Below are 57,419 nucleotides of genomic sequence, written 5' to 3'. Positions count from 1 at the left end.
GGCACCTCGTCTGCGAAAGCGCAGCAGACGCACGCCGTCATGTCGTCGCGACAGTGAAGGATGTGGCCGCGCTGTTGCGCAATACGCCCGCTGTGTGCAGGCGCTGTTATATCCATCCCGAAGTGATTGCCGCTTTCGAAGCAGGTGAATTGCGAGAGCTGTCGCCGCCGCACGCGAGACGTCATATGAAAGTCGACGAGGCTGCATTTGCGGCGCTGCTTGCGCAATGCGAAAAACGCGAACGGCTTGCAAACCGCCGCGTGAGCAAAAACGGCGGCAACGCGAGAGTAGCCGCTACGACCGATGTCGAGCGGGCAAGACTCGCAATGCTACTGAAAAAATCGAGCGCGCTGCAAAATCAGGTCGACAAGCAGGCCAACAAGCGGACGAACAAGCAGGCGAATGTGCGAAAGACGGCCTGAGCGTCGACTCGTACGCGTTTGGCCTCAGGTCGGCTGCACAAGCGCAGGCACAAGCACGCATGCGCTCTGTGTGCAACGCATGCGTGCCTCGCGTCACTCCTCGTAGGCGGCCATTACGAGCCACATATCGCGCTCGCCGTCATGAATCTCCGCTGCCAGCGCGTACGGATCGCTCGGTCCGCACGTATTGAGCAGCGTGCGTTGCGCGACTTCCGCATTGTCGAATACGCGATCGTCGAGCGGACGGACTTCGCGCTTGCCTTCGAACATGTGCTCGTTCATCCGGTACACGAGCGGCTGCGTTTTCCATGTATTGAAGCAGTCCTTCACGTGCTGAAAGTCGCCACCGCAGATGTTGCTCTGGTAGTGAATTTTCGAACGCATCACATCACCTCCATGGGGCGCGCGTCCGTTGCCGCGGTTGTGGATGCTCTACCGCGCAAGCCGGATCGCGAGCGGGACGGGCGTTGATGTGCCCATTGTCCGCAACGCGGATCGCCACGTACCCCCGTTGTGCCGCGCCCTTCAGGTCCTCGATGAAGAACGCGGCGTGATCCGATTCCCTCATTACCCCGGGCTGCCCGAGGTACCCCGTCACTGCGCGAAACGTCACTGGCTCGCGCCCGATGCCCCTGCTGCGCCGCTTGCGCCCATCGCGCCCGCAGCCGGAGCCGCGCCGCTTGCGCCCATCGCGCCCGCGGCCGGGGCCGCGCTGCTACTGCCCGCCGCCGCGCCCGTGTCGCTGCTGGCGTTTTCTGCCTTCTTGCAGGCCGCGCCTAATGACATCGACACGACCGCTATCGCGAGCAACGCGTATTTCCATCCTGGCTGTGTCATGATTCCTCCCGCCTTCGCTAAAGGTCCGGCATATCGCGCCACATCGCACCCGCATCGCGAAGCAGTGGCACGCGCCGGACGGAATCAAGGGTCATTGCCCCTTCGTATCGCTGCTTGCATCGGCGCCCGGCACGTTCGTCGTGTCGGTAGCCGACTTCTTGTGCGACTTCGACATCTTATGATGCATCTTTTTCGACGCATGTGTGCCCGACGATGCCATGCCCGCCCCCGTCTCATCGGACGAACTCATCCCGGCGCCATTGCCGCCACCGCCCGCCGAACCGCCGCCGTTACTGCCGCCCGTCTGGGCAAAAGCGCCTCCCGACAGTGCGAGCATTGCCGCTACGATCCATGCTTTACGGTTCCTCATCTGTTAGCTCCTTGAAAAACGTGATCAGTGATTGCGGTTGACTGCCGCCAAAAACCTGGTGCCGTCACTCGTCAGTTCAGCAAACGGTGTGCCCCTGCGGGGCCTCGCGTGCCCGGCAGGATACGGCCTGGCACCGTTTCCCCAGGCACTTGCACGCGATGCAGAAGCGAGCCGCGCGCATACGCTCTTTGATATTTACAAAGCGGACGTAAATCTTTCGTGGAATAAATGGCGCAATATGGGCGCTGTGCCGCCAAGGGCCGCGATGCATGCAATGCGTGTCGCGCTTTCGTGGCTTGCTTGTTGGCTTGCGTGTCCAGTCGATTACAGATTTCCCATCCACCGCATCTGATCGCATTTGATAGAAGGAGAAGCCCGTGCGTATATCCACGTCATTTCTGTTCGACCTCGACGGCACGCTCGTCGATAGCGTGTATCAGCATGTGCTCGCCTGGAAGGAAGCACTCGACGAAGAAGGCATCGAATTGTCGGTGTGGCGCATTCATCGAAAGATCGGCATGAGCGGCGGTCTGTTCACGCATCAGTTGCTGCGCGAAACAGGCGGCGACATGAGCACGGAGCGCGTCGAGCGCCTGCGCCGCGCACATGCGCGCGCATACAAACAACTACATGCGAAAGTGCGGCCCCTGCCGGGCGCGCAGGCCTTGCTGAACGCGCTGACGGAAAGCGGCACACCATGGGCGATCGCGACCAGCGGCCGGATGGAAACGGCAGCCGTGAATCTCGAAGCCCTCGGCGTCGATCCGTCGAAGACCGTGGTCGTCACACGCGACGATGTGAAATACGCGAAGCCCGACCCCGATCTCTTCGTCGCCGCTGCGCACCGGCTCAATGTGCCGATCGAGCATGCCGTCGTCGTCGGCGACAGCATCTGGGACATGCTCGCGGCGCGCCGTTGCCGCGCACTCGGCGTGGGCCTGCTGTCGGGCGGCTACGGCCAGGAAGAGCTCGAACGCGCAGGCGCGTTGCGCGTCTATGAAGATCCCGCCGATCTGCTCGAGCATCTTGACGAAATCGCCGCGCGGCCCTGATTCGCGCCGCTCTCTCGCTCTCTTTGTGTTCGGCAGTGCGCGGCGTGCCACATACGTGGCACGCCGCGTGCAGCGCTTCTGTCATTCCGCGACTGCAACGATGTTGCATGGGACCGGAGTGAGGTGCTCTGCATAGAGCTGGAGTAAGTGCTAAAGCGCTAACTCCAGCCGACAGCTTAAGCGCCGACTCTGGTCGACAAAGGAGAGAGATCATGAACCGCGTAGAGAACTCCGCCGACACCACGCCCCGCCCCGACGACGCGCCACAGGGCCAGCCCCAGCCGCCCGACACCACGAAGGAACTGCCCGAACTGCCCGATCCCGCCGAAGTCGGCGAGGACGGGTGAAGCGTTCGTCGAGCCATTCACGCATGCCGCGCCGACGCGACGGCGCGAGGAATAGCTGTTGCTCGAATCCGGCTATAAGCACACCCACGACGGAGAACGATCATGACGATGGCCAAGCAGACGCAAGGCGCGAATATCGTCGGCGCAGACCGCAGCGGATCGACGGGCCCGGGCCCCGACGTGATGGCGGCCGCCACGCTCGATGGCGACAAGGTACTGAGCGCCGACGGCAACGATATCGGCAAGATCAAGCACATCATGCTCGACGTGCGCTCGGGACGGATCGCGTATGCGGTGCTGTCGAGCGGCGGCTTTCTCGGCATCAGCGACAAGCTGCTCGCGATTCCCTGGAGCGCGCTCACGCTCGACGCGGACTGCAAGTGCTTTCTGCTCGACATGCCGACCGAAAGCGTGAAGAACGCGCCGGGCTTCGACAAGGACCACTGGCCGTCGATGGCGGACACAACGTGGGCGACGTCGGTGCACCAGTACTATGGACGCGAGCCCTATTGGTGTAGAAGCGGGAGCAACAGCGCGGGCAATGACGCATTCGGCGCCGGCGACATCGCGCCCGGATCGTCCGATCCGCCCGAAGCGGGCGGCGTGAAGCTGTGATACATCGGTGACCATCATGGCTACCAGCAAACGCAGTGGAACGTCGAGCGGCAAGAAGACGGCCGCGCATGTGTCGACGCGCACGAAAGGCGGCCGTCCGCCGCGCCAGCGGCACACGCAGGCGAAGGCCGCGCATCGTCGCGCGCGAACGTCGTCGGCGAGTTCATCGAAAAGCACGTCGAAGTACTGGTCGCATCACGTGATGGAAACGAGCGACGCGATGGACCTCGAAAAGGATATCTTCAAGACGGGCAGCGCCGAAGAAATCGCCCAGTCGCTCAAACGTTCGTCGACGCGCAGCAAGCGGCGCAAGGGCACGCCGTTCCAGTCCGCGATGTCGATGCTCAATTTCTATATCAACCGCGCAGGCCGCAATCTGCCGAAGTCGCGCAAGAGCACGCTCGAACAGGCCAAGCGCAAACTGCGCGAAGCGTTCGGCCGCGCGCCCTGACATCGATGCAGGCACACGATGCATCGGCACCCTTGCCTGCATGCGCGCTGACGGCCCATGTATGAAACAGTCTGGTGGTATCTGATCGTCGGCGGCGTGCTCGTCTTCATGGGCATCGCCGCGACGACCTTCAAGCGTCTGCCGCTCTCCGCCGCGATGCTCTATCTCGCGATCGGCTATGCGCTCGGTCCCGCCCATCTTCTGCAACTCGACCTCGTGCGCGACGCGCACTTTCTGCGGCCCGTCACGGAGGTCGCGCTGCTCGTCTCGCTGTTCGCGATCGGGCTGCGTCTGCGGCTGCCCCTCGTCGCGCCTTTATGGGCGCTGCCGCTGCGCCTGGGCTTCGTCGCGATGCTGCTGACGATTCCGTTGCTCACGCTCGTCGGCGCATTCGTGCTCGGACTCGACTGGGGCCCGGCACTCCTGCTCGCCGCGATACTCGCGCCCACCGACCCCGTGCTCGCGCACGACGTGCAGGTGCAGGAATCGGACGATGTGGACCTGCTGCGTTTCTCGCTGTCGGGTGAGGGCGGCCTGAACGACGGCATCGCGTTGCCGTTCGCGCTGCTGGGTCTCGCGTTGTGCGCATCGAGCACGGCGGACGGCGGCGACCCGCTCGACTGGCGCTTCGCGCTCACCGCGGTGGCGGGCGTCGTCGGCGGGATCGTCATCGGCGGCCTGCTCGGATGGATCACGACGTGGTCGGTCGCATGGCTGCGCACGCGGCACGCACAGGCCCTCGGGCTCGAAGGCTTCTTTGCGCTCGGCCTGATCGGTCTCGCATACGGCGCCGCGCAGCTTGCGCATACGTATGGATTCGTCGCCGTGTTCGCGGCGGGTGTCGCGATGCGCCGCGTTGAGCATCGCGCGAGCGGCCCGCGCTCGCCACGCGAGACCATCGGCACCGTCGATTCGGAAGATGTCGTCGCAACGGCCGCCGATCCGCAAAAAGCGCATGCGTATATGGCCGAGTCGGTGCTCGGCTTCACGATCGAACTCGAACGCATCGCCGAAGTGGCCGTGATGATGATCGTCGGCAATGTACTTGCGAGTACTCGCGCGTCGCTCTTCACATGGCAAAGCGCCGCGTTGATCGCGGCGCTGTTCTTCGTCGTGCGGCCGCTCGCAGTCGAAGCATCGTTGCTCGGCTCCGAAGCGTCTCACGCGCAACGCAGACTGATGAGCTGGTTTGGCATTCGCGGCATCGGTTCTTTCTATTACCTTGCATTTGCACTCGAAGCCACGCAAGGCCGCCATTCGAACGACATTCTCGCGCTGGTGCCGCTGACGCTTGCCGTCATCACTTCGTCAGTCGTCGTGCATGGCATTACGGCAACGCCATTGATGAACCGGTATCACCGCGCACGCAATCGTTAAAATGCCGGGAAAACGTTAAAAACAGAATGGCATTGAATTGCCATAACACCGCGCTTAATGCACATCGATCAAATAATAGCGTCGTATTTAACACAATACGCGACTCCAGCACAGCAATGTCGCTAGGCGGTCCGTAAATCTTGTCTATGATAGGCGCTGTCGCAATTGAAAGAACGAGATGAAACAACGCATCTGTTCAATTCAGCAGTACATCTTTGCGGATGACATTAAGCGGCTTGCATCATCATTTCAGAGATTTTCTTTGCATCTTAAAGGAAACAATTCCTTTGGCGGCACGCAGAGGAAGTTCGCGACGCATCGGCGGGTCATGCTGCGCGCTTTTTGTTCTCGCACTGATGCTAGCGCTGCCGCTGCATCCCGCTTATGCGGACGATGTCGCACAGACCGCCACGCAGCCTTCATTCGCGCTCTATTACGGCAAATCGCCGCCCGTCGACATGCTATCGGCATTCGATGCAGCCGTGATCGAACCCGACAGTGGTTTCGATCCGCTTGTGCACCGCTTGCCGCACACCACGTGGTTTGCGTATGCGAGCGTCGGCGAAGTGCTGCCGTCGCGCAGCTATTACGCGGATGTGCCGAAGAACTGGCTCGCGGGACGCAATGAGTCGTGGGCCTCGCGCGTCGTCGACCAGAGCCAGCCCGAATGGCCCGCTTTCTTCGTCGATCACGTGATCAAGCCGCTTTGGGACAAAGGCTATCGCGGCTTCTTTCTCGACACGATGGATTCGTGGCAACTCGTCGCCAAAACGGACGACGCTCGCGCGCAACAGATCGCCGGGCTCGCAAATGTAATCCGGGCAATCAAGGCGCGCTATCCCGATGCGAAGCTGATCTTCAATCGCGGCTTCGAAATCCTGCCGCAAGTGCACGACCTCGCGTACGCGGTCGCTTTCGAATCGCTTTATCGCGGATGGGACCAGTCGCAGCAGCGCTATACCGAAGTGCCCGCGCAGGATCGCGACTGGCTGCTACAGCAGGCAAAGACGTCGGGCAAACGGTGCCGCTGACGGGCCTGCTCGCGCTGATCTACCGCGACTACGACAGCGACCATTTCGTCGCGTTGAACGTAGTGTTCACGGCGATCACGCTGTCGCTGAATCCCGCTTACTACGGCTATGGCTTCGCAACGTCGCTGCTAGTCGTGGTGCTCGCCAGTCTTTATCTGCTCGACCGCAAGCTCGATTCGCTCGAGTACGAGACGTTCATGCTGCAATGAGCGCCGTTGCGATGATGACGCGGCGTGAAGCGTCACGCCGCGTCATCTGCCCGAAGCCTGAGTTGCAGCCTTAAAAGGCTCAGCCGTTGCCTTCGCGGCCCCTGCGCGTTTCGGCGATCTGCTGACGGCGCGGGTCACCCTGACGCTCCAGCATCCAGCCCGGATACTCGGACGGCAGGCGGCTCACTTCATCGAGCTTCGCGAGATCGTCCGCGCCCAGTTCGACCTGGGTCGCCTTGATGTTGTCGTCGAGCTGTTCGACCCGCTTCGCGCCGACAATCACGCTCATCACCGCGCGCTGATGCAGCAGCCACGCGAGCGCGATCTGCGCGACGGACACGCCCTTCGCTTCGGCAATCGCGCGCATGACGTCGACGCAATCGAACGCGCGCTCGCGATCGACGGGCGGAAAGTCGAACGTCGTGCGGCGGCTGCCCGCCTCGCCCTGCTGCTCGCGGCCATACTTGCCGCTCAGCAATCCGCCCGCGAGCGGGCTCCACACCATCAGGCCGAGGCCTTCGCTCTTCAGCATCGGCACCAGCTCGCGTTCGAGATCGCGGCCCGCGATCGTGTAATAGGCCTGCAACGTGTCGAACCGCGCGAGCCCGAGCCGCTCGGAGATGCCGAGCGCTTTCACGATCTGCCACGCGGCCCAGTTCGATACGCCGATATAGCGCACATGCCCCTGCTGCACGAGCGTATCGAGCGCGCGCAGCGTTTCTTCGATCGGCGTCGCGGGATCGAAGCCGTGGATCTGATAGAGGTCCACGTGATCGAGTTGCAGCCGTTGCAGGCTCGCCTTGATGCCGTCCATGACGTGATAGCGCGACGCGCCGCGCGCATTTGCAAAGTCGCCCGTCTGGCCGAACACCTTCGTCGCGACGACGACGCTGTCGCGCGGCACCTTCAGGCTCCTGAGCGCCTGCCCGGTGATCTGCTCGGAAAGGCCGGACGAGTAGACGTCGGCCGTGTCGATGAAATTGATACCTGCGTCGATCGCGCGGCCGATCAGCCGTTCGGCGTCGTTCTGCTGCAAGTCGCCGATGTGCTGCCAGATGCCGCCGGTGCCGCCGAACGTCATCGTGCCGAGACATAGTTCCGACACGAAAACGCCCGTGCGGCCGAGCTGGTTATATCGCATGGTTCGAGACTCCATCGTGGGTGATGAATCGGGGTCAGCCGATGAGGATACTCGTTGACTCCGGATGCTGCTGGCGGGTTGCCATTGGGTCAGTGGCAATGAGGTTCTGTTCTGTTCGTGCGGTTCAGCATCGGTGGCGACGCATCGCTTTCATTCGGCACACAATGGCGCCGTTTTTCGTTGCATATTCCGGATGCCGCCGGCCGCCCGCCTCTGCTCGCATTTGCATGGATCGAGCGCTTGTCATTGGCGCGATTGCGTCGCTGTGGGTGGATGCAATGGCGACTGACCGGTAGTTGCGTCTGACCGCCCACGAACGCATCGGCTCGCAGTGCAGCCCCGCGTCGCTTCTGCGATTGCGCTGTCAGCACGAAGCCGCGAAACCTGCGAGACTGAAGCGGTCTAACGGTTGCGAGGGCGCGGCCACCATTGGCTATACGCCGCGCCGCCCCCATCTTCGATCCCATGACTTCCGCCTCCCCTGCCGCCCGCGTGCTGGCCGACTTCCATCCCGCCGTCGCGGGCTGGTTCGAAAATACCTTTGCCGCGCCCACGGACGCGCAAGCCGCCGCGTGGCCGCTGATCCGCAGCGGCCGGCATACGCTCGTCGCCGCGCCGACGGGCTCCGGCAAGACGCTGACCGCCTTTCTCGCGGTGCTAGACGAACTCGTGCGCGACGGGCTCGCGCACGACGGCGCGCTACCCGACGAAACGCTGGTGGTCTACGTGTCGCCGCTGAAGGCGCTGTCGAACGACATCCGCATCAACCTGCAGACGCCGCTCGAAGGGATCGCGCGCGAACTTGCGGAGCGCGGGCTGCCCGCGCTCGACATCCGCACGGCCGTACGCACGGGCGATACGACGCAGCAGGAGCGCGCCGCGCTGAAGAAGCGCGCGCCGCATATTCTCGTCACGACGCCCGAATCGCTGTACGTGCTGCTCGGATCGGAATCGGGCCGCAAGATGCTGTCGACGGTGCGCACGGTGATCGTCGACGAAATTCACGCGATGGCGGGCAACAAGCGCGGCAGCCATCTCGCGCTGACGCTCGAACGGCTCGACGCGTTGTGCGGCCGGCGCTTGCCGCGCATCGGCCTGTCGGCGACGCAAAAGCCGATCGAGGCCGTCGCGCGCTTTCTCGTCGGCGGCGCGAGCCTGGACAGCTTGACCGAAAACTCCGCCGACGGCAGCGCGTCCGCCGACTGCGCGATCGTCGATGTCGGCCACGTGCGCGAGCGCGATCTCGCGCTGGAAATTCCGCCCGTGCCGCTCGAAGCGGTGATGTCGAACGAAGCGTGGGAACTGGTCTACAACCGGCTCGCGGAACTCGTCGCGCAGCACCGGACGACGCTCGTGTTCGTCAACACGCGCCGGATGGCCGAGCGCGTCGCGCGGCATCTGACCGAGCGGCTCGGCAAGGATGCCGTCGCCGCGCACCACGGCTCGCTCGCGAAAGAGCACCGCTTCGACGCCGAGCAACGGCTGAAACGAGGCGAACTGCGCGTACTGATCGCGACGGCGTCGCTGGAACTCGGCATCGATATCGGCGATGTCGATCTCGTCTGCCAGATGGGCTCGCCGCGCGCGATCGCACCGTTTTTGCAGCGCGTCGGACGCTCGGGGCACCACGTGGGCGGCATGCCGAAGGGACGGCTCTTCCCTGCTTCGCGCGACGATCTGATCGAATGCGCGGCGCTGCTCGATTGCGTGCGGCGCGGCGAGCTCGACCAGCTGCATATCCCGCGCGCGCCGCTCGACGTGCTCGCGCAGCAAATCGTCGCGGAGGTCTCGAACGCCGAATGGAGCGAGGACGGGCTCTTCGATCTGTTCCGGCACGCCGCGCCGTATGCCGATCTGAAGCGCGAGCAATACGACGCCGTGCTGCGCATGCTCGCCGACGGCTACACGAGCCGCCACGGCCCGCGCGCCGCGTATGTGCATCGCGACGCTGTCAACGGCACGCTGCGCGGTCGACGCGGCGCGAAGCTGTATGCCGTCACGTCGGGCGGCACGATTCCGGAGAACGCCGATTACGCGGTAATCCTCGAACCGCAGGGGCTCAATATCGGCACGGTCAACGAAGACTTCGCCGTCGAGAGTCTCGCGGGCGACGTGTTTCAGCTCGGCAACGCGTCGTACCGGATCATGCGCGTCGAAAGCGGCCGCGTGCGCGTCGAGGATGCGCAAGGCCAGCCGCCGAATATTCCGTTCTGGCTCGGCGAAGCGCCCGGACGCAGCGACGAATTGTCGGAGGGCGTCGCGCGTTTGCGTTCGGAAATCGAGCGTCTATTGGCGAATGCGGCCGATGCGAAGACCACGCTGCGCGCGCCTGAAACAGCATCAGCCGACGCGTACGCCGATACGCGCGGCGAACCCACGGCCGTCGCCGAGCGCCCCGCCGCCGTGCTCGATCTCGAACCCGCAATCGCGTGGCTCGCCGAGCGAACGGGCCTGATCGAGCCGGCCGCGCGGCAAATCGTCGAGTATCTGGCGCGTGCACGTCAGACGCTCGGCGCGCTGCCGACGCAGGACACGCTCGTGATGGAGCGTTTCTTCGACGAATCGGGTGGCACGCAGCTCGTGATCCACACGCCGTTCGGCAGCCGCGTGAATCGCGCGTGGGGACTCGCGCTGCGCAAGCGCTTTTGCCGCACGTTCAACTTCGAGCTGCAGGCGGCCGCGACCGAGGATGCGATCGTGCTGTCGCTGACGGGCGCGCACAGCTTCGCGCTCGACGAAGTGTGGCGCTATCTGCGTTCGGCCACTGCCGAGCACGTGCTGATCCAGGCACTGCTCGACGCGCCGCTTTTCGGCGTGCGCTGGCGCTGGAACGCGACGACGGCGCTCGCGCTGCCGCGCTACACGGGCGGGCGCAAGACGTCGCCGCAACTGCAGCGCATGCGCAGCGACGATCTGCTCGCGACCGTGTTTCCGGATCAGGCCGCGTGCCTTGAAAACATCGTCGGCGAGCGTGAGCTGCCGAGTCATCCGCTCGTCGATCAGACCGTCGACGACTGCCTGCACGACGCGATGGATACGCAAGCGTGGCTCGCGCTGCTGCGGCGTATCGAACAAGGCGAGATCGCGCTCGTGAGCCGCGACCTGCCGGCCCCGTCGCCGCTTGCAGCCGAGATACTGACGGCCAAGCCGTACGCGTTTCTCGACGATGCGCCGATCGAAGAACGCCGCACCCAGGCCGTGCTGAATCGCCGGTACACGAGCGGCCCCGAATCCGCCGACGATCTGGGCGCGCTCGATGCCGACGCGATTGCGAGCGTCGGCGAAGAAGCGTGGCCGCAAGTGCGCGACACCGACGAGATGCACGAGGCGTTGACGGGTCTTGCATGTATCACGGAAGCCGAGGCGCAGCGCAACGAAGGCTGGATCGCGTGGCTCTCCGAGCTGGCGAAGACGGGCCACGCGACGCGCATGCAGATCGCGCAGCACGATGCGCTATGGCTGCCCGCCGAACGCCTGACGTGCCTGCGCGCGATCTATCCTCACGCTGAAATCGAACCGGCCGTTCGCGTGCCCAAAGGTTTCGACGATGCCTGGACGGAAGACGACGCGCTGGTCGACGTGATTCGCGCGCGGCTGACGGGCTTCGGGCCGCTGCCGTTGTCGGCGATTGCGCGCGCGCTGGCGTTGCCCGCATCAGCAGTCGCGCAGGCGTTGACGCGGCTCGAAGCGGAAGGCTACGTGATGCGCGGCCGTTTCACGCCGCGCGCGGCCGACGAGGAATGGTGCGAACGGCATCTGCTCGCGCGCATTCATCGCTATACGGTTCGTCGCCTGCGACGGGAGATCGAGCCTGTCGAGCGGCATGACTTCATGCGCTTTCTGTTCGAATGGCAACGCGTCACACCCGATACGCGCGGCGAAGGGCGCGATGCGCTCGCAGCCGTGCTCGATCAGCTGGAGGGATTCCAGACGGCGGCGGGCGCGTGGGAGGAAGACATCCTGCCCGCGCGCCTCAAGGACTATTCGATCACATCGCTCGACGAGTTCTGCCGCTCGGGCAAGATCGTCTGGACGCGGCTCACGGAACGCGCGCGCGGCGCGAGCGCGCCCGTACGCAGCACGCCCATCGTCTTGTTGCCGCGTCGCGCGCTAGCCGTGTGGAGCGCGCTGATCGATCCGGCGAAGCAGCCGGAACTGTCGTCGAAAGCGCAGCTCGTGTTCGACGCGCTGACGCAGCACGGCGCGATGTTCTTCGACGAAATGCTGACGGATGTGCATCTGCTGCGCGTCGAACTGGAGAATGCGCTCGGCGAACTGGTTGCGGCGGGACTCGTCAACTCGGACAGCTTTGCGGGTCTGCGCGCGCTGCTCAAGCCGGTAGCGAAGCGCAACGCGTCGTACTATCCGAGCCGCCGTCCGCGCGGCGCAGGCGCGCTGATCGGCGGCATGGACGACGCGGGACGCTGGGCGCTGTTGCGGCGGCCCGCTGTAGTGGCCAAAGACGCGGCAGATGATGCGCCCACTGCGTTGCCGGCGCGCCGTCCGCCGCCGCTCGCGCCCGACGTGCTCGAACACATCGCGATGGCGCTGTTGCGGCGATATGGCGTCGTCTTCTGGCGGCTGCTCGAACGCGAGGCCGAATGGCTGCCGCCGTGGCGCGACCTGCTGCGCGTGTATCAACGGCTCGAAGCGCGCGGCCAGGTGCGTGGCGGGCGCTTCGTGAACGGACTCGCCGGCGAACAGTTCGCATTGCCGGAAGCGATTCCGCTGCTGCGCGAAGTGCGGCGGCATGCGAACGACGGCGCCTACGTGTGCGTGGCGGGCACCGATCCGCTGAACCTGGTGGGCACGCTGTTGCCGGGCAGCAAGGTGCCGGCCGTGGCGGGCAACCGCGTGCTGTATCGCGATGGCGTGCCCGTCGCGTCACTCGTTTCCGGCGATTTCAATCTCCCGCCCGACGCCGATGGCGAGACAAAACAGCTGATGCGCATGCGGCTCGCACGGCGATATTGAGCGCGGCGATGTCGCACGCCGCGCTCAAACGGCGATGGCTGCGAGCTCGCACGTCAAGCGGCCCGCGCGCCGAAACGCAGCCGTGCGCGCACCGCGCTTTCGGCGTCGACGACAGCGCGCGACAACGACTTCGCGGATCTCAACTGCCCCGTGACCAGCACGCCGATCGCCGCAACAATTCCCATCTGCGCGACGACGATGACGCCGCACATCGGATTGGCCGCAAACGCGGAACGGCAGAACAGGTCGGTGACGGGATCGACGGGGCTTGCCCCGCGTGCGCGCCGCTCGATGCGTGGATCGGGAAAAGTTCTGAAAGCCCTGCGCGGCAAGCATAGACCGGCGAATATCCATGCGCTCAGAAACGGCATCAGCAACACGCCCCAGAACGCGACCATGCCGTTGAACGCGTTGTCGAGGCAGAAGCGGACGTAGTCGGCATCGGCGTCACGCAATGTGCCCGACGCGAGCAGCGCTTCGCCCTCGCGCGCAAGTTCGAGCCGCATGGGATGCACGGCATCGGCGAGGCGCCTCGCCAGCAGCAGGTAGACGGCGGCGCAGACGGCCACTGTGGCGCAAAAGCGCAGCAAATAGAAGTATTCCATTATTTCGACGTACTCCTTCGGAAATGCCGGCTCATGACCTTGCGCACTTCGTCGTATTCCGACTTCTGCAGCCCGACGGGGTCGATGATGATCCGGAAAATAAAGAATGAAACGAACAGACCCGCTATCAGCAACGGAAGCATCACTTCGAGAAAAACAAGCGGCTCCGAACGGGCGAAATCGATCAGTTCGATCAGCGCGTCACCGATCGTCGCTCCACTTGCCATACGCCTCCCGAGTCTCGTTGCCGCGTTTTCGCGTGAACAAAAATGCTACCACTGAAGGCAAATTCGTATGGATTTCTAAACGTCAGAATTTGTAGAAAATAAATGGGCGCGGCGACGTTACCCGCCGCTCGCCGCGCCCGCTCGCTTCCGCTTATTCGCCCGGACTGTACATGTCGAGCAGCTTGAGCGTCACGCCATTGGTCCAGCCAAAGCCATCCTGCAACGGATACTCGCCACCGCCACCACCACCCGTCCCCGATCCTTCGACGACATACTTCTCGACCAGCTTCTGCTCTTTCGCATACACGTTCTTCACGTCGGCGAGAAAGCGCGTGCCGATCTGCGTGGCGAGATCGCGGCGCCCATAGCGCGTGAGGCCTTCGATCGCGATCCAGTGCAGCGGCGCCCAGCCGTTCGGCGCATCCCATTGCTGGGTCGTGTTATAGGTCGATGTAGTCAGGCCGCCGGGCTTGAGCAGGATGGCCGCAACGACGTTCGCGGTCTTCTGCGCGCGATCCGGCCACGCCGCGCCCGCGAAGAGCGGATACAGCATCGCCGGCGTCTGGTTGTCGCGCGACTTCGCGAGCTTCCAGTCGTAGTCGCCGTAGTACCCCTTGCTGTTCCACAGATACCGGTTGATGCCCTCCGCGCGTTTCGCCGCCTTGCCGATGAACTGCACGACGCAGCCGAAGTCGCGCGCCTCGGAGCAGCCGCGCGCGATGGTCGTCTCCAGATGGAACATCAGGCTGTTCAGATCGACGGGGATGATGGCCGTCGTGCGTACCGTCGTCAGGTTCGTGTTGTCGCCGAACCAGCGCGAGCTGAAATCCCAGCCGCTTTCGGCCGTCGCGCGCAGATCTCGGTACACGTCGCTGGGCGTGCGGCCCGCCGCCTGCTGCGCCGTCTGCACGTCTTCGAGATACGACTCGTCGCGCGGCGTGTCGAGTTCGTCCCAATAGCGGTTCAGCACCGTATGGTCGGGCAGCACGACGACGTTGCGCGTCGCGTCGCCGGGCTTCGTCGTCGACGCGCCCTGCATCCAGTACGCGTACTCCTTGCGCATCTGCGGCAGGTACTTCTGATAGACGCGCCCGCCTTCGACCTTCGCCGCGAGTTCGACCATGTACGAGAAGAACGGCGGCTGCGAGCGGCTCAGATAGTACGTGCGGTTGCCGTTCGGAATATGGCCATACGTGTCGATCATGTACGCGAAGTTGTCGAGCATGTTGTCGACGAGATCTTCATGACCCGACTCCTGCAAGCCCAGCATCGTGAAATACGTGTCCCAGTAATAGCCCTCGCGAAAACGCCCGCCCGGCACGACATAGGGTTTTGGCATCGGAATCAGCGAGCTGTACGGCGGCGCGCTCGTCGTCGTGCGCGTGAGCTCGGGCCATAGCCAGTTGATGTGATCACGAAGCGACTGATTCGCGGGCGGCGTGATGACGGGTTCGGACGGCGGCGTGAAGTACTTGTTGACGAAGTCCGCCAGCGAAAAGCCGGCATCGTTCTTATGCGCGTCATACAACTGCACGATCGTTGCGGGATCGGCGTTCGGGGTTGCGTCGACGAAGGTCTTCTGGTCGGGATAGATCTGCGCGGTTTGCACGGCGACGAACAGGTCGCCATATAACTGGTCGGGCGGTGGCGGAAGTGGCCCGCCGATCTGCGTATCGGCGCTCGCCACGTGCGCGAAACCTGCGAACAGCATGAAGCCCGACAACGCGATCGCGCGACGCATCGTGGTCGATGGAATGGCGGTTGAATGGTCGTTCGGTAAAGACCTGCATGGCACACACGACAGCATACTCATGTCTCCCTCCTCGGAAAGGTGGACAACCGGTCTGGTCTGCCGTCGCGCTTTTTTGTCGCTTCGCGAGCATCGCACACGAACACATGCGCGCGCAATCAAGCGTCAACGTTTGCGGAACCGATTCGTTAGAAGCGCATAACTTCCATGCATTCTGATTAAAGAATGGCTTGTGAAAGGTCGTTAATAGATTCGCAGCCGCAGCCCTGGCCGCTTCGATACAATGAGGCGCAGCCCATACGACGCTTTGCCGTCCGCGTGCTGTACACGTATTCGGAGTTCGACTGAAGGCAACGGTTTGCCCGGGGATCCCTCATGAACGACGGCCAACACGATCAGGTGCTTTTCGCCCGTTTCGGAACGAGCAGTCCATGCTGGCGCCTGTCCAGCGACAGCAACGCGCTCGAGCTGTCGCCGGAAACGGACGACCGTGCGGCCACCGTCGCAATCGCGCTATCCGGCGCGCAGGCCGCGCAGATTCGCCGTCTGACGGGCGTCACGTCGCACCTGACGATGGACGTGCGTCTGCACGGCGAGCCGCTGCGGCTGCATCTCGTCGGCAAGAAGCTCAACGGCAGCACGTGGGCAGGCACCGCATCGGCGTTCGAAGATACCGAGTCGGTCGCGCGCGATCTGGTGCACGGCCTGTCGTTCGCCGAACAGGTCGTGTCGGAAGTCAATTCCGTCGTCGTGATCGTCGACCGGAACGGCCGCATCCAGCGCTTCAACCGTCTCGCCGAAGAACTCACGGGCATGAAGGAAGAAGACGTGATCGGGCGCAGCGTATGGGCGCTTTTCATGTCGTCGGAAGCGGGCGCGGCGTCGAGCCAGAACATTTCGGGCTTTTTCAATCGCGGCGTTGCGTATGAAGTCGAGCGCCGCGTGCGCACCGTGCACGGCGAACGGCTCTTTCTCTTTCGCAACAAGTTCGTGATGAGCGGCAGCGGCGTCGACGAGCAGTTCCTGATCTGCTCCGGCACCGACATCACCGAGGAGCGCCGCGCGCAGGACCGCCTCACCGAGCTCGCGAACACCGATTCGCTGACGGGCCTGCCCAACCGCAACGCGATCCACGACAAGACACGCACGGCCATCGCGAGCGCGGCGCCCGGCGTATCCGTCGGCATTCTGTTTCTCGATCTCGACAACTTCAAGAAGGTCAACGATCACTACGGCCACGTGTTCGGCGACCGGCTGATCCAGGACGTGTCGTCGGCCGTGCGCGAATGCCTCGGTGCCGACGACATGCTTGCGCGCCTCGGCGGCGACGAGTTCATCGTGCTGTCGCCTGTCGCGACGGTCGGGTCGATGGAAGCAATCGCGCAACGCATCCTCGAACGGCTGCGCACGCCGTTCAGCCTCGGGCTCGTCGAGGTCTATACGGGCTGCTCGATCGGCATCGCGATGTTCCCCGAGCACGGCGACAGCCTCGAAGCGCTGATCCGTGCCGCCGATACCGCGATGTACGTCGCGAAGGACGACGGCAAGCGCACCTATCGCGTGTTCTCGCCGGAGATGAACCGCAAGGTCGCCGAATACATGTGGCTCGACACGAATCTGCGGCGCGGGCTCGAAGAAGGCCAGTTGACGCTGCACTATCAGCCGAAGCTCTCGCTCGCGACGGGCAAGGTGTACGGCGTCGAGGCGCTGGTGCGCTGGAATTCGCCGGAGCGCGGGCAGATCATGCCCGCCGCGTTCATCCGATATGCAGAAGAGTCTGGGCTCATCGGGCCGCTCGGCCGCTGGGTCATGCAGACAGCCGCCGAACAGGCCGCGCAATGGAAGGCGCGCGGGCTGTCGCTGCGCGTGGCGATCAACGTGTCGGCGCGGCAACTGGTGGATACGGCCGTCGTGTCGCATTTCAGCGAGGCCTTGCAAAACGCGAAACTCGATCCGTGCCTGCTCGATGTCGAGCTGACGGAAAGCTGCCTGATCGAAGACGAAGCGGCCGCGATCGACCTGATCACGCAATTCCGCGATCTAGGCGCGCAGGTCCATCTCGACGATTTCGGCACCGGCTATTCGTCGCTGTCGCAACTGGGGCGTATTCCGCTCGATGTGATCAAGCTCGATCGCAGTTTCGTGAGTTCGATCAACGCGGACCGGAAGTCTCAGGCGCTCGTGCGCTCGATGGTGGCCGTCGCGCAGGCGCTGCAACTGAAAGTGGTCGCCGAGGGAATCGAGACCGAATCGGAAGAGCTGTTTATGAAGGGACTGGGCGTCGAATACGTGCAGGGCTATCTGTACGGCAAGCCGATGCCCGCGGCCGATTTCGAGCGCTGGTTGAATGACAGGCAGAAGATCCGGTTGATCGCCTGAACCCCCGAAAAGTCTGCTCGACCCGACGGATCACCTGCCTGTCGGCCGCTCGCGCGGCTGGCTACCGCTAAATGCATGCTGTGTGCTGCCTGTTTGCTGCGTTGATGATTGCTGTACTGATGGTTGTGCTGATGGTTGCGCTGATTGCGTCCGTGCTGATTGCTTCCGTGCCGATCGCGCGACTCATCGCGTTCATGCGGCGTTCACGGCCGCCTGACGCAGATTCCCCGTGCGGCGGTTCTGCAGCATCACGAGCCGCTCCATGAACGCGAGGTCTTTCTCCTCGATCGTGAACGCGGCCTGCACCCAGTCCTCCGTGATCTCCATCAGCTCGGCGCGCGAAAGCTGCAATACACGCTGACGCGCCCGCACCATCGCGCGGATGCCGTTGAGCTTCGGGCGCAGCGTATCGATGAAGGTACGCGTCGCCACGTACGCTTCGCCCGGCTCGAAGAGTTGATCGACGAGACCGCGGCTCGCATGCCACTCGGCCGTGTGCGATTCGCCGCCGCCGATCAGTTCCTCCGCGAGGCGCATGCCCGCCTTGCGCGCGACGAGCGAATAGCCGCCCATGCCGGGGAACAGGTTGAACGCGATCTCGGGAAAGCCCATGCGCGCGTCGTTCTGCGCGAGCACGAAGTGATGCGCGAGCGCGGCTTCGAAGCCGCCGCCCAGCGCCGAGCCCTCGATCATCGCGATCGAGATCGCCCCCGTGTCGAAGCCGCGCGCCGCCGCATGCACACAATCGACGCAGGCGCGCGCGTATGCCATCAGTTCCTGCCGGCGACCCGAGCGGATCACATCGGCGAAGAAATTGAGGTCGCCGCCGACGTTGAACATCGACGGAATGGCCGAGCCCGTGACCCAGAAATCGATCGGCAGGCGCGAATCGCGCGCGGCCTGCGCCAGTTCGAGAATGTCGTGGACGAGTTCGAGGTTGAAGCATGGACGCGGCTGCGCCCGCAATATCATCCACATGACATTGCGCTCTTCTTCGTAATAAGCGGAGATTTGCGACAGATTGCCCGCTTCGAGGAATGGACGGCAGGCGTGATGGTTTTGCAGATTCATTTTGAACGGTCCTTTAAGGTTAAACGCCAGGTGAAGCAATGCGAGCCTAAAACAGACCGGAATACGTTGGGGGAGGCCTAACGAACAGAAGGGAGCAGTTCGTCATAAGGATTGCGATGCCCGCCGGGCGGGCTTCTTGACTGGCGCCGCCTGCGCAAACGATTGCGAATCGAAGCAAAGCTCTAGGGGCGCACGCTTTCACGTCCTTTAAAAGGGCGCAAAGTCGTCATTAGAATATTTGCTTTAAATTTCGGGCGTTTTTGCCCGCGGATGAGGCTATCGGTAATCGTCCGTATTGCGCACATTTGTTAAATCGAGGCAATACGGGCGAAAAAGCGGCATTGCGAATTTCGAATGCGCGATGAATGGCGTTTTCACGGGGCGCGACGAGCGCCCGCGCATTGCCTGTGAATCAGTCGCGTGACGCGCGCATGCTGATGCTGATGCAACATCATGCACGCCGCTTTTTGTGTCAACCGAATGCCGTCGTCACGCGAAGGTTGCTCAGTATCGCGCGCGTTGGTCGTTCGCGTGTTGGTCGTTCGCGTGTTGGTCGTTCGTGCGCTATCGCAGACGCACCGACCAGCCGTCGGCCTGCTCCGGGGACAACCCTGCCGCAAGCGCCGCATCGCGGATCTGCCGCCACGTCTCGGGATCGACGGGAATGCCGTTGGCCTCGCGCTCGGCACGCGTCGCGCGCTCCGGTTCGCCCGGCGCGTAGATGCGTTCCGCGCCGGCGGCAACCGGCGACGCCTTCACCCACTGGACGAACGCATCGGCCTCGGCTTCGGCGTTCGGCGCATCGAATGCGTTGGGATCGACGATCACCGACAGCATGCAGTTGATGATCGCGTTGGTCTGTTGGAGCGTGTCGTCGTGCGTCGTGTAGCCACCCGACAGCGCGCCGCCTAAGATCTCGCACATCGCCGCGAGACCGAAGCCCTTGTGGCCGCCCGCCTGCCCGCCGACGGGCATCAGCGCGCCGAACGGCGCCTGCATCATCACGGCGGGATCGACGGTCGGCTTGCCTTCGTGATCGATCAGCGAACCGGGCGGCACCTCCTTGCCCTGGTTGTACGCGACGCGCGTCTTGCCATAAGCGACGGCGCTGGTGGCGAAGTCGAGCACGAGCGGCGCCTTGCCCGCGCGCGGAAATGCCGCGCAAAACGGATTCGTGCCGATGCGGCGGTCCGCGCCGCCGAACGGCGCGACGAGCGGATCGCCCGCCACGTTGACGAAGTGAAACGACACGAAGCCCGCCTTCGCGCACTGCTCGGCCCAATGCCCGATGCGGCCGATGTGATGCGCGTTGCGCAGCGCGACGGCACACACGCCGAGCTTGTTCGCGCGCTCGATGCCGAGTTCCATCGCTTCATGCGCGACGACCTGGCCGAAGGCCTTGCCACCGTCGATCGTCAGCACGGCGCCGACGTCCTTGACGACACTCGCGTGACCATTGAGCTTCAACTCGTGATCGCGCAACGAATCGACATAGCGTGGAATCATGCCGACGCCATGCGAATCGTGTCCCGTCAGATTGGCCACGACGAGATGATCGGCGACGAGCTGGGCTTCGCGCGGCGCGCTGCCCGCCTGCTCCCAGATCGCGCGCACATAGGCGTGCAGTTGATCGGCCGGAATGCGCGGAGCGGACCTCTGGGCAATGCGCGTGTCGTTCATTCGATGATGGGCTCGTTCAAAGGAGGTAGCTGGACAGCGGAAGGAACCAGCCGGCCCCTCCCGCGCGAGAACGTCCGTGATGCGAACGTTCGGAGAACAACTTGACGGACAACTTGAAGAACAACTACAAGGACGGCTTCAAGGATAACGTCAAGGCGCGGCAGCAATCACTTCCGCCACGGCCGCCGTCAGCTTCTTCCCATACGGCACATGCAGAAACTCGTTCGGACCGTGCGCGTTCGACTTCGGCCCTAGCACGCCGCACACCATGAACTGCGAGGTCGGAAAGCCCGCTTTCAGCACGTTCATCAGCGGGATCGTGCCGCCCTGCCCGATGAACGCGACGTCCGCGCCGTAATGCTGGCGCGATGCGTCGTTCAACGCGGTGGCCAGCCACGGCGCGAGCTCCGGCGCGTTCCAGCCCGTCGCGGCGCCCGCGTCCGGCTTGAACGTGACCTTCGCGTTGTACGGCGGATCGAACTCCAGCAGCGACTTCAACTGCTGCACGGCCTTGGCCGCTTCGACAAGGGGCGGCAGGCGCAGCGACAACTTGAACGCCGTGCGCGGACGCAGCACGTTGCCCGCATCGGCGAGCGAAGGCAGCCCCGCCGCGCCCGTCACCGACAGCGACGGACGCCACGTCGAATTGAGCAGCGCCTCTTTCGGATCGGCCGTCGTCGGCAGCACCGGGCCGCCGTCCTGGCCGCACGACCATGGCAGCTTCTTCCACACGTCATCGCCGAGAATCTTCGCGGTCGCTTCGACTTCGCTCAGACGGTCGAGCGGAATCGGGCAATAGAAGCCCTTCGGCAGCAGCGTGCCGTCCGCGGCGTCTTCGAGCCGCTCGAACAGTTGACGCATGATGCGGAAGCTCGACGGTGCGATGCCGCCGTAGCTGCCCGAGTGAATGCCTTCGTCGAGCACCTGCACTTCGAGATCGCCGGAGACGAGACCGCGCAGCGACGTGGTCAGCCACAGCTGATCGTAGTTGCCCGCGCCCGAATCCAGGCACACGACGAGCCCGACCTTGCCGAGCCGCTCACGCAATGCGTCGACATACGGCAGCAGATCGTAGCTGCCCGACTCTTCGCACGTTTCGATCAGGCCGACGCAGCGCGGCCGCTCAATGCCTTGCGCGTCGAGCGCCGCCAGCGCCGTGAGGCTCGCGTAGATCGCGTAACCGTCGTCGGCGCCGCCTCGGCCGTAGAGCTTGTCGTCTTCGAGCTTCGGCGTCCACGGACCAAGGTCCTTGCGCCAGCCGTCGAATTCAGGCTGCTTGTCGAGATGGCCGTATAGCACGATCGTCTCCGTGCTGCCCGAACGCGTCGCCGGCGATTCGAAAAAGATCACGGGCGTGCGGCCCGGCAAGCGAACGATTTCGAGCTTCAGTCCGCGCACGGGCTGCTGCTCGGCCCACTTCGCGGCCTCGGTGATCACGCGCTCGATATAGCCGTGCTTCTGCCAGTCGGGATCGAACGCCGGGCTCTTCGCCGGCACGGCGATGTAGTCGGTCAGCGCCGGCACGATCTCATCGTTCCATTTGCGATCGACGAATTCGCGCAGCGTGTCGTGATTCAGCTTGTGAGCCTGTTGGGTTTCGTCGGAGATCATGATGGCAATCCGGGGCAGTCGAAACGCACATGATAAGCCCCTGGCGCCCGCATCGCCGAATTCATCCGATCCGTGACGACGCTGCGGCACAGCGCCCGATTGCTGTCTGGCGCAGGCTTGCAGGGCGCTTTCCACGCGGCGTGCGCACGTCGCGCATTCGCGCGACAATGCACGCATAACTACGACGCGCCTGGGAGGCCCTCGATGAGCTACAACATCGTGGTTCAAGGCGTCGCGGCCGTGGTCGCGCTGGGTCTGTACTTCCTGCCGTCCATCGTCGCCGATCGCCGCAAGCGCCATGACGTGCTGACCATTGCGCTCTTCAATGCGTGCATGGGCTGGACCGTATTTGGCTGGCTGATCGCGCTCTACTGGGCATTTCAGCCGAATCCGCCCGTCAATCTCGAAGGCGAAGTGGTGCGCTCGCGGCGCGTCATCAGCATGCGGACCTTCACGAAGATGCTCGGCGAGCGTGTGCAGATGCGCGAGTCGCGCGACCGTTCAACAAAGTGACGCTCACCTGAACCGTGAACCGCTTGCACGAAAACGAATCATGCCGGAGTCATGCCGATGCAGATCACACCGTTCCAGATTGCGATTCCCGATGCAGAGCTTGCGGCGCTCAACGCGCGCCTCACGCAAACGCGCTGGCCCGATGCATTCGACACTCCGCCGTGGGCGCTCGGTACCGATCCGCGCTATCTGCGCGAACTCGTCGACTACTGGGCAAACACATATGACTGGCGCGCGATGGAAGCGCGGCTCAACCGCGAGCCGCAGTTCATTGCGCGCGTCGGCGGGCTCGACGTGCATTTTCTGCATCGGCGCGGCATCGGTCCGAAGCCCTATCCGCTCGTCATCACGCATGGATGGCCCGGTTCGTTCGTCGAGTTCATCGAGCTGCTGCCGCATTTGTGCGATCCGGCATCCGTGGGCGCGGACCCAGCCGACGCATTCGACGTCGTCGTGCCGTCGATGCCCGGCTACGGTTTTTCCGAGCGTCCGTCGAAGCCCGGCATGTCGGTGTTCGCGATCGCAGACCTGTGGGCCGAACTGATGCGCAGCCTCGGCTACGCGCGCTTCGGCGCGCAAGGCGGCGATCTGGGCGCGGCCGTATCGATGGCGTTGGCCGCGAACCATGCGCAGCACGTCGACGGCATTCACCTCAATTTTCTGCCGAGTTCGTACGCACCGGGCCTGAGCGCAAGCGATCCGCCCGTCACACCGGAAGAGCAGGACTTTCTCGCAGCCAAAGCCACATGGGCCGATGCCGAAGGCGCGTACGCGCACATGCACGGCACGAAACCGCAGACGCTCGCATTCGCATTGAACGACTCGCCTGTGGGCCTGGCCGCATGGATCGTCGAGAAATTCCGCGCGTGGAGCGATTGCAATGGCGATATCGAGCGCGCGTTTTCGAAGGATCAGCTGCTGACCGACCTGTCGCTGTACTGGCACACGCAGACCATCGGCTCGTCGGTGCGGCTCTATGCGGAAACGCGCGCGCGGCCCTTGCGCTTCGAGCCCGGCCAGCGCGCAACGACGCCGCTCGGCTTTGCGCGCTTTCCGAAAGAAATCAGCCAGCCGCCGCGCTCGTGGATCGAGCGCGTGTTCAACGTCACGCAGTTCTCCGACATGCCGCGCGGCGGGCATTTCGCCGCGATGGAAGAGCCCGCGCTGCTTGCCGAAGAAATCCGGCGTTTCTTCCGGCCGCTACGCGGTTGAGCGTGGTTGACTGCGGGTTGACGAACGGCGTTCGCTACGGATCGACGCGTCTGCGAGAAAACGGCGAGCGCATCACATACACGCGGCTGCAAACTGCCGCGCTCGCGCGCCCAAGTGTATCGACAAGCAGCGCCGATTCTGTCTCTGGCATGCGCTCGCCTCGCGCGCAACAATGAACCGTTCGCGCAACTGGCGCTCGAGGTGGACCACCACCGGGGAACGCGAACCGCGAGCACGCTCGCGTTCCGCCGCGCGCCTGGGCCTCTTGTCGCGATCCGTCGATCGCTCTTTCCGCTCTTTCCATACACGGGAGCCCATGCAATGCCTCAAACCACGCATCTGCTCGCATTCGCCCTCGTCGCGCTCGGCATGGCGCTCACGCCGGGGCCCAACATGATCTATCTGGTCTCGCGCTCGATCAGCCAGGGCCGCACGGCCGGTCTGATTTCGCTCGGCGGCGTCGCGCTCGGCTTCGTGTTCTATATGTTCTGCGCGGCATTCGGCATCACGGCGCTGCTGCTCGCGGTACCGTTCGCGTATGACGCGCTGCGTTTCGGCGGCGCGTTGTATCTGCTGTATCTCGCGTGGCAAACCGTGAAGCCGGGCGGCCGCTCGCCGTTCCAGGTGCGCGAGTTGCCCGCCGACAGCCCGCGCAAGCTCTTCACGATGGGCTTCGTCACGAATCTGCTGAACCCGAAGATCGCGGTGCTGTATCTGTCGCTGCTGCCGCAGTTCATCGATCCGCAGCAAGGCAGCGTGCTCGGACAGTCACTGATATTCGGCGCTATTCAGATCGTGTTGAGCATTTCAGTGAATTCGACCGTCGCGATTACCGCTGGATCGATTGCCGGGTTTCTCACGCGCAAGCCGACATGGCTCGTCATTCAGCGCTGGCTGATGGGCACGGTGCTCGCGGGCCTCGCCGTGAGAATGGCGACGCAAGCGCGGCGTTGATGAAGGAGCGTTAACGAAATGTGCCGGGCGCGAAGGCCCGGCACAGGTAGAGAGTGAATGCAAGACGCGCCGCTCGGGCGCGCCTTCGTTTTCAACGCATCACGACGCTGATGAACTTGTGCTGATGCACCGATCCCGCGGGAATCGAGCGCGGCTGGCGCCGCACGTTATCCTGCGCGAAAGTTTCCTGACGCAGTTCGCCCTGCTCGTCGAACCATTGGCAGACGAGCCGTTCCCCCGCTTCCCCTGCGACCGGTCCAATATACGTCACCGTCATGCGCGAGCCGCCCGTCTTGAGCGTCACCACGTCGCCGACATTGAATTGCGCTGCTTGTGTCGTATCAAATGCGTCGTAAGTGTAAGTAGCAGTCAGCATGGATGTCCCCGATATAAGCATTAGGCTGGCTGAAAATTCACTGCGATAAACGCACCGCCGTCCAACGAATTAATAAGAGTGGACGAAGATTAACAATTGAATATTTCGGGATCAAGTATTTTTTCCTGGAAGCGTTTTCAGCCAATTCGCAATAGCGCGGCTTATATCCCGAACGTTCGTTCATTGTTGTTTAGTGTCCAAATCGACTGTGGCAGAAGGCCGAATGCTGTTGCGCAGCAGGTTTTGGCAGGCAGTTTAGACCGATCGTGCCGGGTAAGTGTAAATACGCCCGACCACCACCTGTCATAACCATGACATTCTCCGCGCTTTCTCCACGTTAACGCGGATTAAAAGGATTGATGCCGGAGAAAATCGGCGCCACCAGTAAATAATCGCATCACTGCTGAACGGGAAAATCGGTTGCAATGCGCCATGCGACGATGCTAAATGGTATGACTGTACGCGCCGAAAACGATATCAGTTGATATTTCAACGCGCTTTTGTTCGGCGCCAATACAAATATGCGGAATTATCCGGCGACTCGGGATTTTCCCTAAGCGGGCTTTCAAGCGCTGTCTAAAACGGCTTGCAGCAGTCTTTAGGCGACCTTTATCGCGCGCCGATGAGCGACTTGCTGATGCCGGACAAGCGTCACGCTGAGGACGATGCAGACCACCATCAGCACCGCGTTGATCGCGAGGCTGCGCTGGAACGCATACGCATAACCCGCCGCCGAAGCCTGCGCGGACAGCGCACCGAAGAATGCGCCGCTGATCGCAGCCGTGCCGAACGCAGAGCCGATCTGAAGCGTCGACGTGACGACGCCCGATGCGAGTCCCGCCTTCGCCGGCGCGACTTCGCCGAGCACGATGCGCATGATCGACGGCAGCACGAGCCCCTGGCCGACACCCGCGAACACCAGTCCGCCATAGAACAGCGTGCCGAGCGCCGCGTGCGTCGCGGCCCAGCCGGTCAACGAGAAGCCGACGGCCATCATCCCAAAGCCGAGCGTCAGCACATGCGCGCCGATGCGCTTCACGACGACGGGCGACGTCAGCGGCCCGGCGACGAAGCCGACCGCGAACGGCATGATCGCGATGCCGGATTGCAGCGGCGTCCTGTGCAAGCCCGTCTGCAGATAGATGCCATACGTGAGAAAGAACGCGCTGTTGCAATAGAACAGGAACGCAATCACGAGCCCCGTCGAGAACGCGGGGTTGCGGAACAGTTGCAGATCGACGAGCGGGCTGCCACCCTTGCGCTCGACCTGCCGCTCGGTGGCGACGAACGCGGCAAGCGCGGGCACGGCAAGCGCGAACATCGCGAAGGTCCACCACGGCCAGCCGGCTTCGCGTCCATGCGTCATCGGATAGATCAACAGGATCAGCACCAGCGACAGCAACGCCACGCCCTTCAGATCGACGCTGTCGCGCGTCTCGGGCTGATTCTCCGGCACGAACTTCCACGCGCCGACGAACGCCAGCAGGCCGACGGGAATGTTAATCAGAAAGATCGCGCGCCAGTCGAGACCGAACGGCTGATAAGTAATCAGCGCGCCGCCGCCCAGTTGCCCGACGATCGATGCAAGCCCGAACACGAAACCGTAGAAGCCCATCACGCGCGTCTGCTGATGAAGCGGCACGACGGCGCGCACGGTGGCCAGCACCTGCGGCGCCATCACGGACGCGGCCATGCCCTGCACGATGCGCGCGATCACGAGCACGTGCCCGTTGGGCGCAAAGCCGCACAGCGCCGACGCGACGACGAAGCCCGCCATGCCCGTCATGAACATGCGCCGCCTGCCGAACAGATCGCCGAGGCGGCCGCCCGTGATCAACAGCACCGCATACGCCGATGCATACGCGGAGACGATCAGCTGCAACTGCGCGTCGGTCGCGTTCAGGCCCGTGTGGATCGCGGGCAGCGCGAGATTGACGATGAAATAGTCGAGCGGCGCGAGAAACGCGCCGACGAAGAGCACCGTCAGTGCGAGTCCCTGCCGTTCGAAGCGCTCATGTACCTGCGCATCGGCATGCGATACGGCATTTCCGGCGTGCTGGCTCGCACCGGATCTCTTCATGCATGTCTGATTCATGACTGATCGTTCAAAAATTCGGTAAAAAAATTTCAGGTCAGCGCGCGCATCGCAATGTCGACGATTGCTTTCAGTTCGTCTTCCTTGCGCTTGCATTTGCCCAGCACGCGCAGGCCTTGCGTCATGCACAGCAGGAAATCGGCGACCGTCTTTTCGTCGAGATCGCCATTGAACACGCCCGCAGCCTGTCCGCGAATGACGGCTGCCGCAAGCAGCGTGACGACGCGCCGCTGGATCGCGCGGATTTTCGCGTGCAGCGCCTCGTCTTCGGGCTGCAATTCGAGCGTGCTGTTCGTAATGAAGCAGCCCGTGAGCGTCGACGAGATGCGCGCGTGGTGCAGCAGCGCGTTCCGCACGGCCACGTCGGGCGGCACGTTCGCGTTCAGCCGCTCGACGAGACCGGCAATGGCCTTGTCCGCGTAATGGTCGAGCGCCGCCATCATGATGCCGTGCTTGTCGCCGAATACGCCGTACAGGCTGCCGCGCAGCACGCCCGTCGCGTTGCAGAGATCGTCGACGGACGTTGCGTGAAAGCCTTGGCGCCAGAACACCTTGCTCGCCTCGGCAAGCACCGTGTCGGTGTCGAATTCGCGTGGACGGCCGCGCGCGCTGACGGCGTCGGGCCTGGCGTTCCTGGCGGCGCCAGACGTGCGGCGGGATACAGTGTTATCGCTCATGCAGGCCAGTTTATGACTGGACATTCAAGAATTCAAGGCAAAACCACGCGGCGGGCGTGGCTTCAATCCTGTCATCCGGCTCGATCGGGCTTTCGCACGGAAGCGAACAGATCGGTAATCTCCTTCATCGTCGCCGCTTCGCTGGTATACGTGAAGGTGCCGCGCTCGAGCATTTCCTTCGCCGCACGCAGCATCGCGCCCAGCGCCGCGCGCGCGAGCGCACCGCCCACGCTGATCCGCTTCACGCCCATCTGCGCGAGCTCTTCGACGGTAAACGGCATGCCCGCCATGCCCATCAACACGTTGACGGGCCGGTCGACGGAACTGACCACGGCGGTGATGTCCTCGCGCGTCTTAAGGCCTGGCGCGTAGAGCACATCGGCCCCCGCTTCCTGGAAGGCTTGCAGGCGGCGAATCGTGTCCGCGAGATCGGGGCGGCCCACGAGGTGGTTTTCCGCGCGCGCCGTCAGCATGAACGGAAACGGCAGAGCGCGCGCCACTTCGACGGCAGCGCGCACGCGCTCGACGGCGAGGTCGTGTGCGTAAATGGGATCGCTGGCGCGGCCCGTCGCATCTTCGATCGAACCGCCCACGACACCCGCCGCTGCCGCCTGGCGGATCGTCTCGGCGGCGTCTTCCGGCGCGTCGCCGAAGCCGTTTTCGAGGTCCGCGCTGACGGGCAGATTCGTCGCCGGCGCGAGATCGGCGAGATGCTGGATCATCTGCTCGCGGCCCACTGCGTTATCCGGCACACCGCGCGAAAACGCGTAACCCGCGCTCGTCGTCGCGAGCGACTTGAAGCCGAGCGCTTCCAGCAGACGCGCGGAACCAATGTCCCACGGATTGGGAATGACGAACGGATCGCTCGCCTCGTGCAGCGCGCGAAATGCGCGCGCCTTGTCTGCCTGTGATGTCATGGCCGCTCCGTCGAGGGCTGAACAGAAACCGCGGGTAAGCCGCTTCGCGCACGCAGGACTGGCACGCACGCGCGAAGCGGGCAAGCAGGTGGCGCGCAGCGGCTTTCACGCGAAAAAGCGCTGCGTTGCGTGCCGCGAAGGCTCAGGTTTCGAGCTTCGCGTCCATCGTGATTGTCGCGTTCAATACCTTCGAGATCGGGCAACCCGCCTTGGCATCCGCGGCCGCCTTGTCGAACGCGGCCTTGTCGCCACCCGGAATCTTCACGACGACGTCGAGATGCGAAGCCGTCACCGCGAAGCCGCCGCCGTCCTTGTCGAGCGTGACCGTCGCCGTGGTGGCGATACGCTCGGGTTTGATATTCGCCTTGCCGAGTTCCGCCGACAACGCCATCGAAAAGCATCCCGCATGTGCCGCCGCGATCAGCTCTTCGGGATTCGTGCCGATGCCGTTTTCGAAGCGCGTCGAGAACGAATACTGCGTGTCCTTGAGGACACCGCTATCGGTTGAGATCGAACCCTTGCCGTCCTGCAGACCGCCCTGCCAGACTGCCGATGCCTTGCGCTTCATCAGACTCTCCCATCTCATGCCCGCTTCGTGCAGCGCGTCTCCAGCCACGATGCCTGCCGCGACGGTCTCGCCCGAATCCCGCGGCCCCAGGCACCGGTCACGCGCGCCGCGCCGACAGCGTGGGCTTTAGGCGTGGACCGAAGCTTCATCATAGGCGGATATCCGTGGCGCTGCCGTGAAGCGCACCGCAGCGCCTCGAAAGCGGTACGGCGCGCGGATTATCTCAGTGGCAGCAAGAATATTTATCCAAACAGGCGCTTTTTTCATCACCTCCGCGGAAATACACTGGGTTCAACGGTTCGGAACACAGCATTTCAACCGAACTCATCAACAATGTTCCCGGAGGTCACTATGAAATCGCTTCTTTCCGCAGTCGTCGTCGCATCGGCGCTGATCGTCCCCGCCGTCTCGTTCGCGCAGCAAGCCAATGGCCCTGTGACGCGTGCACAGGTTCAAGCCGAGCTGGTCGCCGCGCAGCAAAACGGCACGCTCGACCAGAACGACGTGTCGTATCCGAAGGCCAAGCCGCAATATGGCGCGTCGGCGCAGTCGTCGGAAGTCGGCGGCGTGACGGCTGGCTCGTCGCAATCGGGTTCGCGTCCGAGCGTCGAGCAACGCATCTTCTCGACGTTCCGCGGCAACTAAGCGCAAACCCAGTGCAAAGCAGGCGCAACGACGTGACGCGGCGGCACGCGATGGTTCATGCGCCGCCAGATGGACGAAGGCCCCGGCTGACCTGAAACGTCAGCCGGGGCCTTTTTCGTTCGATACGGTTCGTTGCGAGTTGCTATTGAGGCGTCGCGCTCATTCGGGGAACGGCAGTGAGTCCTGCCCTTGTGCGCGCATGTCGAACACGTTGAGCGTCATTGCGACCAGCGCGTAATAGCCGAGCAACCCGACGAGGTTGATCGTCGTTTCATGACCGAAGCGCTCGACGGCCTTCGCATACGTCGCGTCCGACACGCGCTTCGCGTCGTATAGCTCAGTCGTGAACGCATAGATGAGCGCGTCGTCGGCATCGGCGAATGACGGGACGCGGCCTTGCCGGATCGCCTCGGCGTCTTCGGCGCGCACGCCTGCGTCGATGGCGATCGGATAGTGGATGAACCACTCGGCCTGCGCCTGCCAGCGCGACGCCGTCACGAGGATCGCCAGTTCCGACAGACGCAGCGGCAGGCCCGTCTTGTAGCGGCAGAATGCGCCGAGGCGCTGCGCGTGCTGCGCGAATTCCGGGCTATGAATCCAGCCGAGGAACGGACCGTTCAGATTGCCGCGCGGCCCCGACAGGATTTCATCCAGCACGGCTTTCTGTTCGGACGACGCGTGGCTGGCGTCGAAAGAGGGCAGACGGTTGGTCATCGCAAGTTCTTCGAGAGTGGGTTCGGTTTGGATCAGGCAGCGCCCGTCGCGGCAAGCGCGCCTTCGATTGCATCCGTCAGGCGGCCGACGATCTGCTCGATATCGCGCGGCGTGCAGATGAACGGCGGCGCGAGCAGCACGTGATCGCCGATCTTGCCGTCGACGGTGCCGCCCATCGGATACACCATCAGACCGCGCTGGAACGCCTCGCGTTTGATCGCGGCGTGCAGCTTCAGTTTCGCATCGAATGGCGTTTTCGCCGCGCGGTCTTTCACCATCTCGACGCCGACGAAAAGACCACGGCCGCGAATGTCGCCGACATACGGATGCTGCGCATAGTGCTCGCGCAGCAGCGAACGCAGCTGTTCACCGCGCGCTTTCACGTTGTCGAGCAGATGCTCGTCGGCGATCACGCGCTGCACTTCGAGCGCGGCGGCACAGGCCGTCGCGTGGCCGATATACGTGTGGCCGTGCTGGAAGAAGCCCGAGCCGCCCGTGATCGCGCTATAGATCTTGTCGCTCACGAGCGTCGCGCCGATCGGCTGATAACCCGCGCCGAGCCCCTTCGCGATGGTCAGCAAATCAGGCACCACGCCGTCTTCTTCGCACGCGAACAGATGGCCCGTGCGGCCCATGCCCGACATGATTTCATCGAGAATCAGCAGCACGCCATAGCGGTCGCACACCGCGCGAATCTTGCGGAAATACTCGCGCACGGGCGGCACGGCACCCGCCGTCGCGCCGACCACCGTTTCGGCGACGAAGGCCGCGACGGTCTGCGAGCCGAGTTCGAGAATCTTCTGTTCGAGTTCGTCGGCAAGACGCTGCGCGAACTGCTCTTCCGTTTCGTCCGCGCGCTGCTCGCGATACGCGTAGCACGGGCTCACGTGATGCGCGTCGATCAGCAGCGGCAGGAACGGCTCGCGGCGCCACGCATTGCCGCCGATCGCGAGCGCACCGAGCGTATTGCCGTGATAGCTCTGGCGCCGCGCGATGATATGACGGCGCTGCAGCTCGCCCGTTTCGACGAAGTACTGGCGCGCGAGCTTCAGTGCGGCCTCGATCGCCTCCGAGCCGCCCGACACGAAATACACGTGCCCGAGTCCTTGCGGCGCGCGGTCGACCAGATAGCTCGCGAGTTCCTCGGCGGGCTGCGTCGTGAAGAACGACGTGTGCGCATACGGCAGTTGCTGCGCCTGGCGCTTGATCGCGTCGATCACGCGCTGGTTGCTGTGGCCCAGGCACGAAACGGCCGCGCCGCCCGATGCGTCGATATAACGCTTGCCCGTCGAATCGATGATCTCGATGCCCTCGCCTTTCACGGCGACGGGCAACGTCTGCTTCGGCATGCGGTGGAATACGGTAGTCATGCGCTTTCCTTGGAGGTAGGGAGAACGGTGGCGTTCGGGCCGCCGTGCGTGCAGGTGCGTTCAATAAAAGTGTTGAAAACGACGGCGCGTTGCGCGTACACCTGCAGCGCGACGCCGTCGTTACGGATGCGAAACAGCGCCGTCGCGAGCGTGTTTTCGTCGTCGGGATCGTTCGGCTCTTCGCGGTAGATCGGCAGGCCGACGGGCGCCTTGTCGTGCAGCATCTGCACGAGCGCGTCGCCGTCGATGGCCACGCCCCGCTCTTCGAGCAGCGCCGCGACGCGCGCCTGACGGTCGCGCGACGAATCGGTGACGATCTGCGCCTCGCGATCGCAGCCGCGATGGATCATGTGATTCGCGTGAGCCGACGCGCGCGCGACGGGCACGACCGAGCAGCGCATCGCCGTCGCCTCGACGCTCATCACGCGACTGTCGCCCGCCGCGCCGAGCGTGTGATGGAAGCCGCTCGCGCGCGGCGTGGCTTGCAGCAGATGCACGGGGGCGTCCAGCGTCGATGCGTCGAGCACCGCGCGCGCGAGAATCATGCGGGGCACGCCTGTCAACGGCTGACGGATGCGCAGATTGTTGATCGCCTGCACGAGCCCGGCGCGGTTCGCAGCAAACGTGTGTCCGGGCAGCGAGCCCGGGTAGTAGAAGCTGATGAAGCCGGGCTTGCCCGTCGGCTGGACATCGACGATCAGGCCTTTGCCGTGCAGGAACGGATCGCCGTCTTCGTTGTGCGCGACCAGCGTTTCTTCGCCTGCGATGGCTGCGAACGTCGTGCAGCCGTCGGACGTGTTGTGAACCAGCTCGCCACGGCAATTCCACAGGAAAATGTCTTCCGCTGACCAGCCAAGGCCGGCCGCGATTCCGTCGAGTTCCGCCACCTGGTCGGGAAAGTGCGCGAGCGCCGTATCGCGCAGGTGCCGCACGAACTCGTGGCCGCGCCACGCGCGCACGCTGCGCCAGGCCGCGCTCTGCTGCATGTACGCATCGAACACCGGCCGGGCCAGCTCGCCGAGCTGCCGGCCGATTTCAGCCGGCTCGCCGGCTATCCGATGCAACACCCATCCCCGCTTCGACACACGACACCTCTGACATCAATCAACACGCGATGCGCATTTATACGCCACGGCAACATATGTTGTCAATGAGGATGCAAGCCGCCGTGCGCAGCCGCTCGCACATGTTTCGAGCCACGGAACACGCCGTGGCCCGTCGATCAGGTACATCAGGGTACGTACGCGCCCTTTGCGTGCAGCGACTGTTCGGCGAGTTCGAGCTGCTGGACGGCGTCCGTGCCTTCTAGCGCGAGCAGATGCGCGACCAGCGATTCGGCGATCGCCGTCGCCGCCACGAGGGATGGAAAAAACGACGGGCTTTCGTGTGAAAAAATCAGCACCTTGTCGGCGTTCAGCGCGATGGGCGACACGGCGCTGTCGGTGATGGCGATCAGCTTGCTGCCTTTTTCGAGCGCAGCCTCGGCGACGCGCGCGGCTTCGACGGAATACGGCGCGAAGCTCACGACGACGGTTGCGCTATCGCGCCCGATGCCGCGCAACTGCATTTCGAGCGTGCCCGCTTCGCCCGTCAGCAGCGATACCGACGAGCGAAAGAGACGGTATCCGTAGACAAGACCGAACGCGACGGGATAACACGACCGGAAGCCGGCGACATGCACGTGCGATGCGCGCCGCAGCAGCTTCGCGGCCTCGACGGTGACGCGCGCATTGTGCGCCGCCGTCACTTCGAGATTGTGCTGATGCGCGACGAGCAGATCGTGCGCGAGCGCGTCTTTCGCATGGCCCTTGACGAGCGAGCGCGCGCGCGTGGTCAGCGGCTCCGGACGCGTGCGCACCCGTGCGACGAACAGGTCGCGCAACTCGTTCCAGCCCGGAAAACCCAGTTGCTGCGACAGACGCACGAGCGACGCGGGTTGCACCTGCGCGCGCTCGGCGACCTTGCGCATCGACGAAACGGCGACCTCATCGGGATGATCGAGCAGAAACGCCGCCCCCATCTGGAACTGCGGACTGAGTTCCTGAAAGCGTCCGCGAATCAGGGCGGCGAGCTGATCGAAGTTGTCGGGCATACGGTGTACCGGGCGATGGGATGACAACAAATGTTACCACCCGGTATGAGGAGCGATCCAATGTAGGGCGGGTAGAACGAACGCGGGCCGCCGATGCGTCACACCGCATCGACAGGCCCGTGCTATTTCGCCGCTCGCTTCAAACCGCGCCCGGATTGATGTACGAAGTCTTGACGGCCGTATAGAACTCGCGCGCATAGCTGCCCTGCTCGCGAGGACCATAGCTCGACCCTTTGCGGCCGCCAAAGGGCACGTGATAGTCGACGCCAGCCGTGGCCGTATTCACCATGACCATGCCAGCCTGCACGTGTCGACGGAAGTGACTCGCAAGGCTCAGCGAAGTCGTGCAGATGCCCGCCGACAAGCCGAACTCCGTGTCGTTCGCCACCGCGAGCGCTTCGTGATAGTCCTTGACCTTGATGACGGACGCGACAGGGCCGAACACCTCTTCGCGGTTGATGCGCATCGCGGCCGTCGTATTCGTCACCAGCGCCGGAGCGAGGAAATAGCCGCGCGTGGACGCTTCGACACGCTCGCCGCCGAACACCGCTCCGCCCTCTTCGCGTGCAATCGCGATGTAGCGCTCATCCTGCTGGAGTTGCTTGTCGTCGACGACAGGCCCGATATGCGTCCCGTCAGCCAGTGCGTCGCCGACCTTCAGCGTCGTCATGCGCGCCTTCATTGCTTCGACAAAGCGGTCGTGGATGCCTTCCGTGACGATAAGCCGGCTCGACGCCGTACACCGTTGTCCCGTCGAAAAGAAGGCACCGTTGATGCAAGCCTCGACGGCAACATCGAGGTCGGCGTCATCGACTACGACCATCGGGTTCTTGCCGCCCATCTCCAGCTGAAACTTCTTGCCTGTCGCGAAGCACTTTGCGCCGATCGAGCGGCCCGTCGCCACCGAGCCGGTAAAGCTGACGGCGTCGACGTCCGGTGAGTTGACGATCGCTTCGCCAACCACCGAACCGCGGCCCATCACGAGATTGATGACGCCCGCGGGCGCACCTGCTTCGGCGATGATCTTCACCAGTTCCCACGTGCTCGCCGGCACGAGGTCCGCGGGCTTGATGACGACCGTGTTGCCATACGCGAGCGCGGGCGCAATCTTCCAGGCAGGAATGGCAATCGGGAAGTTCCACGGCGTAATGAGGCCGATGACACCGAGCGGCTCACGCGTCATTTCGACGGTCATTCCGGGCCGCACGGAAGGCACCGTCTCGCCGCCGATACGAAGCGCCTCGCCGGCAAAGAACTTGAAGATCTGCCCTGCCCGGCCGACTTCGCCGATTGCTTCGGGCAGCGTCTTGCCTTCTTCGCGTGCAAGCAGCCGGCCCAGCTCCGACTTGCGCGCAAGGATGACGCTGCCCGCCTGATCGAGCAGATCGAAGCGTTGCTGAGGCGTCGACAGCGACCAACGCGCAAAGGCCTTGCGCGCGGCGGCGATCGCGTCGCGCGTCTGCGCATCGTCTGCCTGCGCGAATTCGCCGATGACGTCGTCGAGATTGGACGGGTTGACGTTGGCAGATGTAGTGGCGCCGCGCACCCATTTGCCGTCGATATAGTTGTCGAACTGGTTCATGTTGTCTTTCCTGATTCAGCGTTATCGATAGTCGGCACGCGCGATCGACTGGAGCAATCCGCGCGAGGCCAGGTTGCAATACAGCGCGCGCACGCCGAAGGTCCACGGCGCGATCTCCGTGCTCAACTGCACGGTGTTGATGAGCGCGCCGAGTTGCGGCGTCGAGATCGTGACCTTGTCGCCGAGATGATGCGTAAAGCCGCCGCCTTCTGTGTCACGGTCCTTGATCGGCGAGAACATCGTGCCGAGAAACAGCATGAAGCCGTCGGGATACTGGTGATGGCGTCCGCATGTCTGCGCGACGAGATCGGCCGGATCGCGGCTGATCTCGCTCATGTGGCTGACGCCATCGAGAAGAAAGCCGTCATCCGCGCCCTCGACACGCAGCGACACGCTAGCCTTGCGCACCGAGTCGAGATCGAACGATGCATCGAACAGGCGCACGAACGGACCGATTGCACACGACGCGTTGTTGTCCTTGCACTTGCCGAGCAGCAAAGCCGAACGGCCTTCGATGTCGCGCAGATTGACGTCGTTGCCGAGCGTCGCGCCGACGATCTCGCCACGGCTGTTGACTGCGAGGACGATCTCGGGCTCGGGATTGTTCCAGTTCGATGCGGGCAGCAATCCGATGTCCGCGCCGAAGCCGACGGCCGACATCGGCTGCGACTTCGAGAACACTTCGGCATCGGGCCCGATGCCCACTTCCATGTACTGGGACCATGCGCCGCGCCGCTCCAGTTCCGCCTTTAGCTTCATCGCCGCTTCAGAGCCAGGCTTGATTTTCGACAGGTCCGTGCCGATCGTTGCAGCGATGGTTTCCCGAACGTCTTGCGCCTTTGCCGGATCGCCGCCCGCCTGCTCCTCGATGACGCGCTCGATGAGGCTCACCGCAAATGTCACCCCGCATGCCTTGATCGCCTGAACGTCGTTAGGTGCGAGCAGCCGCAGTGCGGGCTCTTCCGTGCCGTGCAGAAGATTGGCCTCGATCAGCCTGTCGACGGAGCCTACCGACTCGCCCTTCACCGTACGTGCAAATTGAACGATGTCGTCGCGATCGAACAGGTCTGCGGTGGTCGGAACGCTCGCCGTGATATCGAGTACTTCGCCGTTGCGCACGAGCACGACAGAAGGCCCTTCGTGCGCGCCCGCTTTACGCCATACGCGGCCGACGAGCAGCGCCTGCTGGATATCGTCGGGAAGATACGCTGATGGGGATGATGAGGTCATGGTGCGCAATGTCTCCGTTCGTTTCATATGGGCCGCTGATTCGATAAGGGCTGGCATCGACTTGAACGCATCGAGCCAGCCCGATCGCGTTCAATGCGAGTGTCGCGGGTTGCCGCGCTCGGCGATGACTTTCAGATAGAGCGTCGCGGGCTCGAGACAGCCGCCCGTCGACAGTTGCCCCACGGTCTGCCGATACAACTCCTGCCATGGAGTCTGCGCCTGCGGAATCTCGAAGCTCGCGCTTTCGCGGCGCCGCTCAAGCTCTTTTTCATCGACCAGCACGTTGACGCTGCGCGCATTCAGATCGACGCGAATACGGTCGCCCGTTTGCAGCAGCGCAAGCCCGCCGCCCACAGCCGCCTCAGGCGACATGTTGAGGATCGACGGGCTCGCCGACGTTCCGCTCTGCCGGCCGTCGCCCATCGTCGGCAGCGACGTGATGCCCTCGCGCACCAGTTCCGCGGGCGGAGCCATGTTGACGACTTCCGCGCTGCCCGGATAGCCGACCGTGCCCGCACCGCGAATTACGAGAATGCAATGCTGGTCGATATTCAGCGACGGATCGTTGATGCGCGCGTGATAGTCCTCGGGACCATCGAACACAATGGCGCGCGCCTCGAACGAGTTCTCCGCGCCAGGCTCGTTCAAATAGGTTTGCCTGAACGCATCGCCGACCACCGACATCTTCATGATCGCGCTATCGAAGAAGTTGCCCGACAGCACCATGAATCCCGCGCCATGCTTGAGCGGCGCGTCTGTGGTCTTGATGACGTCGCGGTCCGGCTCAGGCGTGCTGTCGGCGATCGCGCCGATGGCGCGGCCCGACACCGTCAGGCAGTCGCGATGCACAAGCCCAGCGCGGTCGAGTTCGCGCAGCACGGCAGGCACGCCGCCCGCCCGATGGAAGCTCTCGCCCAGATACTCGCCGGCCGGCATGCAGTTGACGATGAGCGGCACCTGCTCGCCGACGCGCTGCCAGTCGTCGAGGCTCAGCTCGACGCCCATGTGGCGCGCGATTGCGATCAGGTGCGGCGGACAGTTGGTGGACGCACCCAGCGCCGACGCGACGACGATCGCGTTCTCAAATGCTTCTTTCGTCATGACGTGCGAGGGCCGCACGTCTTCGCGCACGAGATCGACGATGCGCTTGCCCGTCGCGTACGCCATCTGGCCTCGCTCGCGATAGGCGGCGGGAATGCTCGCGCAGCCGGGCAGCGACATGCCGAGCGCTTCCGCGAGACTGTTCATCGACAGCGCCGTGCCCATCGTATTGCAGTGGCCGATGGAAGGCGACGATGCCGTCGTGAGTTCCATAAAGCCTTCGTAATCGATCTCGCCTGCGGCAAGCAGATTGCGCGCATGCCAGATCACCGTGCCCGAGCCGACGCGCTTGCCCTGATGCCAGCTGTCGAGCATCGGGCCGCCTGACAGCACGATCGCGGGCATGTCGACCGTCGCGGCGGCCATCAGGCACGCCGGCGTTGTCTTGTCGCAACCCGTCGTCAGCACGACGCCGTCGAGCGGGAATCCATGCAGGATTTCGACGAGACCGAGATACGCAAGATTGCGATCGAGCGCGGCCGTGGGCCGGCGGCTCTGCTCGGCGAGCGGATGCACGGGGAACTCCATCGGAATGCCGCCCGCGTCGCGAATGCCCGCCTTGGTCCGCGCAGCGAGTTCGATGTGGTGCCGGTTGCAGGGCGCGAGGTCGCTGCCCGTCTGCGCGATGCCGATGATGGGACGGCCCGACTGCAATTCCTCGCGCGTGAGGCCATAGTTCATGAAGCGCTCGACATAGAGCGCGGTCATGTCGGCATGGGCCGGGTCATCGAACCATTCCTGGCTGCGCAGGCGCCGTATGTTGGACTGGGTCATTGCGTTGTACTCCGTTGTTCGATGTGCTGGTGATGTGTTGGTCACTATCGCTCGTATTACGGCCCGCGTGGGCGCCCGTCGGGGGCCCGCAGCCGTCTCCTTGCCGTCGGATTCACATATCTGTTATCGGTAACATCTTTCGATATTATCACGCTGTGCCGGGTCTGTGCACCTCACCTGGTTTACGCGTTTTCAGGAGAACGGGCCGTGTGATGCCGCGTGCGGCGGCCGCCACGGTCGCGCCACGCAGATGTCTTCCCCCACCCAGGTAGATTCCCCTGGCTTGCTCTGCGATGCCTCCTCGTGCTAACTTCGTTACCGATAACATTTTCGCGCATCGGCAGTTGCACATCGCGATGTTACCGGTAACTACGTTTCGAGGCGCTATTCGACGCGCCAGCAAGCCACCACGCAGTACGATGAGCGATCTCCCTTCGAACGAGATCGCGCACGACATATGCAAAAGGAGACAACCCTATGCCCACCATCACTCAGACCGCGGCGTCATCCGTCGCTGTCGATGAGACTGAAGAACTGCTTTATCGCAAGGTACTGAAGCGCATCTTGCCGCTGCTGCTTCTGTGTTACGTCGTCGCCTACCTGGACCGGGTCAATGTCGGCTTTGCGAAATTGCAGATGCTCGACTCGCTCGGCCTGAGCGATGGCGTCTATGCCGTCGGTGCAAGCATCTTCTTCTGGGGATACTTCTTCTTCGAGATGCCGAGCAACCTGCTTCTTCATCGCTACGGAGCGCGTTTCTGGATCGCCCGCATCATGGTGACATGGGGTATCGTCTCGTCGTCGCTCGCCTTCATCTCGCCGCTGGCAAGCTTCTTCCACGTCGAAACATCGACGATGTTCTACATCCTCCGCTTCCTGCTGGGCGTCTGCGAGGCAGGCTTTTTCCCGGGCATCATCCTCTACATGAACTACTGGTTCCCGGCCCGTCGCCAAAGCATCGCGATGTCGGGGTTCCTGATTGCCATTCCCGTGAGCCTGACGCTGGGCGGCATCGTTTCCGGATGGCTGATGGAGAATACACATGGCGTGTTCGGCCTGGGCGGCTGGCAATGGATGCTTCTGCTGGAAGGCATTCCTTCGATCCTCGTCGCATTCGTGGTGCTGTTCCGTATGGGCGATGGCATTCAATCGGCGAAATGGCTGACGCCTTCCGAAAAGGCCCTGCTGCAAAGAAATATCGAACAGGAAAGCGCGAAAAAGACGCATAGCGTTGCAGCGGCGCTCAAGAGCCCGCGCGTGTGGCTGCTGACCTTTATCCTGTTGACGTTCAACACCGGCTTCTATGGCCTCGCGTTCTGGCTGCCGTCGATCATCAAGGCGTCGGGCGTGAAAAGCACCTTTAACATCGGCTTGCTGACGGCCATTCCGTACCTCAGCGCGGTAGTCGCGATGATCTGGAATGCGGCGCACTCTCGCAAGACAGGCGAGCGTCGGATGCACGCGGCGATTCCCGCATGCATCGGTGGCGTCGGCCTGATTCTGAGCGCGCTGTTCGCGAACAATGTGCCGCTGTCGATTCTGTTTCTGACGATCGCGACCTGCGCAATCCTTGGCCTGATGCCGATTTACTGGACCTTCCCCGGGCAGATTCTCTCGGGCACGGCGGCAGCGGCCGGCATTGCGCTGATCAACTCCGTCGGCAACCTGTCGGGCTTTACCGGCTCGATGATTACCAGTGTGGCGAAGGATCTGACGGGCAACATCAACAACGGCACGTACGCGCTTGGCGCCTGCCTTCTCGTCAGTTGCGTGCTGATTCTGTCGATTCCAAAGAGCATGCTGAACAGGGAACCGGCGGAGTGCGAATAAACACTTCGTCATCACGGCGACTGCTTCACTGCTTCGACACCACGGCCTGATCAAGCCCGCCTCCATGGCGGGTTTTTTTTCGTCGGTTCAACGATTGCCCTTGCAGGCAGCACGCGTTGCGCCAACGCGCAATCTTTCGACGCAGCACAGCGGCATCATCCTTTCACCAACGCTGCGCACTCGAATCAAAACCGCGAGTGGCATTCGAACGTGAGTTCCGCCTCATGTTCTTCGAGTGCCCGCACGCCCTTCGAAGACTCGGAAACGACGCTGAGCATCTGCCCGCGCTGCTGACAGAAATCGCTCGCGCTCTGCATGACCGCCTTGTGGGATCTCGCCCATGCGACGCTGCCGCCCGCGGCCGTCGCGTGAAGGGAATATCGTCCTGGGTTGGCCGCTTCCGTTACTGGACTCGAAGTGGAGCACGCCTGCATCATCAGCGGTGCAAGGGCGAACAGGGCCGCCCATTTGACCAGCCTCGTTGCCGCAATGGTCATCCCGCGTCTTGTCAGACAGGCGCGCCGCGGTCGCGCCTCATTCATTCCGATATCGCTCACAACAACCTCTACACTGTGCCCCTGTCGCGCCCGCCCTATGCGGCGCTGCAAAAGTGTCGAGTATGAACGGTGGACGTCTTGCGATCAGCTATCGGGATTGCAATGCTGTGTTTGAAAATCGGTACCGAGGCTGGTCGATCAAAGCGCTTCCTGGCACAGCGACATCATTCGCTGCACCATCGTGCTCGCCTCGTTCAATTCCATTTCGCTCGTAAAGAGCGCGTTCACGCTGGAAAGACGCACGGCAATACCCGCGTCCAGCAGATCCTCGCTTGCGATTTTCAGCGCGAGCTGCCCGATCTTGACCCGATCGAGCCAGTGCATCTTCACGTCGTTTTTTCTCAGCCAGCGGCGGCAGCATTCGACGACATGATCGACACGCCATTCCTGTGTAAGGGCATGCGAAGCCGCCGCAATCGCGACAAGGAAGCAAAGCAGTTCCGGACGCGCACTGTCGGCGTCGTTGAATTCGGGTTTCAGCATGGGTTGTGACCTCTATTCCTGTCTTCACTACGTGCGTACCGTTGCACCGAAATCAACCCGTGCGCATGGCGAACAAGAGAGCCCGCGCAGGCGTTTCTCGCACACTGGTTCTGCGTGCGTAAGCGGAAAGTCTACGCCTTTTTGGACGCTCGCCAATCGACAATCAGCTGAACGGACGTGCTCGAAATATCGGCGCGGACAGGCGCTCTAATTCGTCAGCCGCCGATACGCATTCAGATGCCGCAGCAACCCCTGCTGGTCGCCGAGACCATCGAGAAGAATGGCGAGATTGTGGTGCGCATCCGCGTACGACGGATCGAGTTCGAGACAACGCTCGTAGCTTCGCTCCGCATCCGCAAGCCGGTCCAGTCCCTCGAGCGCCACCGCGCGATTGAAATGAAGCACGGCGTCTTCGGGGAAATACGACAGCGCGTCGTCGAATACGCACAGCGCGTCTTCGCAGCGCGCTTCGCTTTCGCACAGCAGCGCGCCGAGATCGACATACGCGGCATAAAACGGCTCGGGCGAAAGCGCGATCGCTTTCCTGTACGCCTGCTCCGCGCCCTTCGCATCCGACTCCATCAATTGCCCGGCGAGGCCGTACCATTCGTCGGCCTCGCGCGCGGCGTCCTTCGGTTGCGGCGACGATTCGAGAAACACCACGTCGCCCTTGATCTGCGCCACTTCGAAGTCGAGCAGATGCTGGCCCGTTATCGCGTCCCATTGCGATGGTCCCGTTCGCACGACGATCTCATTGCCGACGGCCGTGACGCGAATGCCCGACAGCGGCAACGCTTCGGGCAGTTCGGACCTGAGGCGCTGCAATGCCTGCACGATCTTGCGCGGAGGAATATTCGATGCGCGCAACTGGAGCGCCGTCCTCAGCAGCACGACATCCTGAAACGTGAAGCGCAGCGCGTTGCGCGGCCCGCGCGTCGGCGTCACGAAGCCGGCGTCGACGAGTCCCGAGACGACTCGCCGCGACACGCCCAGCATCGACTCCAGCTCGCGCATCGACAGGCTATGCGCCGCGTCCGCTCTCGTCACTTGCGCGCCCGAACCTTGGTGGGCACTTCGGCAGCGGGGGCTTTCGCCGCGCGCGCGGCAGGCTTGCGCGTTCTCGGCGCAGCGGCGATGTCGGTCGCGGGCTCGGCGGGCTTGCGCTTTTGCGCGCTCGCGGACGGGCTCTCAGACGGGCTCGCGGACGCGGTAGCAGGCTTGGCCCTCGCGCCGCCTTTCAGACTCGCGCGCAATGCTTCCATCAGGTCGATCACTTCGCCGCCCGGCTCGGGCACATCCGCGCGCTCGGCCGAGATGACCTGCCGGCCTTCGATCTTCCTGTCGATGGCCTCGAGGATGCGTTTTTTCTCCTCGTCCTCGTATGCGCTGGGGTCGTAATGGTCCTCGGCGCCCTGCTCGATGATCTGCATCGCGAGCTTCAGCTCAGACGCGGTAACGCTCACGTGCTCGATGCTCAGGTCCTTCAGCGAGCGCACTTCGTCCGCGAACAGCAGCTGCTGGAACACGAGGCCGTCTTCGGCCGGCCGCACCTGGACGATGCGGGTCTTGCCCTTGAATGCCCACTTCGCCAGCGCGCAGCGGCCGCTTTCCGCAAGCGCTTGTTGCAGCAGGCTATAGGGCTTGCCGCCGCGCTTGTCGGGTGCGATGTAATACGCCTTGTCGTAGTAGACGGGATCGACCGATTTCTCCGGAATGAAGGCCACGATCTCGACGACGTGGCTCGCGCTTTCTTCGAGCGCCTTCAGTTCGTCGGCGGTGAAGACGACGAAGCGGTCTTTCTCGAACTCGTAGCCCTTCTTCATCGACGAGCGTTCGACGACGGCGCCCGTCGTCTCCGAGATGTATTGCTGCTTCACGCGGGAGCCGTCGGGCGCGAGCATATTGAAGCGCACGTCCGACCCGCTTTCGGTCGCGGAATAGAGCCGCACAGGAATCGACACGAGGCCGAACGAGAGGGACAACGATGCAATCGAGCGTGCCGCCATGAGCTTCTCCCGTGGGCTGCCGCGCCTGCCAGCACTCGTCGGATGAAACCGGCGCAAGCGCGACGCCGCCCCTGAAATTAACGCTGAACGCGTTTGCAAGCTTAGCACCGTGTCAGCATCGTGCAGCGATGGGCACGTCAGCGTGTCGCTAGCCGAGAATCGGATGCGACGTTCCGGGAATCGGCCAGCCCCGGTTGTCGGTCGGCACGAGCTGCGTCTGGAACGCCACGAAGAGCGCCTGAAACCGCCCATCCACTTCGACCATCACCGCGCCGTCCTGAAAGGTCCCATTCTCCGACGTATGGTCCCTCACGTGGCTGCCCGGCTGCGGCTTCGGATTGCCCTGGTTCATGTGCGTTTCGTGCAAGCCGTCCTTCTCAGACTCGAACAGAAAGCCGAAGCCGTACACGCTGACAGTCTTCGTGGGCTTCCAGCCGCGCCGCGTGTCGTTGCCGCTCTTGCTTCGATACACATAGTCGACGGGCGCCGCCGACATGTCGAGCTCCAACATCCCGTTGACGAGCGCGTTGATGTCGTTGTGCTCGGCCTGCGTATCGAGCGTGATGGGACGCATCGTCGTGAGATCGACGAGGCGCGTATCGTGCACGTAGTCCAGCTTCGGAAATCCTGTCTGCGTGAGGCCAAGCGGCAGCTTCGCGAGATCTGCGATCATCGGATGATCGAAATACTGATTCCACGCATAGAGCACGTGGTATCCGGCGGGACCCGTGAGCGAACTATCGGACTTCACATTGGTGACGATCTCGAAGTCGCCCCCTTTGGTGTCGTCGACCACGATCAAATAGTGCGGGTCGCCTTTGTAGCCGTCGAGAAAGGGCACGCCCAGTTTCAGCGTGCCCTTGAACACGACGTAGACGTTTTGCGGCATGTTCGGGCTCCGTCGAAGAAGGTTGAAAGGCGACGGCTTACAACAGCGCGATCACCCGCACATCCCCCTGCTCCGCCGACGCCACGACCTTGCCCGCGACGCGCCGGAACGTGATCGACACCGACGAATCGCCGACGCGCAGATCGCTGATCTCGATCCAGTCGATGCCTTCAGGCAGCATCGGCTGCTCGATGAGCACTTCGCGCCGCGCCGCGTCGATCGTTACGCCCAGGCACGCTTCGAGCATCATGAACGGCGAGCCGGCCGCCCAGGCTTGCGGCAGACAGGCGACGGGGTACGCCGTCGGCGGTTCGCCACGGCGGCGCGGAAAGCCGCAGAACAGCTCCGGCAGCCGCATGTCGAAATTGACGGCCGCCTGAAAGAGCGCCTGCAACAGACGCACGGCGGCCGCCTTGGCGCCGTAGCGCGCGAGGCCGCGCGCGCAGATCGCGTTGTCGTGCGGCCAGACGGAGCCGTTGTGATACGCCATCGGATTGAAGCGCGGCTGGCCCGCCGCCAATGTGCGCACGCCCCAGCCTGTATGAAAGAGCGCCGACTCCAGCGAGCGCGCCACCGCTTCGCCGCGCTCGCGCGACGGCAAGCCGAACGCAAGCAGATGCCCAGCGTTCGACGCGAGCACGCGGCACAGGTCGCCCTTGCCGTCGAGCGCGATGCCGTAGAAGTTCGTGTCGTCCATCCAGTACCTGTCTTCGACGCACGCGCGTATCGCCATTGCGCGCTGCATATAGCGCGTGGCCTCCCCGGTCTGGCCGCGCAGCGTCGCGAAGCGCGCCATCGTGTCGAACGCGGCGCTCGCATAAGCCTGCACTTCGACGAGCGCGATGGGCCCGTCTGGGTAGCGTCCGTCCGCGTGAAAGACGGAATCGTGACTGTCCTTCCAGCCCTGGTTCGCAAGGCCGCTGTCCGACGCGCGCTGATAATCGAGCAGACCATAGCGGTTGCGGTCACACACGGCCGACACCCACTTCGTCGCGCGTTCGAGCGCGGGCCACAGTTCGTCGACGAGCTTCGTGTCACCCGTGCGCGCAACGTACGCGCCCGCGAGCACGATGAACAGCGGCGTCGTATCGACACCGCCGTAGTACAGCGCGAACGGCACCTCGCCCGTCGCCGCCATTTCGCTGCGGCGCATTTCGTGCATGATCTTGCCGACGGCGGCATCGCGGAACGCGGAGTCCTCCTTCGCCTGATGCTCGGCGAGAAAGCGCAGCACGCCGCGCGCGAGAGCGGGTTGCAGCCACAGCGTCTGCAACGATGTGATGACGGCGTCGCGTCCGAACGGCGTCGAGAACCACGGAATGCCCGCATACGGATACGGCCCCGTCGCGAGATCCGTCGTCAGCAGATTGAGGTCTGCCTGCGAGCGGTCGATCCATGCGTTGAAAAGCGGATTGCTCGAGCGCACGCGCGCCGATGCGCGACGCCGCTCGCGCATCACCAGGTGCGCGTCGACGAGCGCCGCGCGCACGGCCGAGCGGCCCACGCGAGGACGTGCCGCATCGATCTGCGACACGTGAAGCTCGGTGACGGTATGCGTCGATTGCGGCACGTTGACGTCGGGCGCGCCCTTGTGCGCCTCGACCTGCACGGCCACCGACAGATAGATCGACACGCATGCCTGCGCCGGCAGCTTCACCGAGTAATCGGCGCGGCCCGCGAGCAGCTTGTCGGGCATCGGCGAAAACGCGACGCGCACGCGTCGCGCGACGTCGTCGAGACCGACATAGCCGAGCAATACTTCGTTCTTGTGCACGCGCGGTGTTTCGATCGTGCCTTCACGATCGCGCTTCAGGCCGCGCACTTCGAACATGTCGCGAAAATCGCTCGCGAACGAAATGGACAGCGGCACGACCGCATCCGTCGTGCCATAGTTGGTGAGCTCGATCGCTTCGTTCATCACCGTGCCCGACAGCACACGCACGCGTTCGACGTGAATCACGCCTTCCGGCGTGCTGCTGCCGCCGAGCGGCGGCAGCGGGCGGTTGGTCAGATGCGCGGTGAATGAAGTGTTGTCGCTGCTGACGCTGCCCGACAGCAGCGACGGCGCGCGGCCGCCGAAGGTCAAACGCAGTTGCGACAGCACGCGGGTATCGTTGACGAACAGGCCGTCGTCATGCCCTGTGACATCGCCGAGCGGATCGTTGACGATGAACGTGCCGCCCGATTTCAGCACATGCTGCGTCGCGGCGGCGAGGTTCAGGTTTTCCGGCGCGATGAACGCGCTGTCGTTGTCTTCGCCCTGATAGTCCACGCCGCCCTGATGGGTCAGTCCGCCGAGTGCTTCTGGATCCTGCATCAGCATGCTCCTGTGCTAGTGGCTTCGTTCCGATTGTAGAGGGTTCGCGCAATTAGGACAGAGGATAGCGCGGCGGGTGCCCCGATCTCCATGATTTTTTCGTGTAATGCATGAAGCGGGAATCGAGCGGCACGCATGGCACGGGTCGTGCTGTCGATGCGTGAAATGGCTTCAGGCGAGCAGCGCACCCTCTCACACGCGAACGGAACGCAAAGGAATTGATTCGCCATCCTGCCGATATCGAATGCAGCGCCCGAATGAAAAAAGGCGCCGTTTCCCTCTTGCGGAAACGGCGCCTGCGCTTCAGACGATGCCGCGGATAGCGGCGTTCAAAAGCAAGCTTCGATAACTGACAAACGATTAGCGGCGCGCGACCGGCTTCGCGTCACGCGGCGTCTCGCCGATGAACAGCTGACGCGGACGGCCGATCTTCTGCTCGGGATCGGCGATCATTTCGTTCCACTGCGCAATCCAGCCGACAGTACGCGCCATCGCAAAGATGCACGTGAACATCGCAGTGGGGATACCCAGCGCGCGCTGCACGATGCCCGAATAGAAATCGACGTTCGGGTACAGCTTGCGCGACACGAAGTACTCGTCTTCCAGCGCGATTTTTTCTAGCGCCATTGCGAGCTTGAACAGCGGGTCGTCGTGCAGGCCCAGTTCGTTCAGAACTTCGTGGCACGTTTCGCGCATCAACTTCGCGCGCGGATCGTAGTTCTTGTACACGCGGTGGCCGAAGCCCATCAGCTTCACGCCCGAGTTCTTGTCCTTCACCTGCTTGATGAACTCAGGAATGTTATCGACCGAGCCGATTTCTTCCAGCATGTTCAGCGCCGCTTCGTTCGCGCCGCCGTGCGCCGGGCCCCACAGACAGGCGATACCGGCTGCGATACACGCAAACGGATTCGCACCCGACGAACCGGCGAGACGCACCGTCGACGTCGACGCGTTCTGCTCATGATCTGCGTGCAGGATCAGGATGCGGTCCAGCGCGCGCACCAGCACGTCGTTGACCTTGTACTCTTCCGCCGGGTTCGAGAACATCATCTGCATGAAGTTCGCGCTGTACGACAGGTCGTTGCGCGGATACACGAACGGCTGACCGATCGAGTACTTGTACACCATCGCGACCAGCGTCGGCAGCTTCGCGATCATGCGGATCGCGGAAACATCGCGATGCGTCGGGTCGTTGATGTCGAGCGAGTCGTGATAGAACGCCGACAGCGCGCCAACTGCGGCGACGAGAATCGCCATCGGGTGCGCGTCGCGGCGAAAGCCACGGAAAAAGAAATGCATCTGCTCGTGCACCATCGTGTGCTTCGTGACGGTGTCTTCGAACTCTTTCTTTTGCTGCGCATTCGGCAGTTCGCCTTTCAGCAGCAGGTAGCACGTTTCCAGAAAGTCGGCATTCTGCGCGAGATTGTCGATCGGGTAGCCGCGATACAGCAGCTCGCCCTTGTCGCCGTCGATATACGTAATCGCCGAATTGCACGACGCCGTCGACATGAAGCCCGGATCGTAAGTGAACTTGCCCGTCTGTCCGTAGAGCTTGCGAATATCGATTACGTCGGGACCCATCGATCCTTTATAAACCGGCAGTTCGATTTTCTCGTCGCTATTCGAAAACGACAGCAAGGCTTTGGTCGTTGATACGTTCATCTGGGATTCCTTTCGACTTTGCATTCCTGAGACGTTGCGAAGCCGGCGATCACGCGCATCCGCGCCTCCGGCAGCCGTGTGCATTCTACGACCCGCATGCCGTTTGATTGCATCGCTCTCGCGCAACAATCAATCTCGTACGAAGCAATACTCGACCGTGGAATAAAGGCTCCCGCCGACAGACAAATGAAAGAGAGAACGCTCAATGCAACAATGTTTTGTTCCAGCACGGGACGCCAAACGCAATCGTGTCTGAGATACTGGATTGGTGTTGAGCTTCCCCTGCAAAACACAATGCTGTCTTTGACCCGCCGCGCGATCCATTGGGCGGCGGGTCTCTTTTAAAGTCAGACACAGGAATGCACAAAATGAACATGAACATCGACACGCTCTTTCCCGCGACAGAAGATACGGACGATTTCGTCGTCACGGCGCTGAATCATCAGGACATCGTGCTCGCTCTGTCGGCGGCGCTCGCTACGGAAAAGGTCGCGGTTCTGCACATGCTCTATCCGCGCACGGACGCGCGCACGCACCGCAGCCTCGACGAACTCGTCGACCGTCTGCATGGGCATGGCCTGCATCAGGTCGCGCGTCTCGTCTCGCAGGAAGCGCATTACCTCGTGTTCAAGGAGCCGGTGAAGGCGTGGAAAGCGTTCAACGAGATCCGTCACGACTCGCTCGCGATCGGCGTGCATCTGTACTATCGCGGCTTCGTCGGTGAAGCGGCCGAGCGCGCGCTCGATGTCGACGCGCACGCGAAAGGCTGACCTGTCAGAAACTTCAACGCGCGGCCTGAACGAACGCGTCGACGAAACGGTTGAAGGCGGCGGGATGCGCGAGATTCATCCCATGCGAAGCGCCCATCACCGTTTCGCGGCGCGCGTCGCGCAGCCATGACGCGAGCGTTTCGGCTGTGCGCCGGAACATCGGCGGACTCTTCTCACCGTCGATCAGCAGCACCGGGCACTTCACATCCGATGCGTCGTCGGGCGTATAAGCGGGCAGCGGATCACGGAACTGGCGTGCAAGCGTGTGCGCATTATCGGTCGCCATGCGCCGGAAATTCGGCGTGCTCTTCGACCAGAAGCCCGGACGGCTGACGGAATCGACGAAGAGTTGCAGCCCCGCATCGACCTGTCCTTCTTCGATCAGTCGCGCGGCACGCGCCCTCAACGCATTGACCGTCTCCGGCAGGCTCGCGGGCGCACGCTCGCCGATCTGCAGCGGCCCGCCCGGATCGGCGAGCGTCAGTGTCTTCACATGGTGCGCGTGACGGCGCGCGAAGTGATACGCGACACAGCCGCCGCGCGAATGCCCGACTACATGCGCCGCGCCCGCGCCGAAACGCTCGATGAACTGCGCGACTTCATCGGCGTGACTGCTCCAGCTGAACGGAATCGTCGCGGGTGTATCGGCGGCGGGCCAGTAGTGCGTGAGACTCACGGCCACGCATCGATAGCGCTTCGACAAGCCCGCGAGCTGCGCGTCCCAGTAACGGTAGTCGCACAGCGAGCCGTGCACGAAGAGCAGCAGCTCGCCCTCGCCCTGCTCGACATAAGGCATGCGCAAGCCGTTGGGCAGATCGACGAAATGCGGTGATGAAGCGGAAATCGGAGTCACTGAAGGAGGCCAATGAAAAAGGCGCGCGGTCCACGACACGCGCGCCACAAAGCTTCATTGTCACACAGCGCTTTCGCGCGCGTTTGCCGCTGTCGGATACGTCGCGGGCAACGCGGGGAAGCTGCCTTAGAGCGCCCTTTGAAGCGCTCCAAAACAATGTCAAACGATTGCGTCAGTCATACGCCGACATTTCGACCAGTCCTGCGCTCGCCGCCACGCCTGCGCCGCGCACGGCGCACGTCAGAGGCTCGTCGGCAACGCGCACGTCGATGTGCAGTTCGTTGCTGAAGTAGCGCGCGAGATTGCCGAGCAGCGCGCCGCCGCCCGTCAGCACGATGCCCGCGTCCGCGATATCGGTGACGAGCTCGGGCGGCGCATTTTCCAGCGCGGCCTTCACGGCCCCCAGCACCTGACGCAGCGGCGCGGCGATCGCATCGACGACATCCTGCGTCGACAGCTCGACCGTGCGCGGCAAGCCGTCGTCGATGCCACGTCCCGTCGCGCGCATCGTATCGGGCGGCACGATTGCGAGCGCCGAGCCGATCGTTTTCTTCACGTGCTCCGCCGTCTGCTCGCCGAGCAGCACATGGAAGTTGTTGCGCACGTGCTTGATGATAGCCGCGTCGAACTGGTCGCCGCCGACGCGGATCGAGCCCTTGTACGCGGTGCCGCCCAGCGCGATCACGCCGATCTCCGTCGTGCCGCCGCCGATATCGACGACCATCGAGCCCGTCGCCGACGACACCGGCAAGCCCGCGCCCACGGCCGACGCGAGCGACTCGTCGATCAGGTTCACTTTGCGTGCGCCGGCGGCAGCCGCCGCTTCTCGGATCGCGCGGCGCTCGACCTGCGTTGCGCCGGACGGCACGCAGATCGTGAACGACGCGCGGCGCGCGAAGAACGGCCGCGGACGCGCCATGCCGACGAACTGCCGGATCATGTGTTCCGCCGCCGGGAAATTGGCGATCACGCCAGCCCGCATCGGGCGCACCGCTTCGAGATTGACGGGCGTGCGTCCGAGCATCTGCTTCGCCTCGTCGCCGACCAGCGCGACGCGCTTGCGCCCCGCCGCCGACTCATGCTTGTCGAAGCACACCACCGACGGCTGATTGAGCACGATGCCGCCGTCGTCGGTATAGATCAACGTGTTGGCCGTGCCGAGATCGACCGCCACGGAGTCGCTGAACAGGCGTCCAAAAACCGATTGCGCTTGCGATCTGGCCATAGTCAGGCTCTTTTGAAAGTGTTGAGCTGCCGAGGCGGCAGCGAAAATGTCACACCGCGAGTGAGCAGTGCGGCAGCGCGTCGGAAACTTCTTCCGGCCCCTGAACGCATATCGGCAGATACCTGGCGAACTTTAGGAATATTGATTCAGGATGTCGCGCCGCCGCGCGAGCGGCCGTATCGACGAATCTCGTGTGTGTTTGCGATGAAGGCGTTTTCAGCTTCGCGCGAGCGGCGCCAGCGCGCGCACCAACGCTTCGCGGGCGAGCTCGACGCCGTCGCCGGAAATCGTATGGCCGACGCCCGGCAGTGCGAATGCTTCGACATCGAAGCCCGCGTCCGTCAGCGCGATTGCGGCGCGTTCGGTTTCCTGCACGGGAATCACGGCGTCATCTTCGCCGTGGATCAGCGTCACGGGCGTGGCGCTGAGCGTCGTGATGGGCGACGCGAGCCGCCCCGAAAATGCGACCACGACAGCCGCGCCCTGCGGATTCGTCGCCACGTGATGCAGCGACATCATCGAGCCTTGCGAAAAGCCCACTAGCGCAAGCTGGCTGTAACCGAGGCCCCAATGCGCGAGCTCGGCGTCGAGCATCTTTTGCAGCGCGGGCCATGCGGCCGCGACACGCCCGGGACGGTTGCTTTCGTCGACGTCGCGCAGGCTGAACCATTGACGCCCGCCGAAGCCGCCGTCGAACGGCTCGCTGCCGTCGAGCGAGACGAACGCCGCTTGCGGCAGCGCTGCACGCCAGAGGTCCGCGAGCGGAACGAGGTCCTGAGCATTGCTGCCGACGCCATGCAGCAGCACGACCAGCGCCGTCGCCGGTCCATCGGCGGGCGCGAGCCGCCAGCCGTTGTCGAATCGTTCCCAGGCCATCGCCTTCATCCTTTCATCTTGCGCGGCGTGCACTGCGGGCCTTTCCGCTGCCGTGTCACGCGCAGGCGGGAGCATACGCCGCACGTCGCGATTTTGCGCGCGTTTTGCGCGAAGCGTGTGTGGCGCCCAACAACTGACATCGACAGACGACGCAGCACTGGACAACGCATTTCTGTTCCGCTCTTCGGCACACGCAAAGTGCGGGCCTAAACGCGCGATAAGCGCGATAAGCGCACCTAAGCGCGGACTCGAACGCAATCGCGCAACGCACAACCCCGCCGCGATCTCGCGATGAATCCCGCGCGCACCTGTGCAATCGGCGGGTGCCGGTTGCCGCTTGCGACTATCATCGGCATGAAGGGCCGTCAGCCACTGCCGACAACGCCGTGCCGTCCGACGGCTTGCGTGTGTTCACCGCCGGAGATCCGCTTGAGCGAACCGAACGATCCGAACCGACCGAACCCTTCGAACCCATCGAACGACTCACCCACCCCGCCGAAGCCCGCCGCGCGGCCGCCCGGACCGCCTGCTCCACCGCCGCTGCATGGCGGGCAACTCGCGCTCGCGACCTTCGCCGTCGCGCTGGCGACGTTCATGAACGTGCTGGACACGTCGATCGCCAACGTTGCAATCCCAACGATCTCCGGCAATCTGGGCGTGTCCGTCGATGAAGGCACATGGGTCATCACGGTGTTCGCGGCATCAAACGCCGTGTCGATTCCGCTGACGGGCTGGTTCACGCAGCGCTTCGGGCAGATCAGGCTGTTCGTCGGCGCGATTCTCGGCTTCGTGATCGCGTCGTGGCTGTGCGGCGTCGCGCCGTCGCTGCCCATTCTGCTGCTCGCACGCGTGTTTCAGGGGGCCGTGGCCGGTCCGCTGATTCCGCTGTCGCAGGCGATTCTGCTCAGCTCGTGGCCCAAGGAAAAATCGTCGAGCGCGCTCGCGCTGTGGGCGATGACGGCGACCGTCGGCCCGATCGCGGGCCCGGCGCTCGGCGGCTGGATCACCGACAGCTACTCGTGGTCGTGGATCTTCTACATCAACATTCCCGTCGGCATCTTCGCGGCGGGCGTCACGTGGATGATCTACCGCACGCGCGAAACGCCGACGCGCAAGCTGCCCATCGACGTCGTCGGCCTCGGCCTGCTGATCACATGGGTCGCGTCGCTGCAGATCATGCTCGACAAAGGCAAGGATCTGGACTGGTTCGGCTCGCCCGTGATCGTCGCGCTCGCGGTGACGGCGCTGATCAGCTTCGCGTTCTTTCTCGTGTGGGAGCTGACGGAGCCGAATCCCGTCGTCGATCTGCGGCTCTTTACGCAGCGCAATTTCCTGGGCGGCACGATCGCGATTTCCGTCGCGTACGCGGTGTTCTTCGGCAATCTCGTGCTGCTGCCGCAATGGATGCAGGAGTATTTGAACTACCGCTCCGTCGACGCCGGGCTCGTGACCGCGCCGCTCGGCATCTTCGCGGTGATCCTCGCGCCCGTGATGGGCCGCGTGCTGCCGCGCTCGGACGCGCGCATCATCGCGACGCTCGCGTTCGTCGGCTTCGCGATCGTGTTCTTCATGCGCTCGAAGTACGTGATCGAGATCGACACGTGGCACCTCGTGCTGCCGACACTGCTGCAAGGCATCCCGATGGCGCTGTTCTTCGTGCCGCTGACGGCCATCATTCTCGCCGGCCAGCCGGGTCCGAAAGTGCCGGCGGCGGCGGGCCTGTCGAATTTCGTGCGCGTGTTTTGCGGCGCGGTGGGGACGTCGATCGCGGGCACGGCCTGGAACAACCGCACGATCCTGCATCACGAACGCCTGACCGAGCAGGCCAACGCGAACAATCCGGCGTTCGCGCAGCAGATCGACGCGACGCAGACGCTGTTGCACGTGAGCCCGTCCACATCGAATGCGATGTTCGATTTCACCGTGAACACGCAGGCCGCGATGATGGGGCTGAACGATATCTTCTATGCGTCGGCGATCATCTTCGTGCTGATCATTCCCCTCATCTGGATCACGCGGTCCGTGCGGGGCGGCGGCGGGGACGCGTCGGGCGCGCATTGAACGTGTATTGAGCGCGCGTTGGCCGCGCATTGAACACGCGTTGAACGCGCGTTGGCCGTGCATTGGCCGTGCATTGGACGCGTATTGGCCGTGCATTGGCCGTGCATTGGCCGTGCATTGGCCGTGTATTGGCCGCGCGTTGGCCGCGCGTTGGCCGTGCATTGGACGCGTATTGGCCGTGCATTGGACGCGTATTGGCCGTGCGTTGGCCGTGCGTTGGCCGTGCATTGGCCGTGCATTAGCCGCGCGTTGGCCGAGCATTGGACGCGTATTGGCCGTGCGTTGGCCGTGCGTTGGCCGTGCAATGAGCGCGCATTTGACGCGCAACGAACGCGGATGCAAAGGCGCGCGCCCACGAAGCGTCTTCGCGCGGTCAGCGGAAAAAGCGCGCGGGCGTTTCTCCGAGCGCGTCCCTGAACACGGCGATGAACGACGACACGTCGCTGTACCCAACCGCGAGCGCGACTTGCGTGACGCTCGTGCCCGCGCCCAGACGCGAGAGCGCCGTCAACAGGCGCAACTGCTGACGCCACTGGCCGAACGTCAGCCCCGTCTCCTTCGCGAAAAGACGCGCCGCCGTGCGCGCCGTGATGGCTGCGGCATCGGCGAAATCGTCGAGCACGCCGGGCCTGCCGGGGTCGGCCGCGAGCGTATCGGCGATCAGACGCGCACGCGGGTCGCGCGGATAGATCAGCGAAAGCGGCGGCACGTGCGCGAGGCGCGGCAGACGGTCGGCGAGCACGGCCATCAGGCGCGACTCTTCGTCGTCGGCCGGCGCGTGCGGATCGAATGCCGACGCCGCGCCGAGCAATTCGTTCACCAGACGGTCGACGGCCACGACGCAACAGCGCGTGGGCACGGATGGCGCGCCCGCATCGACGTGCAGGATGCGCAGCACGACAGGCGCCTCCGACGACATCCGGTGCAACACATCCGGCAGCATCCAGACGGCGTGATGCGGCGGCGCGACCCACAGGCCGCCTTCCGTATGCACGCTCAACACACCTTGCGCGACATGGACGAACTGCGCGCGGCGCTGCGTTCGCCACGGCTGATCGAGTGCCCTGTGACGCGCGCCCAGCACGAAAGCCGTCCGCGCGACAGATTCGGGATCGATGGAAGCATCGCTCATCTGACTGTCCGTTTTGCCCTGTCAGGAACCGAAACCGACCAACATTAGCATGCACGATCTGCGGATGCTTCATTCCGGTGCAACGCCGCCAATGCGGCAATCACGGAAGCAGTGACAGCTATGGAGAAACATCAAAGTCTGCGGGAAAAAGCTGGTCGGAGGGCCCTACAACCGTCGAAGTCTTAACCAAAAGACAGGGTCAAAGTTTGCAGCAGCGGTTTGCGATTTTTGAGACTACGTCAATTCCGGGTGCGCAAAGTCTGCGGGATCGCCCAACAACAACCGTTGTGCAAGCGACTACAAAAAGTGCCGCATCGAAATCATGTGCGGCGCATTAGATGGGGGCGCACCATTGCGAATCGGAATATGTAGCCAACACGTTGTGCGGATAGTTATCCATCGCAGCCATCCTGGCCTCAACGCCGGCAGCCCGCCTGCATTCACGCCCATCCGTAGCAACGCACGCGGCTACGCTTTCTATCTCCGTTCAAGAGAAGTTCCCGCGGAGGTGCTACAAGGACCGCCCCCAGCAGGTTCAACTAGCGTTGGTCCAATTCCTGGTTAACACTTGCTAGTGAGACGATCTTCGACAGAATTCACCAATTCGATTCCCCGGATTCGCTCTCGCCGCTCCCTGGTAAGGTTACTTCTCCGCAACCCGGCTGTCCGTAGAGCTTCATCGCAGTCGCCCAGCCGTTGTCCCGATGCTAAGTTGGCAAGCCAGGAAATGACCCGCTCAACATAGGCGAGACGGCATTCAACCAGTTCCACCAAAACGGCCTCAAAAGATCTGTTCCCGCCCAATGCTCGAGGAAAACCAGCTCTTTCGAGAATGGCCCGTCGAGTTGCCATGATGGGGGGCTCGGCCGATATTAATACACCCCACGCCTCGCGGATCTGATCAGGGGTTGGTTCCTTCCGCCGGACCGCCCCTTTCGTTCGCCCCGGTGGCCGGTGAATCCGATTAAACGTGCGCAACCAATCTGGGTCATTTTTCAATAGCGCCTTATGAACGGCTGGATCAGCTTCAGCCGCTGCGGTGATGCGCCTTTCCGGTGAGGCGTTCATAACCAACCGGCGCCATGTCGCGCGCAATTTCTTCAGCTCACCAAACTTAATGTTGCTCCGCTTTTCACTGTACGCCCAATGATAAGATAAATGTAACTTTCGTGCCGCAGACCATACGCTGTCTCCTTTAGCAATCAACGCGCGAGACCGTTTCCGGTAGCGATCGCCATATGCGATCGGAATCAGTTGTGCAGCATCATATTGAGCGGCTTTCCGCATCCGGTATGATACCCCGCACGTACATACGAGCTTCCATCTGTCTTTTCGCATCGAGACAAATTCAAGGACGTCAGCACTTCGATGCAATACCCCCTTACATGAGTACGCTTCCCAAAACGGTGCCACCACTTCCTTCTCACTTGCGAAGTTTGAAGCTTTACAGCTGATCAACGGCAAATATGATCCCGGCGATTCCACGTGGTGTGAGCTTGCCCCCGAAAAACGAATCCCTTGCTGAGCGTTTAAACTCATGCAAGGAGAAACAAGAAGATGAGCAAGACAAAGCGGGCGCGATACACGCTCGAATTCAAGCTGGAAGCGGTACGGCTGGTCAAGGCCGGCCAGAGCATTGCGGCGGTGGCTGCGACGCTGGACGTGCCGACCCAATCGATTTCCAACTGGGTCAAGGCTGAGCACGAAGGCAAGCTCGGCGGAGCCGGTACAAAGCCGGTAAGTCCGGAGCAGATGGAATTATCGAGACTGCGTGCCGAAGTGGCCCGCC

49 protein-coding genes, 2 pseudogenes and 1 riboswitch (1 of these 52 running past the window's edge) are annotated in these 57,419 nt (G+C 63.4%); of the genes and pseudogenes, 18 read left to right on the top strand and 33 right to left on the bottom strand.

What is annotated here, in order from left to right; translation table 11 throughout:
- On the top strand, positions 1-422 hold the 3' end of the coding sequence (locus GCT13_RS06820) for a DNA topoisomerase IB (RefSeq protein ID WP_152756242.1). It extends 814 nt beyond the left edge of the window; 422 of the gene's 1,236 nt are visible here — the last part of the coding sequence; its start codon lies beyond the left edge, outside the window; its stop codon occupies positions 420-422.
- Positions 423-515: 93 nt separating this feature from the next.
- Here GCT13_RS06820 and GCT13_RS06815 read toward each other — a convergent pair whose 3' ends face one another.
- The 3 genes from GCT13_RS06815 to GCT13_RS06805 form a co-directional block, all read right to left on the bottom strand.
- Positions 516-806 carry a hypothetical protein gene (locus tag GCT13_RS06815; RefSeq protein WP_090865147.1) on the bottom strand — a complete coding sequence of 97 codons (291 nt, stop codon included), beginning with the start codon at positions 804-806 and terminating at the stop codon, positions 516-518.
- A 225-nt stretch (positions 807-1,031) separates the two neighbouring features.
- Complete coding sequence (locus GCT13_RS48185) at positions 1,032-1,259, bottom strand: hypothetical protein (RefSeq protein WP_193727593.1); 228 nt, start codon at positions 1,257-1,259, stop codon at positions 1,032-1,034.
- Between the two features lie 91 nt (positions 1,260-1,350).
- Positions 1,351-1,629: a hypothetical protein gene (locus GCT13_RS06805; protein ID WP_152756240.1), complete on the bottom strand. Its 279-nt coding sequence runs from the start codon at positions 1,627-1,629 to the stop codon at positions 1,351-1,353.
- Positions 1,630-2,006: 377 nt separating this feature from the next.
- On the opposite strand from GCT13_RS06805, the gene GCT13_RS06800 reads away from it, so the two are divergent.
- From GCT13_RS06800 to pelG, 7 genes and pseudogenes are all read left to right on the top strand, one after another.
- Positions 2,007-2,681 (top strand): HAD family hydrolase, encoded by a 675-nt coding sequence (locus GCT13_RS06800; RefSeq protein WP_321574220.1) that lies wholly within the window; start codon positions 2,007-2,009, stop codon positions 2,679-2,681.
- A 212-nt stretch (positions 2,682-2,893) separates the two neighbouring features.
- Positions 2,894-3,028 (top strand): hypothetical protein, encoded by a 135-nt coding sequence (locus GCT13_RS50505; RefSeq protein ID WP_265335273.1) that lies wholly within the window; start codon positions 2,894-2,896, stop codon positions 3,026-3,028.
- Between the two features lie 102 nt (positions 3,029-3,130).
- Positions 3,131-3,643 (top strand): PRC-barrel domain-containing protein, encoded by a 513-nt coding sequence (locus tag GCT13_RS06795; RefSeq protein WP_152756238.1) that lies wholly within the window; start codon positions 3,131-3,133, stop codon positions 3,641-3,643.
- Between the two features lie 16 nt (positions 3,644-3,659).
- Entirely contained in the window at positions 3,660-4,094 is a 435-nt protein-coding gene (locus GCT13_RS06790; RefSeq protein WP_152756236.1) for a DUF3175 domain-containing protein, read from the top strand.
- Positions 4,095-4,151: 57 nt separating this feature from the next.
- Entirely contained in the window at positions 4,152-5,471 is a 1,320-nt protein-coding gene (locus GCT13_RS06785; protein ID WP_152756234.1) for a cation:proton antiporter, read from the top strand.
- Between the two features lie 356 nt (positions 5,472-5,827).
- Positions 5,828-6,481 (top strand): annotated as a pseudogene (locus tag GCT13_RS06780) (endo alpha-1,4 polygalactosaminidase); the annotation flags it as partial.
- A 65-nt stretch (positions 6,482-6,546) separates the two neighbouring features.
- A pseudogene (gene pelG, locus GCT13_RS06775) lies at positions 6,547-6,711 on the top strand (exopolysaccharide Pel transporter PelG); the annotation flags it as partial.
- Positions 6,712-6,790: 79 nt separating this feature from the next.
- Here the strand turns inward: pelG and GCT13_RS06770 are convergent.
- The gene (locus GCT13_RS06770) at positions 6,791-7,852 is read right to left on the bottom strand and encodes an aldo/keto reductase (RefSeq protein ID WP_152756229.1); all 1,062 of its coding nucleotides are present in this window, start codon (positions 7,850-7,852) and stop codon (positions 6,791-6,793) included.
- 465 nt (positions 7,853-8,317) lie between these two features.
- On the opposite strand from GCT13_RS06770, the gene GCT13_RS06765 reads away from it, so the two are divergent.
- Positions 8,318-12,826 carry a DEAD/DEAH box helicase gene (locus GCT13_RS06765; RefSeq protein WP_152756227.1) on the top strand — a complete coding sequence of 1,503 codons (4,509 nt, stop codon included), beginning with the start codon at positions 8,318-8,320 and terminating at the stop codon, positions 12,824-12,826.
- Positions 12,827-12,879: 53 nt separating this feature from the next.
- On the opposite strand, the gene GCT13_RS06760 is transcribed toward GCT13_RS06765, so the two are convergent.
- The 3 genes from GCT13_RS06760 to treA form a co-directional block, all read right to left on the bottom strand.
- A complete protein-coding gene (locus GCT13_RS06760) occupies positions 12,880-13,431 on the bottom strand; it encodes a hypothetical protein (protein ID WP_152756225.1) in 552 nt (183 codons plus the stop codon).
- Positions 13,431-13,658, bottom strand: coding sequence for a hypothetical protein (locus GCT13_RS06755; RefSeq protein WP_152756223.1), 228 nt, complete (start codon positions 13,656-13,658; stop codon positions 13,431-13,433). The genes GCT13_RS06760 and GCT13_RS06755 overlap by 1 nt, the downstream gene beginning before the upstream one ends.
- Before the next feature lie 151 nt (positions 13,659-13,809).
- Complete coding sequence (gene treA, locus GCT13_RS06750) at positions 13,810-15,399, bottom strand: alpha,alpha-trehalase TreA (protein WP_227746751.1); 1,590 nt, start codon at positions 15,397-15,399, stop codon at positions 13,810-13,812.
- A gap of 384 nt (positions 15,400-15,783) precedes the next feature.
- Between treA and pdeR the strand changes: the two genes are divergently transcribed.
- Positions 15,784-17,787: a cyclic di-GMP phosphodiesterase gene (gene pdeR, locus GCT13_RS06745; protein WP_152756219.1), complete on the top strand. Its 2,004-nt coding sequence runs from the start codon at positions 15,784-15,786 to the stop codon at positions 17,785-17,787.
- Between the two features lie 192 nt (positions 17,788-17,979).
- Here the strand turns inward: pdeR and GCT13_RS06740 are convergent, their stop codons facing one another.
- The 3 genes from GCT13_RS06740 to GCT13_RS06730 form a co-directional block, all read right to left on the bottom strand.
- Positions 17,980-18,858 (bottom strand): crotonase/enoyl-CoA hydratase family protein, encoded by an 879-nt coding sequence (locus GCT13_RS06740; RefSeq protein WP_152756217.1) that lies wholly within the window; start codon positions 18,856-18,858, stop codon positions 17,980-17,982.
- 564 nt (positions 18,859-19,422) lie between these two features.
- Positions 19,423-20,538, bottom strand: coding sequence for a malate/lactate/ureidoglycolate dehydrogenase (locus tag GCT13_RS06735; protein ID WP_152756196.1), 1,116 nt, complete (start codon positions 20,536-20,538; stop codon positions 19,423-19,425).
- Positions 20,539-20,688: 150 nt separating this feature from the next.
- Positions 20,689-22,149 carry a M20 family metallopeptidase gene (locus GCT13_RS06730; RefSeq protein ID WP_152756194.1) on the bottom strand — a complete coding sequence of 487 codons (1,461 nt, stop codon included), beginning with the start codon at positions 22,147-22,149 and terminating at the stop codon, positions 20,689-20,691.
- Between the two features lie 204 nt (positions 22,150-22,353).
- Here GCT13_RS06730 and GCT13_RS06725 point away from each other — a divergent pair, with 204 nt between their 5' ends.
- The 3 genes from GCT13_RS06725 to GCT13_RS06715 all read left to right on the top strand — a co-directional run bounded on the left by GCT13_RS06725 (position 22,354) and on the right by GCT13_RS06715 (position 24,828).
- Entirely contained in the window at positions 22,354-22,662 is a 309-nt protein-coding gene (locus tag GCT13_RS06725; RefSeq protein ID WP_152756192.1) for a superinfection immunity protein, read from the top strand.
- Positions 22,663-22,719: 57 nt separating this feature from the next.
- A complete protein-coding gene (locus GCT13_RS06720; protein ID WP_152756190.1) occupies positions 22,720-23,874 on the top strand; it encodes an epoxide hydrolase family protein in 1,155 nt (384 codons plus the stop codon).
- A gap of 175 nt (positions 23,875-24,049) precedes the next feature.
- Positions 24,050-24,143, top strand: a riboswitch (ZMP/ZTP riboswitch).
- A gap of 52 nt (positions 24,144-24,195) precedes the next feature.
- The gene (locus tag GCT13_RS06715; RefSeq protein WP_152756188.1) at positions 24,196-24,828 is read left to right on the top strand and encodes a LysE family translocator; all 633 of its coding nucleotides are present in this window, start codon (positions 24,196-24,198) and stop codon (positions 24,826-24,828) included.
- Positions 24,829-24,919: 91 nt separating this feature from the next.
- Here GCT13_RS06715 and GCT13_RS06710 read toward each other — a convergent pair whose 3' ends face one another.
- The 5 genes from GCT13_RS06710 to GCT13_RS06690 all read right to left on the bottom strand — a co-directional run bounded on the left by GCT13_RS06710 (position 24,920) and on the right by GCT13_RS06690 (position 29,461).
- Positions 24,920-25,204: a YodC family protein gene (locus tag GCT13_RS06710; protein ID WP_152756186.1), complete on the bottom strand. Its 285-nt coding sequence runs from the start codon at positions 25,202-25,204 to the stop codon at positions 24,920-24,922.
- A 598-nt stretch (positions 25,205-25,802) separates the two neighbouring features.
- Positions 25,803-27,284, bottom strand: coding sequence for an MFS transporter (locus tag GCT13_RS06705; RefSeq protein ID WP_227746738.1), 1,482 nt, complete (start codon positions 27,282-27,284; stop codon positions 25,803-25,805).
- A gap of 47 nt (positions 27,285-27,331) precedes the next feature.
- Positions 27,332-27,976, bottom strand: coding sequence for a TetR/AcrR family transcriptional regulator (locus GCT13_RS06700; protein WP_152756184.1), 645 nt, complete (start codon positions 27,974-27,976; stop codon positions 27,332-27,334).
- A 71-nt stretch (positions 27,977-28,047) separates the two neighbouring features.
- Entirely contained in the window at positions 28,048-28,893 is an 846-nt protein-coding gene (locus tag GCT13_RS06695) for an isocitrate lyase/PEP mutase family protein (protein WP_152756181.1), read from the bottom strand.
- Between the two features lie 142 nt (positions 28,894-29,035).
- Complete coding sequence (locus tag GCT13_RS06690; protein WP_087737290.1) at positions 29,036-29,461, bottom strand: OsmC family protein; 426 nt, start codon at positions 29,459-29,461, stop codon at positions 29,036-29,038.
- A 351-nt stretch (positions 29,462-29,812) separates the two neighbouring features.
- Here GCT13_RS06690 and GCT13_RS06685 point away from each other — a divergent pair, with 351 nt between their 5' ends.
- The gene (locus tag GCT13_RS06685; RefSeq protein WP_152756179.1) at positions 29,813-30,106 is read left to right on the top strand and encodes a DUF4148 domain-containing protein; all 294 of its coding nucleotides are present in this window, start codon (positions 29,813-29,815) and stop codon (positions 30,104-30,106) included.
- Between the two features lie 159 nt (positions 30,107-30,265).
- Here the strand turns inward: GCT13_RS06685 and GCT13_RS06680 are convergent, their stop codons facing one another.
- The 7 genes from GCT13_RS06680 to GCT13_RS06650 all read right to left on the bottom strand — a co-directional run bounded on the left by GCT13_RS06680 (position 30,266) and on the right by GCT13_RS06650 (position 38,969).
- Entirely contained in the window at positions 30,266-30,820 is a 555-nt protein-coding gene (locus GCT13_RS06680; protein ID WP_152756177.1) for a carboxymuconolactone decarboxylase family protein, read from the bottom strand.
- 32 nt (positions 30,821-30,852) lie between these two features.
- Complete coding sequence (locus GCT13_RS06675) at positions 30,853-32,190, bottom strand: aspartate aminotransferase family protein (RefSeq protein ID WP_152756175.1); 1,338 nt, start codon at positions 32,188-32,190, stop codon at positions 30,853-30,855.
- Positions 32,187-33,275 (bottom strand): C45 family peptidase, encoded by a 1,089-nt coding sequence (locus GCT13_RS06670; protein WP_321574219.1) that lies wholly within the window; start codon positions 33,273-33,275, stop codon positions 32,187-32,189. Before GCT13_RS06670 ends, GCT13_RS06675 begins: the two co-directional genes overlap by 4 nt.
- Before the next feature lie 146 nt (positions 33,276-33,421).
- On the bottom strand, positions 33,422-34,282 hold the full coding sequence (locus GCT13_RS06665) for a MurR/RpiR family transcriptional regulator (protein ID WP_152756173.1): 861 nt from the start codon (positions 34,280-34,282) through the stop codon (positions 33,422-33,424).
- A gap of 139 nt (positions 34,283-34,421) precedes the next feature.
- Complete coding sequence (locus tag GCT13_RS06660; protein WP_152756171.1) at positions 34,422-35,864, bottom strand: aldehyde dehydrogenase family protein; 1,443 nt, start codon at positions 35,862-35,864, stop codon at positions 34,422-34,424.
- 21 nt (positions 35,865-35,885) lie between these two features.
- On the bottom strand, positions 35,886-37,094 hold the full coding sequence (locus GCT13_RS06655; protein WP_152756168.1) for a fumarylacetoacetate hydrolase family protein: 1,209 nt from the start codon (positions 37,092-37,094) through the stop codon (positions 35,886-35,888).
- Positions 37,095-37,184: 90 nt separating this feature from the next.
- Entirely contained in the window at positions 37,185-38,969 is a 1,785-nt protein-coding gene (locus GCT13_RS06650) for an IlvD/Edd family dehydratase (protein ID WP_152756165.1), read from the bottom strand.
- Positions 38,970-39,446: 477 nt separating this feature from the next.
- On the opposite strand from GCT13_RS06650, the gene GCT13_RS06645 reads away from it, so the two are divergent.
- Complete coding sequence (locus tag GCT13_RS06645) at positions 39,447-40,799, top strand: MFS transporter (protein WP_152756163.1); 1,353 nt, start codon at positions 39,447-39,449, stop codon at positions 40,797-40,799.
- A gap of 185 nt (positions 40,800-40,984) precedes the next feature.
- Here the strand turns inward: GCT13_RS06645 and GCT13_RS06640 are convergent, their stop codons facing one another.
- The 7 genes from GCT13_RS06640 to gltA form a co-directional block, all read right to left on the bottom strand.
- On the bottom strand, positions 40,985-41,296 hold the full coding sequence (locus tag GCT13_RS06640; RefSeq protein ID WP_227746737.1) for a hypothetical protein: 312 nt from the start codon (positions 41,294-41,296) through the stop codon (positions 40,985-40,987).
- A 198-nt stretch (positions 41,297-41,494) separates the two neighbouring features.
- A complete protein-coding gene (locus GCT13_RS06635; protein ID WP_087737246.1) occupies positions 41,495-41,839 on the bottom strand; it encodes a hypothetical protein in 345 nt (114 codons plus the stop codon).
- Between the two features lie 207 nt (positions 41,840-42,046).
- Positions 42,047-42,886: a tetratricopeptide repeat protein gene (locus tag GCT13_RS06630; protein WP_321574218.1), complete on the bottom strand. Its 840-nt coding sequence runs from the start codon at positions 42,884-42,886 to the stop codon at positions 42,047-42,049.
- Complete coding sequence (gene ku, locus GCT13_RS06625) at positions 42,883-43,845, bottom strand: non-homologous end joining protein Ku (RefSeq protein ID WP_152756161.1); 963 nt, start codon at positions 43,843-43,845, stop codon at positions 42,883-42,885. The genes GCT13_RS06630 and ku overlap by 4 nt, the downstream gene beginning before the upstream one ends.
- A gap of 148 nt (positions 43,846-43,993) precedes the next feature.
- Positions 43,994-44,734: a YukJ family protein gene (locus tag GCT13_RS06620; protein ID WP_152756159.1), complete on the bottom strand. Its 741-nt coding sequence runs from the start codon at positions 44,732-44,734 to the stop codon at positions 43,994-43,996.
- 37 nt (positions 44,735-44,771) lie between these two features.
- Positions 44,772-47,051 carry an amylo-alpha-1,6-glucosidase gene (locus GCT13_RS06615; protein ID WP_152756157.1) on the bottom strand — a complete coding sequence of 760 codons (2,280 nt, stop codon included), beginning with the start codon at positions 47,049-47,051 and terminating at the stop codon, positions 44,772-44,774.
- 360 nt (positions 47,052-47,411) lie between these two features.
- Positions 47,412-48,713 carry a citrate synthase gene (gene gltA / locus GCT13_RS06610; RefSeq protein WP_152756155.1) on the bottom strand — a complete coding sequence of 434 codons (1,302 nt, stop codon included), beginning with the start codon at positions 48,711-48,713 and terminating at the stop codon, positions 47,412-47,414.
- A gap of 368 nt (positions 48,714-49,081) precedes the next feature.
- Between gltA and GCT13_RS06605 the strand changes: the two genes are divergently transcribed.
- A complete protein-coding gene (locus tag GCT13_RS06605) occupies positions 49,082-49,483 on the top strand; it encodes a hypothetical protein (protein WP_152756152.1) in 402 nt (133 codons plus the stop codon).
- Positions 49,484-49,496: 13 nt separating this feature from the next.
- Here the strand turns inward: GCT13_RS06605 and GCT13_RS06600 are convergent, their stop codons facing one another.
- The 3 genes from GCT13_RS06600 to GCT13_RS06590 all read right to left on the bottom strand — a co-directional run bounded on the left by GCT13_RS06600 (position 49,497) and on the right by GCT13_RS06590 (position 52,437).
- Positions 49,497-50,279 carry an alpha/beta fold hydrolase gene (locus GCT13_RS06600; RefSeq protein ID WP_152756674.1) on the bottom strand — a complete coding sequence of 261 codons (783 nt, stop codon included), beginning with the start codon at positions 50,277-50,279 and terminating at the stop codon, positions 49,497-49,499.
- A gap of 229 nt (positions 50,280-50,508) precedes the next feature.
- Complete coding sequence (gene mreB, locus GCT13_RS06595; RefSeq protein WP_152756150.1) at positions 50,509-51,561, bottom strand: rod shape-determining protein; 1,053 nt, start codon at positions 51,559-51,561, stop codon at positions 50,509-50,511.
- A gap of 216 nt (positions 51,562-51,777) precedes the next feature.
- Positions 51,778-52,437 (bottom strand): alpha/beta hydrolase, encoded by a 660-nt coding sequence (locus GCT13_RS06590; RefSeq protein ID WP_152756148.1) that lies wholly within the window; start codon positions 52,435-52,437, stop codon positions 51,778-51,780.
- A gap of 540 nt (positions 52,438-52,977) precedes the next feature.
- On the opposite strand from GCT13_RS06590, the gene GCT13_RS06585 reads away from it, so the two are divergent.
- Complete coding sequence (locus GCT13_RS06585) at positions 52,978-54,498, top strand: DHA2 family efflux MFS transporter permease subunit (RefSeq protein ID WP_152756672.1); 1,521 nt, start codon at positions 52,978-52,980, stop codon at positions 54,496-54,498.
- Between the two features lie 373 nt (positions 54,499-54,871).
- Here GCT13_RS06585 and GCT13_RS06580 read toward each other — a convergent pair whose 3' ends face one another.
- The gene (locus GCT13_RS06580; RefSeq protein ID WP_152756146.1) at positions 54,872-55,630 is read right to left on the bottom strand and encodes a helix-turn-helix domain-containing protein; all 759 of its coding nucleotides are present in this window, start codon (positions 55,628-55,630) and stop codon (positions 54,872-54,874) included.
- A 1,557-nt stretch (positions 55,631-57,187) separates the two neighbouring features.
- On the opposite strand from GCT13_RS06580, the gene GCT13_RS06575 reads away from it, so the two are divergent.
- Positions 57,188-57,419, top strand: a 232-nt coding sequence (locus GCT13_RS06575) for a transposase (RefSeq protein ID WP_152756144.1), incomplete at its 3' end; no start/stop codon positions are given.

Origin of the sequence: Paraburkholderia franconis (genome assembly GCF_009362735.1) — a bacterium.
Classification (GTDB): Bacteria; Pseudomonadota; Gammaproteobacteria; order Burkholderiales; family Burkholderiaceae; genus Paraburkholderia; species Paraburkholderia franconis.
The sequence above is the reverse complement of the archived record's forward strand: the minus strand, read 5'-3'. Positions and strand labels throughout refer to the sequence as shown.

Bases quoted from the DNA above. Each gene is read 5' to 3' on its own strand.
- GCT13_RS06815 (WP_090865147.1), bottom strand. From the start codon at position 806: ATGCGTTCGAAAATTCACTACCAGAGCAACATCTGCGGTGGCGACTTT.
- GCT13_RS48185 (WP_193727593.1), bottom strand. From the start codon at position 1,259: ATGACACAGCCAGGATGGAAATACGCGTTGCTCGCGATAGCGGTCGTG.
- GCT13_RS06805 (WP_152756240.1), bottom strand. From the start codon at position 1,629: ATGAGGAACCGTAAAGCATGGATCGTAGCGGCAATGCTCGCACTGTCG.
- GCT13_RS50505 (WP_265335273.1), top strand. From the start codon at position 2,894: ATGAACCGCGTAGAGAACTCCGCCGACACCACGCCCCGCCCCGACGAC.
- GCT13_RS06795 (WP_152756238.1), top strand. From the start codon at position 3,131: ATGACGATGGCCAAGCAGACGCAAGGCGCGAATATCGTCGGCGCAGAC.
- GCT13_RS06790 (WP_152756236.1), top strand. From the start codon at position 3,660: ATGGCTACCAGCAAACGCAGTGGAACGTCGAGCGGCAAGAAGACGGCC.
- GCT13_RS06785 (WP_152756234.1), top strand. From the start codon at position 4,152: ATGTATGAAACAGTCTGGTGGTATCTGATCGTCGGCGGCGTGCTCGTC.
- GCT13_RS06770 (WP_152756229.1), bottom strand. From the start codon at position 7,852: ATGCGATATAACCAGCTCGGCCGCACGGGCGTTTTCGTGTCGGAACTA.
- GCT13_RS06765 (WP_152756227.1), top strand. From the start codon at position 8,318: ATGACTTCCGCCTCCCCTGCCGCCCGCGTGCTGGCCGACTTCCATCCC.
- GCT13_RS06760 (WP_152756225.1), bottom strand. From the start codon at position 13,431: ATGGAATACTTCTATTTGCTGCGCTTTTGCGCCACAGTGGCCGTCTGC.
- GCT13_RS06755 (WP_152756223.1), bottom strand. From the start codon at position 13,658: ATGGCAAGTGGAGCGACGATCGGTGACGCGCTGATCGAACTGATCGAT.
- treA (WP_227746751.1), bottom strand. From the start codon at position 15,399: ATGCGTCGCGCGATCGCGTTGTCGGGCTTCATGCTGTTCGCAGGTTTC.
- pdeR (WP_152756219.1), top strand. From the start codon at position 15,784: ATGAACGACGGCCAACACGATCAGGTGCTTTTCGCCCGTTTCGGAACG.
- GCT13_RS06740 (WP_152756217.1), bottom strand. From the start codon at position 18,858: ATGAATCTGCAAAACCATCACGCCTGCCGTCCATTCCTCGAAGCGGGC.
- GCT13_RS06735 (WP_152756196.1), bottom strand. From the start codon at position 20,538: ATGAACGACACGCGCATTGCCCAGAGGTCCGCTCCGCGCATTCCGGCC.
- GCT13_RS06730 (WP_152756194.1), bottom strand. From the start codon at position 22,149: ATGATCTCCGACGAAACCCAACAGGCTCACAAGCTGAATCACGACACG.
- GCT13_RS06725 (WP_152756192.1), top strand. From the start codon at position 22,354: ATGAGCTACAACATCGTGGTTCAAGGCGTCGCGGCCGTGGTCGCGCTG.
- GCT13_RS06720 (WP_152756190.1), top strand. From the start codon at position 22,720: ATGCAGATCACACCGTTCCAGATTGCGATTCCCGATGCAGAGCTTGCG.
- GCT13_RS06715 (WP_152756188.1), top strand. From the start codon at position 24,196: ATGCCTCAAACCACGCATCTGCTCGCATTCGCCCTCGTCGCGCTCGGC.
- GCT13_RS06710 (WP_152756186.1), bottom strand. From the start codon at position 25,204: ATGCTGACTGCTACTTACACTTACGACGCATTTGATACGACACAAGCA.
- GCT13_RS06705 (WP_227746738.1), bottom strand. From the start codon at position 27,284: ATGAAGAGATCCGGTGCGAGCCAGCACGCCGGAAATGCCGTATCGCAT.
- GCT13_RS06700 (WP_152756184.1), bottom strand. From the start codon at position 27,976: ATGAGCGATAACACTGTATCCCGCCGCACGTCTGGCGCCGCCAGGAAC.
- GCT13_RS06695 (WP_152756181.1), bottom strand. From the start codon at position 28,893: ATGACATCACAGGCAGACAAGGCGCGCGCATTTCGCGCGCTGCACGAG.
- GCT13_RS06690 (WP_087737290.1), bottom strand. From the start codon at position 29,461: ATGAAGCGCAAGGCATCGGCAGTCTGGCAGGGCGGTCTGCAGGACGGC.
- GCT13_RS06685 (WP_152756179.1), top strand. From the start codon at position 29,813: ATGAAATCGCTTCTTTCCGCAGTCGTCGTCGCATCGGCGCTGATCGTC.
- GCT13_RS06680 (WP_152756177.1), bottom strand. From the start codon at position 30,820: ATGACCAACCGTCTGCCCTCTTTCGACGCCAGCCACGCGTCGTCCGAA.
- GCT13_RS06675 (WP_152756175.1), bottom strand. From the start codon at position 32,190: ATGACTACCGTATTCCACCGCATGCCGAAGCAGACGTTGCCCGTCGCC.
- GCT13_RS06665 (WP_152756173.1), bottom strand. From the start codon at position 34,282: ATGCCCGACAACTTCGATCAGCTCGCCGCCCTGATTCGCGGACGCTTT.
- GCT13_RS06660 (WP_152756171.1), bottom strand. From the start codon at position 35,864: ATGAACCAGTTCGACAACTATATCGACGGCAAATGGGTGCGCGGCGCC.
- GCT13_RS06655 (WP_152756168.1), bottom strand. From the start codon at position 37,094: ATGACCTCATCATCCCCATCAGCGTATCTTCCCGACGATATCCAGCAG.
- GCT13_RS06650 (WP_152756165.1), bottom strand. From the start codon at position 38,969: ATGACCCAGTCCAACATACGGCGCCTGCGCAGCCAGGAATGGTTCGAT.
- GCT13_RS06645 (WP_152756163.1), top strand. From the start codon at position 39,447: ATGCCCACCATCACTCAGACCGCGGCGTCATCCGTCGCTGTCGATGAG.
- GCT13_RS06640 (WP_227746737.1), bottom strand. From the start codon at position 41,296: ATGACCATTGCGGCAACGAGGCTGGTCAAATGGGCGGCCCTGTTCGCC.
- GCT13_RS06635 (WP_087737246.1), bottom strand. From the start codon at position 41,839: ATGCTGAAACCCGAATTCAACGACGCCGACAGTGCGCGTCCGGAACTG.
- ku (WP_152756161.1), bottom strand. From the start codon at position 43,845: ATGGCGGCACGCTCGATTGCATCGTTGTCCCTCTCGTTCGGCCTCGTG.
- GCT13_RS06620 (WP_152756159.1), bottom strand. From the start codon at position 44,734: ATGCCGCAAAACGTCTACGTCGTGTTCAAGGGCACGCTGAAACTGGGC.
- GCT13_RS06615 (WP_152756157.1), bottom strand. From the start codon at position 47,051: ATGCAGGATCCAGAAGCACTCGGCGGACTGACCCATCAGGGCGGCGTG.
- gltA (WP_152756155.1), bottom strand. From the start codon at position 48,713: ATGAACGTATCAACGACCAAAGCCTTGCTGTCGTTTTCGAATAGCGAC.
- GCT13_RS06605 (WP_152756152.1), top strand. From the start codon at position 49,082: ATGAACATGAACATCGACACGCTCTTTCCCGCGACAGAAGATACGGAC.
- GCT13_RS06600 (WP_152756674.1), bottom strand. From the start codon at position 50,279: ATGCCTTATGTCGAGCAGGGCGAGGGCGAGCTGCTGCTCTTCGTGCAC.
- mreB (WP_152756150.1), bottom strand. From the start codon at position 51,561: ATGGCCAGATCGCAAGCGCAATCGGTTTTTGGACGCCTGTTCAGCGAC.
- GCT13_RS06590 (WP_152756148.1), bottom strand. From the start codon at position 52,437: ATGGCCTGGGAACGATTCGACAACGGCTGGCGGCTCGCGCCCGCCGAT.
- GCT13_RS06580 (WP_152756146.1), bottom strand. From the start codon at position 55,630: ATGAGCGATGCTTCCATCGATCCCGAATCTGTCGCGCGGACGGCTTTC.